Origin of the sequence: Chryseobacterium sp. IHB B 17019, from assembly GCF_001456155.1 — a bacterium.
GTDB lineage: Bacteria > Bacteroidota > Bacteroidia > Flavobacteriales > Weeksellaceae > Chryseobacterium.
This window is the reverse complement of sequence record NZ_CP013293.1, coordinates 1,150,461-1,208,131: the sequence shown is the minus strand read 5'-3', so window position 1 is coordinate 1,208,131 and position 57,671 is coordinate 1,150,461. Positions and strand designations below refer to the sequence as shown.

Genomic DNA, 57,671 nt, shown 5'->3' with positions numbered 1-57,671 from the left:
TTCAGGCCGAAAACAAAGAATTTATTCAGAGTATTCATGAGGATGGCGAATCTGTTGGCGAAATATTTTTATTTTCCAAATCCAAATACCCTGTCAATGCTGTTTCAATGGAAGATTGTACTATTTACAGGCTGGAGAATGATAAATTACTACAATTGCTGGAGTCTAATTTTGAAATTCAATTGAAACTTCTTCATTACATAGCAAAAAGAACTTATTACACCTATATCTTCCTCAACAGCCTGACCTCAGAAGACGCCACTCACCAATTACTTACTCTACTTAATCATCTGAAAGACAGCCAAAATAGCACAGAAGCCTATTCCTATAAAATTCCTTACACCAGAAAAGAACTTGCTTTTTTAACAGGATTAAGAATTGAAACCGTCATAAGAATTTTAAAGAAGCTGGAAGGTGAAAACCTGATCAGAATTGTTAAGGGAAGGGTATTTTATTAGGATATGCTAATAAAATTGCTTTTATTGTTCTTAAACAATTTTGATTATGCTTATACTTGCTTATTATTGACAACTCTAAATAACAAAAAAGCCTTTAAATTAGATTTGAAAGCTTTGATTTTTGTTTCCTCAATTGGCGAGAGTGAAGTAAAACCACCTTATCTTTAAATCTCATTATTCATCAATATTTTCTGAAATTGGAGCTCAGCTACACACCTAATTACTCACTTTTGAAATGTAGATTTTTGAGATTCTATACAAGACTTTAGTTGAAAGGCGGAAACCAATCCAACAATTGAGATTATTGTCAGCATTTGCAATTTTCTGGAATTAGATATAAATCGAATGGTCACTAAAGAAAGCGAAAATCAACTCGTGGTAATTAAGCTGGAAATATTAGATTAGAAGCAAAATTAAAATAAGAAAAATCCTAATTATTTCGAAATTTCCTTTTTTAATAGAGAATCGTAGTAATTGAAAATATATGTTTTATATTTGAGAATTAACGGAAATTTCTTCCCATCAGTAATACGATATTCCTAGCAATACTTTGTTTTTCAACAATATTATTCTGCTTAAATAAAAAAATAAATCATTATAAATAAAAATATTAACTTTATAAAAAAAAGTTATGAAACGAAATTATTTCTTTGTGACAATTTTGTCATCTATTTTTGCGACCGCTCAAGTTGGGATTAATAAAATCAATCCAAATAGTACATTAGCCATAAATGGTTCTTTTGAGGCATCATATAGAGAAGTTAATACAAACACTTATGCCATCGCCAGTACTGACCACTATATATCTTATAGTGGGACGGCAAATACAACATTTACACTTCCTATTATTGGTACTGGAACGGCAAATTTTACAGGAAGAGTATACAGAGTAAAAAATTTAAGTACGTTTACTATAACCTTACAGGCTTCTGGTGGTAATGTCTTACGTTTAAATAATAATACTTCAACTACATTTCCGGTCCTTCCAGGCGGTTATGTTGAAGTTGTAAATAATGCCAATACCACAGGAGGAACTTGGGACTTATCTTTTCTCGGGTTTACAAGTCTTACGAATAATGTAGAAGTCTATGGTACTCAATTACGAATTCCTCCACATGCTTTAGCATCTGCGGGTGCAGTTGCGGATTGGACAAATCACACCAATACGGGCTATGACACTGAACTGGAACAGATGCGTGGTGGGTAATAAGCAAAACCTCAACCACCTACACACAAAGTGCAACTCTTAGCAGACCCAGCAGAATGGTAATTGTATATGAATATCAAGGTACACCATTTAACACCACTAATCTTTATCCTTTTTTAACTCCTGGAAATAGCTCAAGTTTCCCTGACATTTTTGCCGCGGATTTTATAAGCCTTGTTAACAATGGAACCGCAGGGAGAACGAGGCTTACTGTCTCTGTTTCCAGATTAGATTTAATTGGTGATGCTGGTGGCGGTAATCTTAGTAACTGGAGCGGAAACTTTTTGTTAAACGCACTATTAACTAAAAGAACAAATTAATCACTGTCTGTTCTATATTTTATCATTGTGACTCTTACATATTAGTAAATAAAACCAACTTTTCAGGAGTTGGTTTTATTATTAACAGTAAGAAATAAAAAAACCTTCCCGTAGGAAGGATCAAAACACAAAGTGATGAAAAAAATTATTTTTCAATATTATTCAAAGACATCGTACAATTATTATTTTCCTCTACTTTTCAAATAATCCCGCCAAGCCTCTACTATTACTTTAAAATCTGAGGTTGGTAACTCAAAATCTGCAGTGTAATTAGGATTTTCATATTTATCCACTTCATCATAAATCGTTGTAGTCGATTTTTTTATAACAGCAAGCATCATACTTTGTGCAGGATAAGTTGTATTCGAGTTTAGATCGGGATATGATAGTGCTTTGTCTGCTGAATCGAATAATTGATTTACACTATTAGAATCACGAAATGTTCCAATAAAAGCACTTAATGATTCATTTATAGAACTGATAAATTCAAATTCAGTATTAAAAAAAATTTTAACACCAAATTTCACTTTATAATTTGATAGTACACTCATATAATTAATTCTTAGGCCAAGACGTTATTATTTCAAACCGGTTAACCCTCAGCAAAAAGGTCTGACAAATCAAAACTTAAAATATTTTCTGGTTTTGTAGTTTCCACATAACCAATTTTTATTTTGTTTCTGGTTATTGAAATAAACTTTAAATTATATTGCGATAAAATTGTATAATTCATAATTTTCTGATTCTTCTGTAAATAGACTTTCCATTCATTAAGTATTGCTTTAAAATCATTTGTACTTAAAATAATATCAGGTTGATTATAATTATTAGTACCTTCATCATATATTCTTACCTCATTAGGAAATATTCGAATATGAATATAAACAGCACTAATATCTTCATAACTATTTTCACTTATAACATTATCAATTTCCCATTCTATGTCTTCTACCATATCTATATAATCATTAAAAGTCAACACCTGTGACAATAGAGGGTATGTATCTGATTCTGAATAATTTCTAATACCAAAATCTAAATCTTTAACTGTAAAAAAATTTAAACCAAATTGGTTTAATAATTGTGTATTGCTCATTTTTATTTATTTAAAAATTGGATATGCTGTTTTTAATTGACCATTTCTTATTACTATTGCTATTTCTATTTTTACTCCATCACTCATCTTTCCCAACCATGCATTTCCGCTATAATGCACTTTATTTTTGAAAGCAAATGTTAGTTCTTGTTGCAATTTCTCTTTTGTCCAGCTATCTGGAAAAAAAGTACTAGGTCTTTTCTACTATTGTACACAATATAAAGTATGAGTTTACTGATTCTTCTTTCATGCAACTCACCTTTATTTCTGAGTCTTGCTCAAAACCGAAAGAATTTGCGCAGCCAGGTTTAGATGTAAAATTATGTAAGTAAATTACCTAAAAAGCTCCTCCAGGCTAGAACAATTTCTTTGAAATCACTTGTCGGCAATGAATAATCAGCAGGAATATTTGGATTTGCTTCATATTCATATCAATTATGGTATATACTGACTGTTGTGCTAGTAATTCTTAATAACTGTAAACCTTGTTATATAAAAAAAACTACCTGTTTCATTTGCTTGAATATCTATTGCTTTTAGAAGACTATTACAATTAATAGGGTTATTAAAATCAACAATTAAAGCATCTAATACAGTACTTATTGAATTCATAAATTTATGGTCAGAATTATGGACTCTCACAACTCTAAAATTCACTTTGTAATCATTTAACACACTCATTTTATATTTATTTAAGTACTGGCAATTCTGGCCAGCATGTTATAAGTTATTTGTGTTGGATTTTAAAACTCCGATTTCCTTTTCATTAAATAAAATTTCATCTTTTTTAACTGAATTTTCTGAGCAAAAAATAATACGGGAACAATAATAAAATAAATTTTCTCAATAATTTTGATTACATACAAAATATTCAACAGATTAGTTACACAGTAAACATATTTAACTGGATATTTAAAGTTTATTTAGTAATATTTTTAAGCCTGTCTAAGTCTTTTTTTATGAATTAATTCATTTTCTGTGTTCTACTTGAAATCTGCCAGATTTATATAACGCCTAATCACATATTCTTAACTTAATGCCATTATCTTATTTACTTTAAGAACATAAAAATTATTATTTACCCTAAAATTTTAGCAAAAACAGACAAAAAGATCAGTGTTGACTATCTTAAATTACTGCAATATTACTGCATCCTACATATAACTATCTATTTTTAAACACTTTAAAAATCAACGTATAATTATAGTAGATGCTTTCTGGTAAGTTGACAATAGATTTGCAGGTTTAGTTTTTTAATCATATATCGATAAATTTTAAACGGTCAAGTACAATTAAATTAATAATAAATAATAGGGGCAAAATAATCCTGGATATTTTCAATCTGATTTTTTTGAAAATCTTCTTAAAATTAGGATAATAACCCAAAAATTATATTGCGTCTTAAATTAAAATCAGAAATTATGAAAAAAGTTTTATTCTCGGGATTACTATTAAGTAGTCTAAATTTATTTTCTCAATATGGAGCTTTGGATGCTTCTTTTGGAACAGGAGGAAAAGTGATCACTTCTGTTGGTTCAGGCTCTGATAAAGCCTATTCGGTTGCACTACAACCAGACGGTAAAATATTAGTTGCAGGAATGACCGTGAACGCACTGACAGGTCAAGACTTTGTGTGTCTCAGATATAATACCAATGGTACATTAGACACAACTTTTGGAACTAATGGTATTTTCACCAATGATTTTCAAACGGGTAGTGATGATGTTGTATATTCATTAGCTCTTCAGGCTGACGGTAAAATTGTCCTGGCGGGATATTCTGACGACGGAAGTAATAAAAATGCGGCAATATTAAGGTTAACAGCCGATGGGACTATTGATACAACCTTCGGAACAGGAGGTAAGATATTAACCGAATTTATTACCGGTAAAGCCGATGAAATAAAAGTTGTAAAAATACATCCTCTAACCGGAGCTATTATTGTAGGTGGTACTTCAGCTACATCAACAACGCAATCTCAGGCTGTTATAGCAAAGTATACAAATACAGGAGCATTAGACACTACTTTTAATACTACCGGAATAAACGCTTTGACTCATAATACCGGAAACGGAACATATTATTATGTTGTTGAAGATCTAGCGGTAAAACCTAATGGTAAAATTTCAGCTGTGGGCTGGATCAACCAACAAGGATTACAATGGAGTTCCAATCACATGGCATACCGTTTAAACAGTAATGGTACTTTAGATACTTCCTTTTCAACAGATGGAGTGATTACCGTAAATGGAGGTTTTAATGCTGATGATAAATCTTTCTCTATGATTTTAAATGCTGATGACAGCTTTTTATTTAGCGGTGGTGGGAACTTAACATCTACTAAATATGATTATTTCCTAGGTTCATATAATGCAGCTGGTACTTCAGCAATTGGTAGGGCATTTTTTGATTATGGTACTCTGATCAATGATATAGCCTATGGTATGGGAGTCGACAGTACTGGCAAAATTGTGATGGCAGGATCAAGTGCTACTTCTACAACAAGCTCGTCATTCGGTATCTCAAGGGTAAATGCTAATTATTCAGTTGACAACTCCTTTGGCACAGCAGGAAAAGTAACTACAACTTTCGGATCAAATACAGCAAATGAAGCATTTGATATGGTCATTCAGCCAGATGATAGAATTATTGCCGTAGGATATAGTGGAAATGATATTGCTATTGCAAGATATACCGGAGGATTTTTAGCAACAAATGAAGCTAGTACCTTAGCGGGAAGTGGTAAGATTTATCCAAATCCGGTTAAAACAATTATAAATATTTCACCGGAGTTTACAAAGGAAGATAATAGCTTTACGATTTATAGTATTGAAGGTAAACTTTTATTAAAAGGTAATGCCCAAGACGGCCAAATTAATGTTGAATCTCTACTAAAAGGAACATACCTTATTAAACTGGGAAATCAACAGGCAATAAAGTTTATAAAAGATTAAATTTCAATCCAATATAAAAAGATATTTCAATAAAAATAACCCGAAGAATTAATTTTTTCGGGTTATTTTATTGAATTGTAATTAAGGCAGTGATTTGCAAATAAATGGCCGAGATTTTTAGGATTGCTCTTTACATAGAACAGTAAGCCGTAGGTTTGATACATTTTGCTCTCTCCAAACAACAAAAAAGCCTTTAAACACTAAGATTTAAAGACTTTTGATTTTATTTGTTTCTCCAACTGGCGGAGAGTGAGGGATTCGAACCCCCGGACCTGTTACAGTCAACAGTTTTCAAGACTGCCGCAATCGACCACTCTGCCAACTCTCCTGAACTCCGACGGTAACGCCGTTTTCAGTGGTGCAAATATAGAATGTTTTTCGTTATTCCCAAAATATTTTTAAAACAAATTTTAACAAAACTTAATAATAATCTAAGAATCAGATTGATTATTTTATGGCAATAGGCTATATGCAATAAGCATTATTCTTTTGATTATTTCAAAAATAAAAAACGCACCTTTTAAAAGATGCGTTTATATTTAAATTTAATGTATTATTAATGTAGTTCTGCAAGATACTTTTCAGCATCCATCGCCGCCATACAACCGCTTCCGGCAGCCGTAATCGCCTGTCTGTAAATATGATCCTGAACATCTCCCGCAGCAAAAACTCCCGGAAGATTTGTTCTGGTAGAACCCTTTTCAGTTAGGATATATCCGTTTTCATCAAGGTTTATTTGTCCAACGAAAATATCAGTATTTGGTTTGTGGCCAATAGCAATGAAAATCCCGTCAACATCAATGGTAGAAGTCTCTTTGGTTTGATTGTTAATCACTACTGCTCTTTCAACAAGGCTGTTTTCTCCTTCAATTCCTATTAATTCATGGTGGAATTTTACTTCAATATTCGGAGTATTTTCAACTCTGTGAATCATCGCCTTAGACGCTCTGAAAACATCTTTTCTCACCAACATTGTCACTTTATTTACCAATTTTGCAAGATAAGTCGCCTCTTCCGCCGCAGTATCTCCTGCCCCAACTACCACTACATCTTTTCCTTTATAGAAAAATCCATCGCAGGTAGCACATGCGGAAACTCCTCCACCGGCATATTTTTTCTCATCGTCAAGACCTAGATATTTTGCCGTTGCTCCGGTAGAAATAATTACAGTTTTAGCAAAAATTTCTTTATTTCCTGCAAATAATTTATGAACACCGCCAACTTCCTTGGAAAATTCAACTTTTGTGATCATTTCATAATGCACTTTTGTGTCGAATCTTTCTGCTTGTTTCTGCAAATCCATCATCATTTCAGGACCTGTAATTCCTGCTGGATACCCTGGAAAGTTATCAACTTCAGTAGTTGTAGTCAATTGTCCGCCCGGCTCCAAACCTGTATATAGTTCAGGTTTTAAGTCTGCTCTTGCTGCATAAATTGCCGCTGTGAAACCAGAAGGTCCAGATCCAACGATCACACAATCTAAAATGTTTTGCTCCATAATTTGCTTTTCAAAAGATTTAAAAATTTCCGACTGCTAATTTCGTAATTTTTAATAAGTATTTAAAGTTATTTTAATGATAGTTGTCAATATGTAAGATGTTACTTTTCGATTATGTTATGAGTTATGAGTTATGAGTTAGAGGTTAGAGGTTAGAGGTTAGAGAATATAATCATGTTATTCAGCAAACTCATAATTCATAACTCTTAACTTATAACTCTTTACACTTTCATCTTAATTTTATCAACATTAATGATCTTGTAAACCAGTTCTTTAATCAATTCCGCTTCGCTCATATTGACTGCTCCCAAGCCTTTTCCTTTCATATCGAATTCCCTTAAAATAGAGATTACTCTCGTTGCATGTTTTAAAGGATACAATCTTGCAGATTCCGCGTAATCTTTGATGAAATAAGGGTTTACACCCATTTGGGAAGCAATAACCTGTGGAGGCTGCCCGATCATCGTATTATAAATAATCACATTGGAAAAATAATTGTATAAACTCGACAACATCATTACAAAAGGATTATTTTTAGGATTTTTACCCATAAAATGAGCAATTTTAAATGCTGCATTGGCATTTTTTGTACCTAAAGCCTTCTGTAATTCAAAGACATTGTATTCTTTGCTGATCCCGATGTGATTTTCGATAATTGTTCCATCCAGAACTTCGCCTTCTTTAAGAATAATTTTCAGCTTATTCAGTTCATTGGCGATTCTGGAAAGGTCGTTCCCAAGATATTCTGCCAGTAAATGGGAAATATTCGGGGCTGTTTTTATGCTTAGTTTAATACATTCGTCGGCAATCCATTTCGGAAGATTATTCTCTTTGATGGATTCACTTAAAAAAAGGCATTTCATCTTATCCAAAGATTTCGTCACCTTTTTCCGGCTGTCTAACTTCTTGTGTTTATGCGCAAAAACCAGAACGGTAGATGGCACCGGATTTTCCACATAAGCTTCCAATGCTTTCGTTTCGGGCTCAGTTAATTTTAAATCCTGAGCTTCTTTTACGATAATTACCTGCCTGTCTCCCATCATCGGAAACTGTCTTGCCAGCGAAAGAATTTCCTGATAAGACGTATCTTTTCCATAAACCACAGTTTGATTGAAAGCTTTTTCATCTTCATTCAAAAAGTCGTGTTCAAGGGCTTTTACAGCAAGATCAATAAAGTAAGGTTCTTCTCCATGGAAAAAATAAATCGGTAAAACTTCTTTATTTTTAATACTTTTGAGGATTAAATCTAATTCTTTCATCTTATATTAATGGAACTTCCGAAACTGAATTTTCAGGAAACTTTTGATTTTAAATTCAAGAGAGACAAAGATAAGTTTTTTATTTATGATTTGGTTCGTAAAACTTACCTTTTGCTCACTCCTGAAGAGTGGGTGCGTCAACACTGGATTCACTATTATCTCACCGTGAAGTCCTACTCTACATCTGCTTTAATTACAGAAAAAAAGATTGTTTTGAATGGTTTAACGAAGAGAGTTGACTTACTCGTTACAGAAAAAACAGAACCTATAATTTTAATCGAATGTAAAGCTCCACATATTAAATTAACGGAAAAAACGTTTGAACAGACGGCAAGGTATAATTCCATTGTAGGAGCAAAAGAAATTATCCTGACGAATGGTTTGCAGCATATCAATGCATATTATGAAAACGAACAATATCAATTTTATAAATAAGATTGTTAGGGTTCAGATTAAAATTTTGCACCAACCTTAACCTTAACCTTAACCTTAACCTTAACCTTAACCTTAACCTTAGAAAAAGTATGAAAATTAAAAACATCGTATTCGATTTTGGAGGCGTTTTAGTGGATTGGAATCCGAGGTATTTTTTTAAAGAATACTTCAATGATGACGAAAAAATGGAATATTTCCTTGAAAATATTGCTCAATCCGAATGGAACGAAGAACAGGACAGAGGAAGATTGTTATCCGAAGGCACGGAAATCCAGGTGAAAAAATTCCCGGAATGGGAAAAAGAATTGAGAGCTTATTACGATAACTGGACCGTTATGCTGAAAAGCGACATTCCTCACAATGTGGAAGTTTTGAGGAAGCTTGGAAAAACTGATTATCAATTATATGGATTAACCAACTGGTCAGAGGAAACTTTTCCTTATGCGTTGGAAAATTATGATTTTTTCCAATTATTTGACGGGAAAATTGTGGTTTCGGGAACGGAAAAATTAATCAAGCCAGATCCGAAAATATGGCACGTTTTGTTGGAAAGGTATGACCTTGATGCTCAAGAATCTATCTTTATTGATGATAATCCTAAGAATATTGAAATGGCGCAGTCTTTAGGTTTCAATACTGTTCATGTTACCCCGGAAACTGATTTGGAAAAGGAACTGATTAATCTAGGAGTAAAATTCGAATAATTAGAAACTTTATAATATTTTATTGATCCTCATTATAGGTTATTTTTATTAATTTAGATGAGAGCTTTCGTTTTTGATCTGCACCAGCAATGACAACTGAGTTTTGGTTGAGACAACGAAGGAATGTTTGTGTTTGATCAGGATGAGAAAGGAAGTAATTAAGAGATTGCTTAGTCACTTCTCTCCTCGCAATGACAAATGTTGAAAAAAACGACAAATACCCTAGCCCGGATTGCAGTGGAAATCCTTTTTTGAAAAAAAAGATTGCAACGAAAAGCCGGAAATTGCTTCAAAAATAAATAAATCTGCAATTCGATGTAGTCAAATAGCTCCAAAAAAATAAATTACAAAATATGATACGATCAATCTTACTAACCGCTTTTCTTATGACTTCAGGAACAATTTTCTGTCAGAGCCTTAAAACAGCTTCTTATCAGGACGGTTCTCAAAAACTTAATGGTCTTGTAACTTCCAATGCAGGAAAAAAGCTTCCCGGAGTGCTGATTTTGCCCGCCTGGAAAGGCATTGACGACGAAGCAAAAACTGCCGCCATTGAACTGGAGAAACAGGGTTATATCGCTTTTATTGCTGATATTTACGGGGAAGGGAACATCCCGACAGACAGCGATACTGCGGCAAAAACTTCAGGTTATTACAAGAAAAATTACGAAGCTTATCAGAAAAGAATTTCTCTGGCTTTGGAACAATTGAAGAAAAATGGAGCAATTCCCAATAAAATTGCGGTGATCGGATATTGTTTCGGAGGTACGGGAGCTTTGGAATCTGCGAGGGGAAATCTCCCTGTGGCGGGCGTTGTTTCGATTCATGGGAGTATTGGAAAGGACCAGACCAGAAAAAACGGACCGATTTCGACTAAAATTTTAGTTGAAAATCCTGCAGACGACAAAGGAGTTACTCCTGAAGATTACAATAACCTCATCAAAGAGATGAATGAAGGAAATGCTGACTGGCAGATCATCACTTATGCTCATTCAAAACATACTTTTACAGATCCAAAATCACCGGATTATAATGAAGTGATGGCCAAAAGAGCATGGAGTCATACGCTGATGTTTTTAAAGGAGATTTTGAAATAAGGCTTAAATTTTAAACTTCTAAGATTAAGATGCTTCGACCTCGTTCAGCATGACATTTCCTAACACTAACTGTGCTTATGAAATCCTAGTGACCCCATTCTGAGCCAAGTCGAAGCATTATAGTAATTACTTAGATTCTAATTCTACTGTATATGCTTTTGGCGAATATTTTGTTAAAGAACCTGTTGCAGCATCAACACCAACACCGATCGCCCCTCCAAGAAGAATGTTTACTAATGTTACCGGATTAAATTTTTTAACCAGCTTTACTTCCTTGTTATTATAGCCTTCTTTTTCGAAAGTAATCATTTGCTTGCTTAAAGATCTTGGGATTTCAGCAGTACAGGGAGTAGTACACTTTTCAATTCCTTTATGGAACACTTTTGCGCCTTCAGGAGTTGATGTGAAAGAAATTTTGTCTTTTGTGCCTGTAATAATAGTTGCACATGAGGTTGTAGAAAGTGTTGTGCCTAACACCAACGCGATTAAGAATGTTTTTTTCATCTGATTGTATTTTTAAAGGTGCGAAATTACAAAAAGATATTCATCAATTTAAAAGTTTAACAAAATTTTATTATTAGTTAGTACATTGATACTGTTAGATTGTTACATTTTTTTAATCCACTCCTTCCTCTTCCCTGTTCACCAATTCCATAGAAAACGCGGGAAGACAAATGGAAACATATTCGCATTGTTCCGGAAAAGGGTTGCTATAACGGACTCTGGCTCCTTTTCCCACCAAAATACTTTGCCCTTTTTCTAAAATAACAGTTTCTCCATCTATTTCAAATTGCTTTTTTCCTGAAATAATTAAGGTAAATTCATCAAACTGCGGAGTCTGATACGGCTCGCTCCAATCCGGCGGTGCCACCATGTGGGCAATCGAAATATTTGAATTCTGGGTAGAATTTCCCCAATGTTCTTCAATTAATTTTCCGTCTATTGTCGGAACAATGAATGGTGATTTTTGAATTTTAAACTTTTTCATAAATAATTGTTTAATGGTGTTATTTGTGAGAAAATTTGTTTTATATCCAATTTTCTTTTTTGATTTCGTAAACAAAATTAGTTCTTGTCGGCTCCCCGAAATAGGCAACTTCTTCTTCTGCAACCTTCTCTCCGCCAAGCCTTTCCAGTGCAATCTGCGAACGGTAATTTTCTTTTCCGATATGAAAATGAACAGCATCCACAAACTGAAAAATATAGTCGAGCATTAATTTTTTAATCTGAGGATTAATGCCTTTTCCCCAGGATTTCGTGCCGTAAAAAGTATATCCTATGAAAATACTGTTTTTATTTTCATCAAAATCATAGAAACGGGTACTCCCAAGAACGTCTCCCGTAGCTTTATCGACAATTTTAAAAGCACCTTTACTTTCGATGGCTCCTTTAAAAAAGTTCTCAAAAACTTCTTTTTGGTAACGGCCTTTGTTCGGGTGCTGTTCCCAGACTTTTGGATCGGAAGCCACTTCGTATAAAGACTCAAAATCCCCTTGCTGTAAGGGGATTAATTGATATTTTTCGTTCTCTAAAACATCTTGAATTGAGAAGTTCATTAGCTTTTTGCTTTTGCTGCGTCAGATTCTATTTTCTTGATTTCCTTTAATTTATCGGAAATTTTAATAACTGCATCCGGTCTTGCAGGTTTCAAAGCAACCTCAGCCTGAGCCGTATCCCATTTCAACACAAGGTTTGCAGAATTTTCGTCTGTCGGGTTTAAGGTAATTTCAAACCACTCTTGCTTGTCTGCCAGTTTGTTAACCGGAACCGTAACATCTACAACATCCTGTTTTGGATCATAAGTATAAGCTCCCCACTGCTGGAAATCTTTATTTAAGATCACTTTCCATTCTTTTTCAGTCGGAATAATGAATAATCCGTAAGTTCCTGCCGGAACAATTTTTCCACCGAAGTTTACAGCTTGTCCGAAAGTAATTTTTGTTGATGAGTTTGCTCCCGCTCTCCAAACCTGCCCGTAAGGAACCAGTTCTCCGAAGATTTTACGTCCTTTCACGCCCGGTCTTCCGTAGTCGATCATGATTTTAGACATTGAAAACTGCTGCTCTACTTTCTGACGCGGACTCGCTGCCGGTACTGAATAATCCTGAGCAAAACTGATAGCTGAAGCTGATATGCAAAGTGCAAATAATAACTTTTTCACTTGATAAATTTTTTGTTTAAAATTACAAAATCAAAACAGAATAGCCTTCTCCAATTCCAATAATTTTTGTTTTCTCCAAATTCCGCCTGCATATCCCACCAATTCGCCGTTTGAGCCGATCACGCGATGACAAGGAATTAAAATGGCAATTTTATTGATTCCGTTTGCCGTTCCCACCGCGCGGATTGCTTTCGGATTACCTAAAAACTCGGATTGCTGTTTGTAGGTCCTGATTTCGCCCATCGGGATTTCCCTCAACAATTGCCAGACTTTTTGCTGAAATTCTGTTCCTTTAATGAATAATGGCACTTCAAATTGTTGTGTTTTGCCTTCAAAATATTCTGTTAATTCATTTTCCAATTGTCCGAAATGAATATGATTTCCATCTTTAATTTCTGCGTTCAAAGATTTTGTTAAAGAAGTGAATTGTTTTTCAATATTTTTCCTGTCGGTAAATTCCAGCAGGCAGATTCCCTCGTCTACGGCACAGGCAATCATTTCTCCGAGTGGGGTTTGGATGGTTTTGCGGTATATCATTTCCATTTAATTAAAATTAATAAAAATTCCTTCATTTATCTATCTTTTAACCATCATTTATTTTATATTTCAAAAATAAAGGCTAATTTTCTAAACTTAAAAAACTAATATTCACACAATAATGTTCAAAAAAGTAAGTCTATTATTCCTGTTTTCTGTCGGTTTTTTGATGTTAAAAGCTCAGGAAAAAATTCCGTTTAGAATTACAAAACACAACAACATCATTGTAAAAACCTTAATAAATGACAAAGACTCTCTTGACCTGATGTTCCAGATCGCTATGGAGGGTGGTTCCATTTCTCCTGAACGACAAAGAAAAGCAGATCATATTATTTTTAAAGATGAAATCAGCGAAAATAATACCGTTAAAATTGGAAAATTAATAATAAAAAACGTTCAATTTTTTGATAATGAATTAACTGGTCATGAGGCTGACGGAAAAATAGGAACCGGAATTTTTGCAGGAAAAACATTTAAAATCGATTATGATAACAATCAGTTTGTAATTTATGACGAAAAACCTGATTTAAAAGGATATGAATCGATGCCTTTATTTTCTGAAAACGGGCAGTTTTATATTGTTGCAGATAATGTGATCGACAATGAACAGCAGGAAGTGTATTTTCTTCTACAATCCGGCTATTCCGGCGGGATACTTTACAGCAATAAGTTTGCAGATGGTAAAGAATTAGATAAAAAACTGAAAATTACAGGTGAAAAAACATTAAAAAATTCTGCCGGACAAAGTGTAATTACAAAACAGGGAGTCCTACCCTTTTTAAAGCTCGGAAACTTGGTTTTAAAAGATGTTTCTGCAGGTTTTTTTGCCGGTGATCTCAAAACCCAGAAAGTAAGTTATTTCGGGGCCGATTTATTGAGAAGATTTATCTGGATCTTTGATGCAGAGAGAAAAACCGTTTATTTTAAGCCAAGCAAATATTTCAAAGAGCCTTATTATAAACTTAATTGAAAAATAATTTGAATTGTTTACCTACATTGCAGACATCATCATGGACATATAATAATTCGCACAGTGTAAAGAATTTATTAATAGTATTCCTTTCTGAGAAAAATCTTCAAAAGCATCCGTTGTTGTTATCTGATATTCGTAATTCAATGAATTCCATTTAAAATTCGGTTTCATGATGAGAAGCTCGGTTCCATGCTCATCGGTAAGCGCAAAAGAATCTTTAAAAATCCCTCTGTATTTAAAGACATAATCCTTTTCAATATTGTCAAAATAAGTATGCACAACAATATCTCCATTCCAGTTCATGGTGAATTTCAACAGTACATTTCCTCCGTCTCTGAGCTCGACTGTTGTTCCCCAAAAACCTTTCGGCTCGATTTGGTATTTAGAATTTAAGATCTCAATTTCAGCACTAAATTTAAACCAGTTTTTGTAGATAAGTTTTCCTATTAATTTATCATTGTTGGTGACTTCAAAATATAAGGAATTAATTGATTTTGCTTGATATTCTGCCATTGCTATTTTGATTTGAAGAAGTTATATTTAACATTAAATGGATTTAATTCAATGCTTTTTCCAAATTTTCCAGATACTGCAACCAGGCACTTGAACATCCTCCATAACATTCAAACTCTGGAACCAGGCCATCATGAATGAATACTACGTTTGTTTTATTATCGCTTGTGGAAATTTCAAAGGTGATTTTAGTTCCCGCCCATTCATTTGTCTCTTTTAAAAATGTAAGATTGCTATTGATAACTTCCCAAACTATTTTTTCATTAGGAATAACTTCTATCAACTTTTGAACAGAATGATGAGCACCGTCTCCAGCAGTAAAAATAAATTCATCATCTACCTTTTCTGAACTTCCTGTGATAATTTCGTTGTATAAACCCGTCCACCATTTCCTGGGAGTCATTAAAATCTTAAAAACTTCGTGAACAGGCTTTGAAGTAGTGAAAGAGTATGTGAAATTTTGTGTTGACATTTTAAAAATAATTTAAGCTTTTTGAAAGTAATAATTTTCAAGATAATAGGTTTTAAATATACAAGAATATTCTTCATTAATAAAAAAACACCTGACAGGTTTCAGAAACCTGCCGGGTGTAATATTTAAAAAACTTTGTCAAAGATTTTAAACTTTGACAAAGTGAATTTACATTGTCTCCATTTTGAAACTCATGCTTTCGATCACTTTCAGGATGGCTTCTACCGTATCCATTGATGTCAAACAAGGAACACCGTTTTCCACGCTCATTCTTCTGATCTGGAAACCATCTCTTTCAGCCTGTTTTCCTTTCGTAGTGGTATTTACAACGTACTGAACTTTTCCTTTTTGAATCAGATCGATAAGATTTACACTTTCTTCTCCGATTTTATATCCTATTTTACAAGGAATTCCTTTCTCTTCGAAGAATTTTGCAGTTCCTTCCGTTGCCCAGATTCTGAAACCAACTTCATGGAATCTCGCCGCCAGATCAGCCGCTTCCTGCTTGTGTTTATCGGCAACCGTGAAGAGGATTGAGCCGTGCATCGGAACTTTTCTTCCTGCGGCAACCAACCCTTTGTAAAGTGCCTTTTCAAGTGTCGTATCTTTACCCATAACCTCTCCTGTAGACTTCATTTCAGGGCCTAGAGAGATGTCAACCTTCGTTAGTTTTGAGAAAGAGAATACAGGAACTTTCACGAAAACACCTTCTTTATTGGGTACCAATCCGTTTTTGTATCCTAAATCTGTCAGCTTTTTACCTAAAATTGCTTTTGTAGCTAAGTTTGCCATTGGAACTTCCGTGATTTTAGATAAGAAAGGAACTGTTCTTGAAGAACGTGGATTTACCTCGATTACATATACATTCCCCTCAAAAAGAACGTATTGGATATTCATCAATCCTATTACATTCAATCCTTTCGCCAATCTTTGAGTATAGTCTACCAAAGTTTCAACTTCACTTTGTGAAATATTTTGTGGAGGATACACCGCGATAGAGTCTCCAGAGTGAACTCCCGCTCTTTCGATATGTTCCATAATTCCCGGAATGATTACTGTTTCACCATCACAGATCGCATCAATTTCGATCTCTTTTCCGACCATATATTTGTCGACCAAGATCGGCTGATCGGGGCTTGCTTCTACCGCAAACTCCATGTAATGAGCCAATTCCGCTTCTGTATAAACAATTTCCATGGCTCTACCACCCAACACATAGCTTGGACGAACCAATACCGGATAACCGATTTCGTTAGCAATTTTTATCGCTTCCTCTTTTGAAGTGGAAGTTTTTCCTAAAGGCTGAGGAATTCCCATTTCCTGAAGGGCTTTTTCAAACTTATCTCTGTTTTCGGCTCTGTCAAGATCTTCCAGAGAAGTTCCTAAAATCTGAACTCCGTGAGAAGCTAATTTATCCGCTAAATTGATCGCTGTCTGCCCACCAAACTGTACTACCACTCCTTTTGGCTGTTCAAGGTCGATGATGTTCATTACATCTTCTTCCGTTAATGGTTCGAAGTATAATTTATCTGAAATTGAGAAATCTGTAGAAACTGTTTCAGGGTTATTATTGATAATAATCGCTTCGTAACCCATCTCTTTGATTGCCCAAACCGAGTGAACCGTAGCATAATCAAACTCAACACCCTGTCCAATTCTGATAGGTCCAGAACCAAGAACGATGATCTTTTCTTTATCTGAAGCAATACTTTCGTTTTCTTCCTCGTAAGTTCCGTAGAAATATGGGGTTTCACTTTCAAATTCTGCGGCGCAGGTGTCTACCATTTTGAAAACCGGCATCATTCCGTTTTCTTTTCTGAAATTGAAGATTTCACGCTCCGTAACATCCCAAAGAACAGCGATATTTATATCAGCGAAACCTAATTTTTTAGCTTCTAATAAAATTTCTTTGTTAAATTTATTTTCAGCGATTGTTTTTTCAAAATCAATTAATTTTTTGATTTTCCAGATGAAGAATTTATCAATTTTACTCCATTCCACGATTCTTTCCCAATCGTATCCTCTTCTTAATGCATCACCGATGATGAACAATCTTTCGTCATCACAAACTCTGATTCTTCTTTCGATTTCTTCGTCTGTAAGTGCGTCAGCTTGCTTCTTTTTTAAACCGATGTGTTTAATTCCTGTTTCCAGAGAACGGATGGCTTTCTGTAAAGATTCCTCAAAATTTCTTCCGATGGCCATTACTTCACCCGTTGCTTTCATCTGAGTTGATAATCTTCTGTCAGCCGTTTCGAATTTATCGAACGGGAATCTTGGGAATTTAGTCACCACATAATCTAAAGCCGGTTCGAAACAAGCGTAAGTCTTTCCTGTAACCGGATTCATGATTTCATCTAAGGTTAGACCCACCGCGATTTTTGCTGCAATTTTTGCAATCGGATATCCTGTTGCTTTACTTGCCAATGCTGATGAACGGGAAACTCTCGGGTTTACCTCAATGATATAATATTCGAATGAATGTGGGTCCAGGGCAAGCTGTACGTTACATCCTCCTTCGATTCCCAATGCTCTGATGATTTTTAATGAAGCGTTTCTCAGCAACTGATATTCTCTGTCCGAAAGTGTCTGAGAAGGCGCAACAACGATCGAGTCACCCGTGTGGACTCCTACCGGATCTATATTTTCCATGTTACAAACCACAATCGCGTTGTCGTTTGCATCACGCATTACTTCGTATTCGATTTCTTTAAAACCTGCAATTGATTTTTCGATAAGACACTGTGTAACAGGGCTGTATTTTAAACCTAATTCAGCAATTTCTTTCAATTCAACTTCATTAGAAGCGATACCACCTCCTGTTCCACCCATTGTGAAAGCAGGACGAACAATGACAGGATACCCGATTTTATTAGCAAAATTTATTGCTCCTTCTACCGTATTTACGATGTCAGATTCCGGAACCGGCTCGTTCAGTTCTCTCATCAATTCACGGAACAAATCTCTGTCTTCCGCTCTGTTGATGGCTGAAAGCTTCGTTCCCAACACCTCAACTTTACATTCTTCAAGAATTCCTGCTTTTTCCAATTCTACCGCCATATTCAAGCCGGTTTGTCCGCCAAGCGTTGGTAAAAGTGCATCCGGACGTTCTTTTCTGATGATATGACTTACAAACTGAAGTGAAATCGGCTCGATATACACTTTATCTGCGATTTCAACATCCGTCATGATCGTTGCAGGGTTTGAGTTAATCAAGATTACCTTGTAGCCTTCTTCCTTTAAAGACAAACAAGCCTGCGTTCCTGCGTAATCAAATTCCGCTGCCTGACCGATGATGATTGGGCCTGAACCGATTACTAAAATTGTTTTTATATCTGTACGTTTTGCCATTTTTAAATTTAAGATATGAGATGCTAGATGTCAGATTTTAGACTTCCAGCGTTGTGTTTATTTTTTAAATTAGATTTGAATGTATAAATCATTCTTTGAATTTCATTCAGATTTGATATTAGACTGTTAACTTTCTCTCCATTAAGCAAATTTAACTCCCTTGTTAAGATTAATTGAGTCTGCAATTCAAAAGAAGAAGCATTTGCAATTCCAAGAAAATGATAAAATTCTCTATCATTATTTCTTCCTGCTCCTTCGGCAATATTTGACGGAATGGAGATTACTGATCTTTTAATATGAGAAATTAAACCAAATTTTTCATCTTTTGGCAATTCAGCACAAACAATATAAACCTCCTTCGCAAGTTCTATTGATTTCTGCCAGAAAAGTAATTTCTCAAAATTATGCATAAGTCTGTTATCTGATGTCTACTATCTAAAATCTATTATTAATTTTTCTTATTCTTAAAATCCTCCATTAACTGAATGAAATCATCAAATAAATAATTTGCATCTTCAGGGCCCGGACTAGCTTCAGGGTGATATTGAACTGAGAAACAAGGGTGAATTTTGTGTTTCAGACCTTCGTTTGTTCTGTCATTCAATGCGATGTGTGTTTCCATTAAATCTGTTCCTTTCAGACTTTCCTGATCAACCGCATACCCATGATTCTGGGAAGTAATGGCTACTTTATTTTTCTCTAAATCTAAAACCGGATGATTTCCTCCTCTGTGTCCGAATTTTAACTTGAAAGTTTTCGCCCCGCAAGCCAAACCGATTAATTGGTGACCCAAACAGATCCCGAAAATCGGAACTTTTCCTAATAATCCGCGAATCATTTCCAGGGCATGCTGGTTATCTTCCGGGTCACCAGGACCGTTTGACAACATGACGCCGTCCGGATTCATTAATAAAATCTCTTCTGCCGTCACGTCCTGAGAAACTACCGTGATATCACAGTTTCTTTGAGATAATTCTCTGATAATTCCCAATTTAGATCCAAAATCTACCAATACCACTTTCAGACCTCTTCCCGGATTGGCATAGGCTGTTTTTGTAGAAACCTGCTCCACCTGATTGGTTGGAAAAGTTGTTGATTTTAATTCTGAAACTACTGCGTTTTCATCAGCATCCATGTTCACAATTTTTCCTTTTACCACACCGTGGTTACGAAGAATTCTTGTCAGTCTTCTGGTATCGATTCCTGAAATTCCTGAAAGGTTTTTCTTTTTAAATAATTCATCTAAAGTAATCTGAGTACGGAAATTTGATGGAAAATCACAGACTTCTTTTACAATAAGCCCTTTAATAGCCGGCTCAATACTCTCATAATCATCTCTATTAATCCCATAGTTTCCGATAAGCGGATAGGTCATACAAACAATCTGACCGCAGTATGAAGGATCAGAGATCAACTCCTGATACCCCGTCATTCCGGTATTGAAAACCACTTCTCCTGCAGTTTCCAATTCTGCTCCGAAACCTTCTCCATGAAACACTTCACCGGACTCCAGTATTAATTTTTTCTTCATTTTTTAAATTAGATATTAGATTTTAGAAATTAGAAGTCAGACTTCTTCATTCTGTTATTTTATTTCTTATTCTTTTTTACTTTTTAAACCACCCCGTCAAAAATTCTTTTGAATTTTCGCCACCAGTGCCTCAATCATTTTTATTTTTATAGTTTGATTCGGCGAATCTCGTTCCTCGATTCCAGAGGACGGGAATTTTGCGGGCGTTATCTTTTCTCTTTGTTTTTCTATTGATTTATTTAAAAGTAAATCCTTGTTTTTCCAAGGCTTCTTTTAAAATTGCCATTCTTGCGAAAACACCGTTCTGCATCTGTTTGAAAATTCTTGAACGTTCGCATTCCACTAAGTCTGTATCAATTTCAACACCTCTGTTGATGGGTGCCGGATGCATGATAATTGCTTCCTTTTTCATTGCTTTTTCTCTTTCTTTCGTTAAACCATATTTTCTGTGGTATTCCGAAGCGGAGAAACTCATTTTTGCATCGTGCCTTTCGTGCTGGATTCTTAGCAGCATCAAAACATCTACTTCAGCAATTAGCTGGTCTACAGATAAATAAGTCCCGTTAATCAAAGCTCCTTCATCAAACCATTGTTCCGGACCTGAGAAGTACACCTTTGCACCTAATCTTCTGAGTGCTTCGGCATTGGAATTAGCAACACGGCTGTGTTTTACATCTCCTACAATTCCTATTTTCAAGCCTTCAAACTTTCCGAATTCCTGATAAATTGTCATCAAATCCAGCATACATTGGGATGGATGGTTTCCTGTTCCGTCTCCTCCGTTGATCACAGGGATTTTAATGTTTTTTAATTCGTCAAAATATCTGTCTTTCTTATCTCTGATTACAACCAGATTTACGCCTAAGCTTTCAATTGTTTTTACCGTATCATAAAGGCTTTCCCCTTTGTTTACAGAACTGTGAGATGCGTCAAAAGGCACCACTTGCAGTCCTAATTTTCTTTCGGCAATATCAAAACTTGTTTTTGTTCTTGTACTGTCTTCAAAGAAAAGATTTGAGCAAAAAACTTCTCCTTCAATTTTAGCAGTTTTTCCGTTTGCAAAAGCCATTGCTTCAGTCAGTATACTGTTGATTCTCTCGGTGCTTAGTTCTGTAATCGTAAACATATTATCTTAAATTTTTACAAAAAAAAAGCGAAGAAAATATCTTCGCTTAAAATAAATAAATATCGTAAAGGGCGCTTACGCCCGGTAATTCTAATGATATAAATACTGTGTTATTCATTAGGTGCAAAGATACAACAATTTCACAAACTGACAAAATCAAATTTCAAATAATTTAAAACCTTAATCTTATTTACTTTCATTTTTAAATACTATTTTTGTTTAATCAAACTTCACTTTTTATATGGATTTAAAAGATAAAATGATTCTCAGTATCATTCAGGAAGACTCTACTTTATCGGTGAAAGAAATTTCAGAAAAGATAGGTCTTACCTTTACTCCAACCTATGAACGCATCAAACAATTGGAGAAAAATGGGATTATTGAGAAATATGTCGGTCTTTTAAATCGTGAAAAATTAGGCTTAAATATTGTCGTTTATTGTAATATTCGCCTGAAAGAACAATCCCAGAAAGTCCTTGAAGCCTTCGAAAAAAACATCGGAAAATATGATGAAGTCCAGGAAATCATCAGCCTTTCCGGGGTATATGATTATATGTTGAAAATCATTGCAAAAGATATTAATTCTTATAATGAATTTGCCGTGAACGTGATCTCAAACATTCCTAATATCGGGCAATACCATAGTTCTATCGTGCTGCATGAAGTGAAAAAATCCACTAAGTTTAAAATTGATTTAACTTAATAATTCAAAACATTAATAGTTAAGAGATTAAGTCACACTTTTACAATCGTTTTGATGCATTCTAATTGCGTCTGGAAATTTTACATTTAATTTCAGAATAAAAAATCAAGTTTAAGCACAAAAAAATCGCGCAGATAAAAGGATTAACCGGAAATTAAATATTAATTTAGTATCATAAAACCAATTTCAACAGTAAAGAAATATGAGAAATTACCTGATAGAAGATTTGCCGCACTATTTTGAAGAATATAAAAAATCAATAAAAAATCCTAAAAAATTCTGGGATAAGATTGCAGATCAAAATTTTGTATGGTATCAGCGATGGAGCAAAGTGGTAAAATATGATATGAATGAAGCCAAAATCACCTGGTTTAAAAATGCAAAATTAAATATCACCAAAAACTGCCTGGACAGGCACCTTTCCGTACGGGGCGACAAAACTGCCATCATCTGGGAACCGAATGATCCCAAAGAAGAGGCACATCATATTTCTTACAACGAATTGTACACAAGAGTCAATAAAACAGCCAATATTTTACGTGAGATGGGCATTGAAAAAGGCGACAGGGTCTGCATTTACCTTCCCATGATCCCCGAACTGGCAATTACAATGTTGGCTTGTGCAAAATTAGGCGCTGTTCATTCCGTTATTTTTGCCGGATTTTCCGCTTCTGCAGTGGCCTCAAGAGTGAATGACTGCGGTGCAAAAATGGTGATCACATCCGATGGAAGCTATAGGGGAAACAAAGTGTTGGATCTGAAGAGCATTATTGATGAAGCTCTCGAAAAAACGCCGAGTGTGGAGTCCGTTTTGGTTGTAAAAAGAACCAACAACGAAATAAAAATGAAAGAAGGCAGAGATTTCTGGATGGCAGATTTATATGAAAAAGCATCCCAGGATTTCGTTACTGTAATTATGGATGCGGAAGATCCGCTTTTCATTTTATACACCTCAGGATCAACAGGTAAGCCAAAAGGAATGCTTCACACTTCTGCCGGTTATATGGTCTACACAGCCTATACTTTTAAAAATGTTTTTAATTATAAAGAAAACGATATTTACTGGTGTACTGCCGATATTGGCTGGATTACAGGACATTCCTATATTCTCTACGGCCCGCTTTTGAATGGCGCAACAACCGTTATTTTTGAAGGTATTCCAACGTATCCCGAACCGAACAGATTCTGGCAAGTCATTGAAAAACACAAAATTACACAATTCTATACTGCTCCCACGGCAATTCGTTCACTGGCAAAAGAAAACGCTGAGTGGGTTGACAAACATGATTTAAGCTCATTAAAAGTTATCGGATCTGTAGGGGAACCAATAAATGAAGAAGCATGGCATTGGTTCAACGACCATGTAGGAAGAAAAAAATGCCCTATTGTCGATACCTGGTGGCAAACGGAGACGGGAGGAATTATGATTTCGCCGCTTCCATTCGTAACCCCGACAAAACCGACCTATGCCACCCTGCCTTTACCAGGAATCCAACCTGTTTTAATGGATGATAAACGCAATGAAATCTCTGGAAATCAGGTAACAGGAAATCTCTGCATCCGTTTTCCATGGCCGGGAATTGCGAGAACGATCTGGGGCGATCATCAGCGGTATAAAGAAACCTATTTTACAGCTTTCCCAGGGAAATATTTCACGGGGGACGGTGCTTTGAGGGATGAAGTTGGGTATTACAGAATTACAGGCCGCGTAGATGATGTGATTATTGTTTCAGGGCACAATTTGGGAACAGCCCCTATTGAAGACAGCATCAATGAGCACCCTGCTGTAGCGGAATCCGCGATTGTGGGATATCCTCATGACATTAAAGGAAATGCTCTCTATGGCTTTGTAATTTTAAAAGAAAGTGGTGAGAGCCGCCAAAAAGAAAATCTTAAAAAAGAGATTAATCAATTGATTTCAGATCAGATTGGCCCGATTGCGAAGTTGGATAAAATCCAGTTTGTTTCTGGGCTTCCGAAGACTCGTTCCGGGAAAATCATGCGTAGAATTCTGAGGAAAATTGCAGAAGGTGATTTTAGTAATTTCGGGGATATTTCCACTTTATTGAATCCTGAAATCGTTGAAGAAATCAAAAATGAGAGAATAGAATAAACCTGACAAATAAGAAAGCGCAGAGATTTTCTGCGCTTTTTATTTTTTATTTAATAATTTTAATAGATTGTCTGCCTAAATTGGAATGTACATCCAGAAGATAATTCCCTTTTGGATAATTAAAGTCTAAAGAATACTTTTTTAATCCTTCCTTATTGATATCATCTTTCAGGATATTTTTAATGAATTTTCCTGAGACATCATACAAACCGATAATAATATGATCAGAATGTGTAAAGTAAACATTGAGGTTTAATTTATCCTTTACAGGATTCGGAACAACTTCTATTTTTAACTTTCTTTCCTGTTTTTCATTGACAATTTCCTGCGTTCCTAAACTTCCTGTTGTCAATTTATACACATTGGTTCCAGCCGCGTATGCCAAATCATTATTAATAATAAAAATTCTGTTTAAAGAACCTCCAACCCCAGTATTCATCCAGGTATTTCCACCGTCAAAAGTTTCGTAAAATCCTGTATTGTGGCCACCCATCCAACCGTGGGTTGCAGAAGTGAAACCAACAGCCTGAACATATACATCCGGAAAAGTTTTCGTTTCCCAGGTAAAACCTCCATCCAAAGATTTCAGCAATTTTCCTGTATTTGGCGCTTCAGATTCAATGGAGCAGAAAATTTTATTGTTGTCTAAAAGCTGCATTTTCCACACATATTCGTTTTGGATATTGCTGTTGTAGATTTTCGTCCAATTCATTCCACCGTCAAAAGTTTTTAATATTACGGCGCCATTATCATCATTTCCTGCAGCAAAACCTATATTTTCATTAATAAAAGTAATTTCAACCAAAGCATTTGCATAAGCAGACATATCAATATACTGCCAAGTGTTCCCACTATCGGTAGATTTAATAATATAAGCTGGATAAAACCATGCTCCACACCCATAAACCGTTGAAGTCCCGACACAATCCAAGCCACAGATCGCTTCCGGATAAGGTGAAATATTATTCACTCTTTGCCAGGAATTTCCACCGTCTACTGTTTTATAAAAATTATTGTTTAGCGTTCCCAGAAATCCAATATTTTCATTAAGAAATTCTATATTCCTGTAATATTGGTTGGTCGCAGGACTTACTACCTGCTGAGTCCATGTACCGCCGCCGTTTGTTGTTTTAAAAACAGCTCCGTTCCCTCCTTTTGCAGCCCACCCAACATTATCGTTAAGAAAAAACACATCATCGTATCTTCCTGCACCGTTTGCTGGTGGATATGGAAAGGCAGTCCATGTATATTGAGCCTGTAAAAGTGACGTAAAAAGAGAAAAAGCCAGTATAATTTTTTTCATCATTTAATTTTAAGCACAAATTTGAATTATTTCAAACAAGTACACAATAGTTTTTTAAAAACAATTTATTAAACACGCGTTCAATAGACATTCTCATAAAATTTAACAATTAATTATAGATAAAATAATAAATATTCAATTTTATTAAAAATTTATTAAAAATATCGTAATTTATTGTTATCTTTAAGTACAATTTAAAACTATAGCTTATGTCAAATATATTAGCTGGATTATTTGCACATCACAGCGATTACAAAAAGCTAGAAGCCGACCTTGAAGGTTCCGGTTTTCAAAATTCAGATTACATTGTATATCTCGATAACGGACAACATAATGCCCAGTATCTGGCAAGTGTATCGGTAGGAGATAATGACCAGGCTGATAATGCGAAGAATATTTTTAACCAAAATTCTGTTTTAAAAACATTTTTATTTGAAAATATGAGTATTGAACAGGCTCATTATCAAAATCTAAAAAGCTATATCGATGCCAGATGTAAAGCTGAAATCCATAACAGCCCCGACGTGAGGATAAAAGGTTCCAGTAACGGAATGGAATCTGCTGAAGTAAAATTTTAAAACAATTGTAATAAAAACTGATAACCGAAAATCCGTAGAACATTCTGCGGATTTTTTTGTCCTTTGAAAAGTGTAAAAATTTTCGTATTTTCGTGTGAATATAGCCTTTTACACAAATGAGTTACGACTTAGAACAGGAGAACAAAGAAATACTTGCAAGATATAAAGATCTGATTTCTAATACATACCGGACCTTAAATGAAGAGAATAACAAGCTCATCAGGAAAGCATTCGATATTGCATTAGACGCACACAAAGATCAAAGGAGAAAATCTGGTGAACCCTACATTTACCATCCTATTGCTGTTGCCAAAATTGTAGCGACGGAAATCGGTTTGGGCGCTTCTTCTATCGCCTGTGCCCTTTTGCATGATGTAATTGAAGATTCGGATTATACTTACGAAGATTTAAAGAAAATTTTTGGTGAAAAAATAGCCAATATCGTGAATGGACTGACAAAGATCTCCATCATGAATCACCAGAATATTTCTGTACAGTCTGAAAATTACAGAAAACTATTACTTACTCTTTCTGAGGACTTTAGAGTTATCTTAATTAAAATTGCAGACCGTCTCCACAACATGCGAACTCTGGAAAGCATGGCCCCGGATAAGCAGAAAAAAATCGCCTCTGAAACGGTATACATCTACGCTCCGATGGCGCACCGACTTGGATTATACAATATTAAATCCGAATTGGAGGACCTTTCTTTAAAGTACAACAATCCCGAAGTTTTCAGTGAAATCACAGAAAAATTAGAACTGGCCAAAGAAAGCCGTGAACGATATATTGAAGAGTTTAAAAAAGAAGTTTCGGAAAGATTGGATGATGAAGGGTTAAACTTTAAAATCAAAGGCCGCGCAAAAGCAATTTCTTCCATTTACAGGAAAATGTTGAAACAAGGTGTTTCATTCGAGGAAGTATTTGATAATTATGCCATTAGGATTATTTATAAATCCGATGCCAAAAATGAAAAGTTCCTGGCGTGGAAAATTTATTCTATTGTAACGGACGTCTATCACAGTAATCCTTCCAGAATGCGGGATTGGATTACTCAGCCACGTTCGACAGGTTATGAAAGCTTGCATTTAACTGTTCTCGGGCCTGACAAAAAATGGATCGAAGTACAGATCCGTTCCGAAAGAATGGATGAAATCGCGGAAAAAGGTGTTGCAGCTCATTATAAATATAAAGAAGGCTACAAACAAAGCTCCGACGACCGGAATTTTGAAAATTGGGTAACAGAAATCCGTGAAGTTCTTGAACAGCAAAACCTTACTACCTCTGAACTGCTAGATAATATTAAACTTAATTTATATTCGAAAGAAGTTTTTGTATTTACCCCGAAAGGCGAAATTAAAATTCTACCTACCAATGCAACGGCGCTTGACTTTGCTTTTGCCGTTCACTCTGATCTGGGAATGAAGTGTTTAGGTGCAAAAATCAACGGGAAATTAGTACCTATTTCTTATGTCCTTCAAAACGGTGACCAGATAGATATTTTATCTTCACAAAACCAAAAACCAAAATCCGACTGGCTGGAATTTGTAGTTACATCAAAGGCTAAGTCTAAGATTAAGAGTTATTTAAACTCACAAAAAAATCAGCTGGTAGAAGAAGGAAAAGAGATACTTCAGAGAAAGCTTCGTCATGCAAAAATTAACTTTAATGATGATGAAGTAAATAAACTTCAGAAATTCTTTAATCTGAAAAGTTCACAGGAGTTATTCTTAAAATTTCAAAGTAACGAACTGGATGCCAGTAGCTTAAGAAAATATATTGAAAGTAAAAACGTCTTTAATAATCTACTTTCGAGGTTCAGAAAATCGCCGACAAAAAATACAGCTTATGTAGAGCCGAAAGAGCAGAATCTTGACATGATTGTTTTCGGGAAAGACGAAGAAAAACTCAATTATAGCTATGCAAAATGTTGTACTGTAATTCCCGGCGACAAAATTTTCGGTTTCATTACCATTTCGGACGGAATTAAGGTGCACAGTGACAATTGCCCGAATGCAATCAATCTGCGTGCGCAATACGACTACAGGGTGATTCCTGCAAAATGGGTAAATGCAGAAAGTTTTAAAAACAGGGTGAAAATCGAAATTGAAGGACTCGACAGAATGGGAATGATCAACGATATCACAACCGTAATCAGTGGTGCAATGGGAATGGATATGAAAAGTATGTCAATAGAGTCAAATGATGGAATTTTTACCGGAACTATCAATCTTGAGGTAAAAAATAAAAGCCAATTGGAGCAAACGTTTAAAAAGCTTAACGATATTAACGGGATTTCAAGAGTAAGACGATTATAATCAGATAAGATGAATTTAACTGTATATTTTAAAAAGTTTTTCAGCAGCAGTCAGGCTTCTGGAATTATGCTTATTTTTTGTGTTTTAATTTCTTTATTAATTGCAAATTCCTCTGCGGCAGAGAGTTTTCAGCAATTTTTGGATAAAGAAGTCGGGATTAATATTTTCCATCTGGAATATCCGGTGAGCATTTGGATCAATGATGGTTTAATGGCTATTTTCTTCCTTTTAGTAGGGCTTGAAATCAAAAGAGAAATGGTAGAAGGTGAGCTTTCATCTTTTAAAAATGCTTCCCTTCCTATTTTTGCGGCCATTGGAGGAATGCTTGTTCCGGCAACTATTTATGCAATTTTTAATGCCAATACGCAATATGGAAGTGGCTGGGGAATCCCGATGGCAACGGATATTGCGTTTTCATTAGCGATTGTTTCTATGCTTGGAAAGAAGGTTCCGAATTCTATTAAAATTTTTCTTGCAGCACTGGCCATTGTTGATGATTTGGGAGCAATTCTGGTAATTGCCATATTTTATACGGAGCAGATTCATTGGATGTATTTATTACTATCTTTTGGAGTTACAGCTTTATTATTTTTATTAAACTTTTTAAAGGTTACGAAAATAGTTTTCTATATCATTCCCGGATTATTTTTATGGTATTTCCTTCATCACTCAGGAATTCATGCTACGATTGCGGGGGTTTTATTAGCATTTTCAATTCCGACGAATGCTTCCAATGTAGAAATTTCGCCTTTGGAAAAACTTGAACATAAGTTACATTTCCCGGTAAGCTTTTTAATCATGCCGATTTTTGCTTTGACAAATACCAATATCACCTTCAACAACGAAATGATGTCGGGATTGACCAGTACTTTAGGCTTAGGAATTATTGGTGGGCTTATTTTAGGAAAACTGATAGGAATTAATTTATTTTCTTTACTAGCTATTAAATTAAAAATCAGCTCATTACCTCAAAACAGCTCCTGGACACAAATGTTAGGAGTAGGATTTCTGGCGGGAATTGGTTTTACAATGTCAATTTTCATCGCATTGCTTTCCTTTAAAGGACAAATTGAAATTCAGGACGAGGCGAAATTCGCCATTTTAATTGCTTCTTTCCTTGCAGCGGTTTTCGGTTATATGCTTTTAAATATAAGCTCTAAAAATCAAGTAATTGAAGAGGAAAATTAATCTTTTTTTTCTTCACTGTTAAATTTCCTCATGTGGTCTTCATCACTCTCAAGGCTAGGTTCGGAGTTTTGAGAGTGGTAATTTGACGCTTCTTTTTTAAGTTCATCTGACAGCAGCTTCTCTATTCTCACCCTTCGGATGGCCATATTGAGCTCACTTCCGAAGAGAAGAAGATACACATTGACATTTACCCAAACCATCAGCAGAATCATACTTCCGATGGACCCGTAAAGCACATTATACCGGGCAATATTTTTCACATACAACGCAAAACCATAGGTTGTGGCCACAAATAAAGCCGTCGTCAGAATCGCTCCTGGCACAGCTTGCCTGAACCTTGTAATTTTCACCGTTCCCAACCAATAAAATAAGGCAAGAAGTATGAAATAGAATAATGGAAATGAAACAAATCCAATGATTTTTGTAAGATTATTTACCAGCCATGAAACATCATAAACCGGAGTAAATGACTTTACAACCACCTCCGAATAATACACCCCGAAAAGAGTCAAAAAAACAATTGATATAAACCCGATGGTAATAAAAAACGAAAGAATAAATTCTTTGACATCTGTCATTTTTTCATCGGTATTTTCATTAAATCCATTAATTAAAGAAAATGTTCCGTTTGTAGCAAAAACCAACGCTAAAAGAATAGTTAAATTACTGATTCCTTTCATATTGGGAATGATACTATCTTCAATATAAGTCCTCACATCCGTTTCCATATGTGCAGGAAAAACATTGTGTATCAATACTTCAAAAATATAAAACTGAAGCTTGTCATAGTGCGGTAAATAAGGCAAAATAGATAATAAAAACAGGAGAAACGGAAACAAACTGATGGTAAAACTCCAGGAGATCGCTGCAGCCTTCCTCCCGATTTGTCCTTTGAAAATCCCTGAAATATAGATCTGAAACATCTGCCAAAGCGATATTCCCAAAACAGGAATATGTATATCATCAAAAAAATCTTGAACCTTCAAGATAAATCTAGGAAGTTTTATACCCATTACTTTAAATTATCTATTAAATCAAAGTTCTTAGAAATTACCGAAAAAGGCAAAATATTTATTTCTATCATAGTGGTGTTCTACAAAAGTAATGATTTTTTTATTTTAATCCGAACCTTAAAAAGCCAATAGATTATGACATTCTTTAATTTATGAATATCTTTGAAATTTAAAATTTTAAAACAGAAAAATGCAGATCAGTTTGCTTTGTATCGGGAAAACGGACGATAAGGAAATCACTTCCCTCATCAGTTATTATCTTAAGCGCCTCCCAAAACACTGGAATTTTACCATCATTGAAATTCCTGATGTAAAGAATGCCAAAAACCTTTCTCCCGAGCTTTTAAAGAAAGAAGAAGCAAAATTATTTTTAAGCTATATTGATAAAAATGATCTGACAGTAATTCTGGATGAAAAAGGAAAACAATTTACCAGTCGGGAATTTGCACAAAAAATTGACGTCTGGATGAATTCTTCGGTGAAAAAAATTCATATTCTGATTGGAGGAGCTTACGGATTTTCAGAAGAAATATACAATAGGGCCAATGAAAAAATGTCGTTATCTAAAATGACCTTCACACACCAAATGATCCGGCTGTTTATTGTGGAACAGCTCTACCGCGCAGATCAGATTTTGCAGGGTAAGCCTTATCATAATGATTAGTTTTAAAGTTTTTGGGTTTCAGGGGGCGGCGGCTTCGCCGCCCCCTGAAACCCAAAAACTAAATATCTTAAATTTATTTTTTCACTTCACATTTAGAATAATAATCAAGCAGCAAAGGCTTTTCATATCCTAAACTTACGGCTTTGTCAAGGCTTGCACAGGCTTCTTTAGCTTTTGCCGTTTCAAATAAAATTAATGCTTTATTCACGTAAGCCTGGGCAAATTTCGGATCAATAGAAATGGCTTTGTTTACGTCTGTAAGAGCTTCTTTATTTTTCTTTAACTTATAATAAACATCGGCTCTTCCGCTGTACAAAAGAGATTCCGGTTTTTCAGCAATCAATTGATTATAATCTTTCAGGGCACCTTCAAGATCGCCGCTATTCTTTTTCAAATTGGCTAGACCAGTTCTGGCGTAAATATTGTCGGGTGCAAAATTTAAAATTTGATTTAAATCTTTCGCAGCAAGATCTTTTTTTCCTAAGTTTTCATAAATCTTAGCACGGGTAAGATACATTTCTGCATTTTCGGGTGTTATTTGAAGCCCTTTGTTAAGGTAGTCCAGGGCAGCCTGCTTATTTCCCTTCTGTCCATGAATCGAGCCTAAGTTAGCATACACAGCCGCCGACATCGGATTAGCCTTTAGAGCAGATTCGTAGGATTTGAAAGCTGAGGAAGTCTTCCCTAGCCTTCTTTGGGCGGTCCCAAGATAATTATAATATTCAGATTGTATTTGTTGGATTTTTTCGCTTTGGGCCAATTTGGAATACTGTTCCTCGGCGCATTTGTAGTCTGCTTTTTGGAAGCATTCTTCAGCTGCTTTTTTATCCTGAGCGTAAAAATTTAATGAAAATGAAGCTAGTGCTAAAAATAATAAATGTTTTCTCATGTGGTTATCTTTTGTTTATTGATTACTTTTTTGGCAAGTGCACTAAAAATCACTCCCAATAAAGTTCCAACAAACGCCCCCACCAAAATATCTATCGGGAAATGCACTCCTAAATAAATCCGGCTATAGGAAATTACCACAGCCCATACAAATATAGCATAAGGAAACCATTTAATTTTATTTTTTAACAAAATACTTAAATAAGCTGCCAGGAAAAAAGTGTTGGAAGCGTGCGCCGAATAAAATCCGTATTGTCCACCGCACTTTACAATCCTCATCTGGTGCTCCAGTGTAGGGTCGTGACAAGGCCTTAAACGCTCTATTCCATGCTTGAAAACACCCGCCAGCTGATCGGAAACCGTTACACCAATGGCAACGAATACCAAAATGAAAACTAAAGCCCTTAGTTTATAATTTTTATATAAAAAATAACAGAAAATAATATAGAGCGGTACCCAGATCCAGGTACTGGAAATCAGCATCCAAAACTGATCGAAGGATGAATTTCCCAAATTATTGAGAAACAAAAAAACCTTTTTATCTTCCTGAATAATCTCCTCCATCGGTTATCGGCTTACAGGCCCTTCATGCGTTTCATCTTCGGAAGGCTTTGGTTTTGGAAGTTCGTTTTGGTCTTTTGGAGCGGCAAGAATATCGTTTTCGATATTTTTCATTGGATTGAATTCCTTGGCTGCATCTTTTACTTTCTCAATCTCACGTTTTATCTCAGAAACAGGATTATCTGTTTCTTTCATGATTTCAGTTTTGATGTCTTCCACAGCACCACGCATTTTTCTAACACCTGAGCCTAAGTCGCGTGCAATTTGCGGCAGTTTATCCGGTCCGAATAAGACAACGATCGCAACAGCAATCAGTGCCATTTCTCCAATGCTTAATTCCATTCGGTAAAATTACGAAAGATTATACAATTGTATTATGTTAATTATCAATTTTAAACAAATTTTAAGAAATAGAACGGCTAAGTTATAAACTTCACGCCTCCGTCTTCCCTTTCTTTTGAAGCTATTTCCCGCTATCCACTGCAATCTTTTTTTTCAAAAAAGGATTTTCGTTTCTATCGGGGCTAGGGTTTCAGGATTGGTGGCTTCGGGAGCCTCAGCCACCAGATAACTTTCAGTCTTACTTTACTTACATTAGGAATGCCGCTTCATTTGTCATCCTGAAATGTTGAGATCTCAGGATGACAAACGAAGTTGAAAAATTGTCTTCAAGCGTTTTGTAGGAAAAAGTTCACTTTAATTTAAACAACAATTAACATACAATTAATTCACATCGAAATGATTTAACTTAACTTTCGGCCATTGAAAACACTAAGCTTTTCAATATATTCTTTCAAACATTATATTTCCAAAGAAAAACGGAGAATCGTCCTGATCTCCGTTTTATTTTACTCTAAAATATCCTTTTTATCTCTTTGTTTCTGGAAAGCGTAATACGTGATAACCACACTCAAAGCCATTAAAATAAACGCTAAAAAGAACGGCGCACCAGAGAATTTGAAAGGCGCTTCATCGTGCGTAAAAAAGTAAAACAGGTTGGTCATCATCGGAGGTCCGATAATTGAAGTGGCACTCATCAAACTTGTCAGCGCACCCTGTAGCTCCCCTTGCTCATTGGAAGGAACACTTTTCGTAATCACCGACTGAAGTGCGGGACCACAAATTCCACCCAAACAATACGGAATTAAAAACGCGAACATCATCCAACCCTGTGTTGCAAATGCAAACAAGAGCATTCCTATCGCATAAAGTGCTAATCCGTAATAAATACTTTTTTGTTCGCCCAGTCTCGGGGTTGTCCACCTGATCAGGCCACCCTGCACCAATCCAACCAGTAAACCAACTACACCAAGGGAAATTCCCACCATTCTTTCCGTCCAGTTGAATTTATACATGGTAAAAAAGCTCCAATTGCTCTGAACAGCGTGTCCTGCGATATAAATTAAAATTAAAGAAACTATTAACCCCGAAATTTCAGGATGCTTCCCTAAAAACTTAAATGAACCGATGGGATTTGCTCTTTTCCAATCAAATTCTCTTCTTTTATCTTTATCCAAACTTTCCGGAAGGATAAAATATCCGTAAAGAAAATTCAACAAACATAATGCTGCAGCAGCATAGAACGGAACTCTGGCTCCGTAATGCCCTAAAACACCACCCAAAACCGGCCCAATGATAAATCCAAGCCCGAAAGCCGCACCAATTAAACCAAAATTTTTAGCCCTGTCTTCATCTGTGGAAATATCTGCAATGTACGCACTCGCCGTAGTAATACTTGCTCCGGTAATTCCGGCAATGATTCTTCCCAGAAACAGCCACCAGATTGTCGGGGCCAATGCCAGGAAAATATAATCCACCGCAAATCCGAAAAGGGAGATCAAAATAATAGGTCTCCTGCCATATTTATCACTCAAATTTCCTACTACAGGGGAAAAGATGAACTGTATAAAGGCATAGGCAAAACCCAGCCAGCCTCCATATTTTGCGGCTTCACTTATATCTGCATGAATCAGCTCCTCAATCAGTTTCGGAACCACAGGAATGATGATTCCCCATCCCGTAATGTCAATCAGTAAGGTTATAAATATGAAGCCAATGGCTGCTTTTTTCTTCGAGTTTTCCATAACGGTGCAAAAATAATCAAATTAGAAAATATAATGATTCTAAATTATTAATTAGATATTAGAAGTTAGAGGTTAGATATTTAGTATTAAGGCTGATGTTTATTTACAAAAAAAGCCTCTCAGTGTTGAGAGGCTTTTTCTTATTTATTGTAGTATAAATTATTTTGAAGCAAGTACTTCTTTGCTCGTCGTTGTTTTACCATGAACTTCTTCTTCCTTACCGGTTTTCAGGAAGTCATAAGCAATCGCCGAAGCAATAAAGATGGATGAGTAAGTACCGAATCCGATACCGATCAACATCGCAAACATGAATCCTCTCAAGTTATCTCCACCGAAAATGAAGATCGCTAAAATTACCATAATTGTAGTAAATGACGTGTTGAACGTTCTACCCAATGTACTGGAAATAGAGTCATCGAATAATCCTGCCAATGTTAATGATTTCTTCTCTCTTAAATACTCTCTAATTCTGTCGAAGATAATTACCGTATCATTGATCGAGTAACCTAATACCGTCAGGATCGCCGCAACGAAATCCTGATTGATCTCCATATTGAACGGCATGAATTTGTGAAGCAGTGAATACGCTCCCAAAATGATAACCGCATCGTGGAATAACGCCGCAACAGCACCAAGTGAGAACTGCCATTTTCTAAATCTTACCAAGATATAAATGAAAATACCCGCTAAAGCCGCAATTACAGCAAGAATACCGTGAGTTTTGATATCATCTGCCACTGTTGGTCCTACTTTTTCAGAAGAAATGATCCCTGCATGCTCTTTATCTGCAGACTTGAAATCTTTCATCGTCATGTTTGCAGGTAAGCTGGATTTTAATCCTTCATATAATTTCTGCTCAACAGTCTGGTCAGCTTTTAAAGATTCATCATCAATAAGGTAATCTGTAGAAATTTTCAGCTGCCTGTCATTACCAAAAGTTTTGGCTTCAACAGAAGAGTTTTTACCGTCTTCAGTTTTGAAAATTGTAACCAATTTACCTTCGATATCTTCAGCATTAACAGCTTTATCAAATCTTACCACATAATTTCTACCTCCTGTAAAGTCGATACCGTATTTGAATCCGTTGATTGCAATAGATGCGATAGAAACTATAGTAAGAACAGCAGAAATGATGTAAGCATATTTTCTTTTTCCAATAAAATCGATCCATGTGTTTCTGAAAAGATTTTTCGTAGCACCTGTCCAAACAGAAATGGTTTTTCCTTTATTCAATCTGGAGAAGATCATTGCTCTTGAAATCAATACCGAAGTAAAGAATGTCATCAAGATACCGATTCCTAATGTCAATGCAAAACCTTTGATAGGCCCTGTTCCGAAAAGGAAAAGTACTCCCGCTGTTAACAACGTCGTTAAGTGACCATCCACAATTGCACTTAAGGCATGTTTGAAACCGTCTTTATATGCTTCAAGAATACTTTTTCCAGCGAAAAGTTCTTCTTTAGTTCTTTCATAGATAATTACGTTCGTGTCGACCGCCATCGCCATTGTAAGTACAATACCCGCGATACCAGGAAGCGTAAGTGTAGCATCTACGGAATCCATAATCCCGAAGATATAGAATAAGTTGATAATCATCGCGATTACAGCGTACACCCCTGCACCACCGTAATAGAAAATGATATAAACGATAATCAATAAGAATGCGATACCGAAAGACATTACCCCCGCATCAATAGACTCTTGTCCTAATGAAGGTCCTACAACTGTAGCCTGAACCACTTTTGCACCTGCCGGTAATTTACCAGCACCTAAAACGTCTACCAATTCTTTAGCTTCTTCCTGAGAGAAGTTACCGGAAATCTGAGTTCTTCCGTTAGGAATTGCATTTACAACGTTCGGGGCAGTGTATACTCTGTTATCAAGTGTTACAGCAACCGGTTTTCCAACGTTTTTCTCCGTTAGAGTCTTCCATTCTTTAGCACCTTTGGAATCCATCTGCATGTCTACCACTACTCTGCTTAACTCATCGTATCCGATGCTTGCGGTTTCAACAGCACCGTCTACAGGAGCTTTTTGGTTGATATTCCCTCTGATCGCATACAATACCAAGCTTTCTTCATCAGTAGCTTCAGGTTTGTAACCCCACATGAATTGGGTATATTTAATGTTAGCCGGACGTAGAGACTGAGCTACTTTGCTGTTTAGAATTTTGTTCACAGCAGCAGTATCAGAAAGTTTTACGTTGGCAACACCATTTGTTCTTAATTTGTCAAGGTGTAAAAGGCCCATGAAGTTTGTAGTCTTCGCAACACCCATGGAATCACCTTTTGCAGCCACTATTGATGTAAGGGTCTGGAAATAAGGCGCCATTTCAGGAACTTGCTGTACTTCCCAGAACTGAAGTTTTGCGGAAGTCTGAAGCATTTTCTTCACCTTATCGATATCCTTCATACCAGGCATTTCCACAGAAATTCTAGCTGTTCCAGGTACTCTCTGAACGTTTGGCTGCACCGCACCCATTTTGTCAATTCTGGTTCTGATTACCTCAAAAGCTGTTCCTACAGAAGCATCGATTTTTCTTTTAACAATGCTTTTTACCTGCTCATCAGGTGTATTGTACTTCACCTCTGTAAGCGTTGTATTCCCGAAAAGTTCCGGATCTGCAAGCTTAAGGTTGGTACCTTTTGCTTTGTTAATTACATCAAACTGATCGAAGAAATTGTCGATGTAAGATTTTGTAGAATTCTTCTGAACTTCATCAGTTTTGTTTAAAGCTTCGATAAGGACCGGGTTTGTAGAATAATTTGTTAAATCATTTACAAGATCCCTTTGGTTGATTTCCAAAAGAACGTTGATCCCCCCTTTCAGGTCAAGACCAAGTTTCATTTCCTTGTCTTTGGCTTTAGAATAATAAAGTTTTGTGAATCCAAGATTCAGTGTATCCTTAGAAAGTCTTGCGATTTCTTTCTGATACTTCTCCGGATTGTCTCCTGCAACAGCAGTCGCCTGCTTTTCAATTTTGCTGGCGTACCAAGTTGGTAATAGCTCGTTTAAGCAAATCAACCCTAGTACAATAGCAACAATTGTAATAAGTCCTTTTCCTTGCATTTTGTTATAACTACGTTAAATTAAGTCGGCAAATATAATCATTTTCTGGTATTTTATGAATTTTTAACAACAGAAATCATTTATTTTCAGATATATCGGTATTCTTATTTTCATTTAAGATTTAATAATTTTTTGATACTATTCTAATGAATTTTTCAAAATTTAATTGGTATGAAATTTTCATTCAGATTTAATACACTAAATATCAAAATATTATGAAAAAACTACTTTTTACTGCAAGTATTATTTCTTCCTTTATGGTGAATGCTCAAAGCATTACTTTGGAAGAATTTGCTACCGGCTTTACCGCCCCAGTCGAAATTGTAAACGCCAATGACACCAGAATGTTTGTCGTTCAGCAAAACGGGATCATTAAGATTGTCCAGCCAAACGGCACCGTCAATCCTACCAACTTCCTGAATATCAGCTCGAAAATCACTTACGGCGGCGAAAGGGGCCTTTTAGGACTTGCATTCCACCCACAATACTCGACAAATGGGTATTTTTTTGTGTATTATAACGACACAGACGGCAATATTGCGGTCGCAAGATACACCCGAAGCTCAAATCCGGACGTCGCTGATCCCAATTCTGAAAAGCTTATTATAACCCAATCAAAACCGTTTGATAATCACAATGGCGGAAGCATCCACTTTGCGCCAGATGGCTATCTGTGGGTGGTGACGGGCGATGGAGGAAGTGGTGGTGACCCAAATAATAACGCTCAGAATAAAAACTCTCTTTTAGGAAAATTATTAAGGCTTGACATCAATTCTACCGGACCATATAACATTCCTCCCGGAAATCCTTTTGTAGGCGTAGATGGAGCAGATGAAGTCTGGGCGTATGGACTGAGAAATGCGTGGAAATTTAATTTTGACACCGTTTCCGGAAATGTGATGATTGCAGACGTTGGGCAGGGTCAGTTTGAGGAAATCAACAGGGTTCCGCTTACACAGGCCGGCGTGAATTACGGATGGAGATGCTATGAAGGAAATAACACTTATAATACTGCTGGATGTGCAGCACAATCCACCATGACTTTCCCCGTTGCCGTGTATGATCATTCCGGAGGAAAATGTTCAATAACAGGAGGTTACGTTTACAGAGGTACACAATTTCCGGCTTTACAGGGGAAATATATTTTCGCGGATTATTGTTCAACACAGATCGGAATTTTGAATACCAACAATTCAATTACCTGGTCACCTGCATTTTCAGGAAATAATTTTTCAACGTTCGGCGTGAATAATCAGAATGAACTGTTCGTTGCGGCTGTAAATAACGGAAAAATTTTCAGGGTAACTACAACTACATTGGGAACGCAGGAAAATGATAATTTAGCCCAGATAAAAGTATATCCGAATCCCGCTTCTAAAAAAGTTTTTATTGAAGGTTTAAAAGACAAAAATATTTCCGCCGATATCATCAATTTTGAAGGAAGAAAAGTCTTGGAATCTGCAAAAATTGAAAATGACAACAGTATTAATATTTCGGGAATTCCTGCAGGAGTTTATTTTATTAACTTAAAATCAGGGGATCTAAAATCTTATAGCCAGAAATTGATTATTAAATAAATATTTTCAACATTCACTAAAGCCTCAATCTTTCGGTTGGGGCTTTTTTAAAAAGTATAAAATCAAAAATATAGGCAGTATTATTATTGATCTTGCAATTAAAGGAAATCTTTCAACCTCATTATCAAACAGTATATTTGGAATTAATGTAACTAATAAGAAGCACAATATAAAAAATACAATTTCTAAAGTTGATAAATTTCTCGATTCTTTATGTTCTGTTTTAAATTTTGAACTTAAAATCCAAAAAACTAAAAATAATATCATAAAAGGAAAGGACCAGATTCTATAGGTATCATAAGCAATAGCGTGAAGCAATAGGGGAAAAAATGAAACTATTATCAAGAAAAAAAATAACTGATAATTTTGCTTCAATTTAAATTCTTTAAAAGCCATCCAAAGCAAAAAAAGTATAGGAATTCCGTAAAAAATAGTTCCTTTAGATAACATTAACCGTTGAAAAAAACTTCCGCTTTCTTCTTTAAAATAATAACTGAAACTTTTTGTGTAAGCCGAAGCAACAGAATCCGCAACATTTTCTGAGATAAAAGGAATATGTTTTAAATAATTAAATATCAATGAAAAGTAATTTTCTCCGCATATTTCCTGATATAAAGAAACTGAAACTGTGGCTAGAAAAGGTAATAATAAGAGGACAATCAGCTTCTTAAAAATATTTGATGAAAATATATTTCTAAATGAAAAATTTACACTTGGAATTGATGTAATAATCAAAGCAAAACAGCTTATCGGCAACATCAGGAAAAATGAAATCTCATGCGCCAAAATACATACTGTCGCAATAACTGATGCCAAAAAGATTTTCTCTTGATTAATTAAGTAAATGACTAAAATCGTAAGTAAAAAAACAATATGATCCAGATAACCAATCAAATGCGCTGAATACACTACATATTGTGAGAGAAAAAATATGAGAAGAAATAATATTCTGTAAAAACTATTCTCTTGTTTGAATACTTTTTTTAGTGCAATTTTAAATATTAAAAAATACAACAAAAACAATATTCCTGAGGAAATAACTAAAATATTATATTCATTCTTCTCAAAAAACCAGCCGAAAATTTCTCCCGCCAAACCTCTTTTAACGAAACCAAATCTATAGTCCATCAGCCAATGCGCTTCCGCCCATTCATTAGGAAGCCTTATCGTTTTTAATACACTAAAAATCAGTGCATAAAGATAAAGAACAACCAAAAGAACTTTTCTGTTCATAGGCTAGATCGTCATTGAGAAAATCCTCGTTTCCGGTTTATTTCTCATCATCCTGAGATCGAAAACCATAGCTACATTTCTTGTGAAAGCCCTTCCTTTTTCGGTTATATGTATTTGATTATCATTAATTTCTACCAATTCATCTTTTTCCATCTCCTTCAGCATTTCAAATGCATTTTCAAGTTCGGGGAAGGAATTATTAACATCGAAAGTCGTTTCAAGTTGGCACATCAAATTTAAAATATGCCTTCTTACAATCAGGTCTTCATCATTCAAAATATGGCCCTTTACTACAGGAATTTGGCCTTCCTCAACCATTTGCTGATATTCTTCAACGGTCTTTATATTTTGCGCAAAAGCATACCATGAATCTGAAATTGCAGACATTCCCAGACCTACCATCAATTGGGTTTTACTGGAAGTATAGCCCATGAAATTTCTGTGCAGTTTTTTCTGAATTAGAGACTGGTAAAGGTCATCATGCTCCAAAGCAAAATGATCCATTCCAACTTCAATATAGCCCAGATTTTCCAGTAATTTTTTTCCGTCTTCATATAAACGGCGCTTTTCTTCACCACTCGGAAGGTCATTTTCGTCGAAACCTCTCTGTCCGACACCTTTTATCCATGGAACATGAGCGTAAGAATAGAACGCCAAGCGATCCGGTTTCAATTCCATTGTTTTGCGGATAGTATGTTCCATCGCCTCCCAACTTTGATGTGGAAGTCCAAAAACCAAGTCATGGCTGATTCCCCTGTATCCTATTTCCCTCGCCCATTCCGTCACTTCTTTTACTTTTTCAAACGGCTGAATCCTGTTGATCGCCTTCTGAACTTTCGGGTCGTAATCCTGAACTCCAAAGCTTACTCTTCTGAAACCCAGATCATACAAAGTCTGAAGATGCAATTTTGTCGTGTTGTTCGGGTGACCTTCAAAAGAAAATTCCGGATGCTCGGCAATTTCCACCGTTTCAAAAATACCCGTTAAGAGTGTTTTAAGATTTTCCGGTGAGAAAAAAGTGGGTGTTCCTCCACCTAAATGTAATTCTTTTAATTTAGGTTTTTCATTAAAAAGTTTAAGGTAAAGCTTCCACTCTTTCAAAACACTTTCCAGGTATGGAATTTCTACACTATGTTGTTTCGTAATACGTTTATGACATGCACAAAATGTACATAAAGCCTCGCAGAAAGGCAGGTGAATATAGATAGAAATTCCCTCTTCTGCATTGGTTTCCTTAAAAGTCCTGATCACACTCTGCGTCCATTGTTCCGGAGAGAAAGAATTTTCATCCCAATAAGGAACTGTAGGATAAGATGTGTAACGAGGTCCGGGAATGTTATATTTATCTATTAAAGAATTCATTTTAGATTTAAAATTTTAACATGAACTTCCAATTGAAGTTTTATTATGCAAAATTAAATATATCTTATGGATTTTGAATCATGAAATATATTAGGGTTTATTTTTGAAATTTATAATGAGTCTAAATACGGTCAAAAAATTTAAAATAAAAAATATTTGGAAAGATACCTTCTATCAAAATGATTAGAATTTTAATTTCATCAGAGAAATCTTTTTGTTTCCTGCAAAAACTACGGTATTCATATCAATCCATTCGCAAACGAAAAATCCTTTTTCATCGGAAATTTTCTTCCATGTTTTTCCATAATCTGAAGAATAACTGATATGCTGATCTCCAACGGAAATTATTTCTTTTCCTTTAGAATTTGGTTTAATTTTTACACAGGTTGTATATCCTGCATTTTGACCGGAAGCCTGTATTTGCCAAGATTCTCCAGCGTCATTTGTGGTTGCAATATTGTTGATATTGGCTTCTTGTTTGGTATAATCTCCGCCAACCGCAATACCAAATGTATCATCATCAAAATCAATAGAATACATACCCTGCGAAGAATCCCCCTGAACAAAAGGAGTATTAAATATCTCAAATGTATCGTTTTTAAGGTTTAATCTTAAAATCCGAGAAACCTTTCCTCCTGTTGCAATCCAAAGATAATTTTTTGATGAAGCAATATTGGTATTACTTGCTGCAAAAGCGGCTTCCCCTTCATTTAATTTAATATTGTTTTTAAATGGACCCCATTCCCCTTTTTTGAATACAGCCAGCTTTAATTTGTTATCTTTATCTGCATCACTGAAAGTAAAGGCAAGCTTATCATTCACAAAATGAAGCGCGTCATAAAAAGCCGTTTTCACTGTATCTGTAAATATAATTTCTGATTTTAAGCTTTTCTTGTCAATCTTAAAAAACTGACCCGGACTTTCAATATTAATAGCATAAAAAGAATTTTTATCCTGCGCCAATGTTCTGAATTGAAGATTTTTCTCAGATAATTTAATCTGTTTCTGATTTTTAAAATCATTTAAATCAACAAAGCCAAACTTGGAATCGGTTCCGCTGTACCAGACTTTATGATCGTAGATCTCTAAAGCACGGATGCTTATTTTATCACTAAATATGGTTTCAAAACTTTCTATTTGCTGAGAAAATGAAAATATTCCTAAGAATGAAAGTAAAAATGGTAAAATCTTTTTCATAATTAACAAAAATAAAAAATCCACAGAATTCTGTGGATTTTATTTGATATTTATTTAAAATTATAAATCTAAGTCGGGTTTTTCCAAAGGCTCTTGTTCTGCTTTGAAAGTTTCACCGTATCCTCCATTCTGAATTTTAGAATGTTTTTTACTGTACAGGAAGTAGATCACAAAACCGATTGCCAGCCAAGCTAGAGAATACATCTGAGCTTCTTTGCTCAGGTTGATAATCAGGTAAATATTGATCAAAATACCACAACAAGCAATCAAAGGCAATGCAGGAACTTTGAAGTTTCTCTGCAATTGAGGTTCTTTTACTCTTAATACCCAAACCGCCACACAAACCATTGTGAACGCAAATAACGTCCCGAAGCTCGTCATGTGAGCAAGATCATTAATTGGCGTTAAAGAGGCAATAATAGAAATTACCACTCCTAAAATAAGAAGGTTTTTTGTAGGAACTCCTGTTTCAGCATTTACTTTTGAGAAAGTAGCAGGAATCAATCCGTCTTTAGACATTCCCAAGAAAATTCTTGATTGTCCCATGATCATTACCATCAATACAGAAATCAAACCAACCGTTGCAGCAATCGTAATGATATAACCAGCCCAGGCCTGACCTGCGATATCGAACGCATAAGCTACCGGAGCCTTGATTGCATCAGGATATTTTCCAAGTGGATTGAAGTCTGTATAATGCATCATCCCTGTTAAAACAAGAGATACCAAAATATATAAAAGTGTACAGATTACCAATGAAGCAATGATTGCAAATGGTACATCTTTTTTAGGATTAATCGCCTCTCCCGCCTGTGTGGAAACTGCGTCGAATCCTACATAAGCAAAGAAAATTGCGGAAGCACCTGCGACAACTCCACCTAAACCGTAAGCATTGTGTGAGACACCATTTTCAGTAATTACTGTTGCTTCCGGAATGAAAGGCGTCCAGTTTTCAGGGTTAATAAAAAATGCTCCTGCAATGATTACAAAGATAATCGCAGAAACTTTAAGTACAACAATGAAGTTATTTGCTTTTGCAGCACCCTTAGTTCCTCTCAATAAAATTGAAATTACAAATAAAACAATACAAAATGCCGGCAAATTCATTGAAAAACCAGAGTTTCCTGCTGCAATATAGGTTTGAGGATCCATCGTGAGATAATCCGGAAGGTGCAAGCCAAACATTTTGAGAAGCTTACTGAAATATCCGGACCAGGAAACGGCGACCGTCATCGATCCCATTGCATACTCCAGAATCAGCCCCCAGCCGATGATCCAGGCAAAAATTTCTCCTACAGTTCCGTACGCATAGGCATACGCAGAACCTTCAACAGGAAGAATAGAAGCAAACTCAGCATAGCATAAAGCAGCAAAAACACAGGCAATCCCGGCAATTACAAAAGAAAGAGCCAACGCAGGTCCTGCATTATAATAAGCTCCCGTTCCTGTAAGTACAAAGATTCCTCCGCCAATAATTGCTCCAATCCCAATAGCAGTAAGGCTCCATTTTCCTAAAACGCGTTTCAGCTGGCTTTTTTTGATATCAGCTTCATAGGCGCTCATTGGTTTTTTAACCCAAATTTTAGACATATTTTATTATTTATTAAAGATTTACGAAAATATAAAAATTTTACAAACATTAACGTTTATTGACAGAATTTCAACATTAATTTTAAATATAAAAACTTAATTTTCTGATTTTCATAATATTTAAATCATTTTTTTGGTGTTTATTTTTTGTTTATTTTTGATCACATGAATTTATACGATCTCTTCGTAAAGCCCTACGAAAGCTACACTTCGCTTCAGATTTTCCTGGAATCCTTCGCGGCTGTCTTCGGTGTACTGAGTGTTTATTTTTCCATTAAAAAAAATATCTGGCTCTATCCTACAGGAATTGTTTCTACCTTAATTTATGTTTACATTCTTTACAATTTCGGGTTGCTGGGAGACTGCATGATCAATGTTTACTACACCGTAATGAGTGTTTACGGATGGATCTTATGGGCAAAGAGCTCTGAAGACCACATTCATGTCGATGTTTCATGGGCTTCTAAAAAAGAATGGGGGTATGGGATTTTACTTTTTGCAATAAGTTTAATCTTAGTAACTGTAATATATTATTATAAACCTTATATTGACAATCAGTTTTCAATGAAAGGCGCAAATTTAGGTCTTTATCACCTCGATTGGGGAAATTGGCTGGACGTAATCACTACTTCAATATTTTTAGTCGGGATGTGGTTTATGGCGAAAAGGCGCATTGAGAACTGGATTTTTTGGATCATCGGAGATTTTATTTGTATGCCTATGATGATTTATAAGGGGCTTGGAATCACTTCGGTGCAATATTTGGTATTTACAATAATGGCTATCCTCGGATACCTTAACTGGAAAAAAAGTTTAAAGAAAAAAAGTTTATAAAAAAGTCATGAAAAATTTATTTAAAATAGCGTTTAGCGTTATCACTATAGCTAGTTTAACATCTTGTGCGGTTTATTCAGATCCTTATGCAAGCGGCGGATATGGAGACCCTTATTACAACGACGGATATTATTATGCGCCTCAGGGATATTACGGTGGCGGCGGATATTGGGGTAATGACGGATATTATTATAGAAATGATGTCAATTATTACTACGACAACGGCGTGCCTTACTATTATTACAATTATAATAATTCCAGAAGGAAAGTGTATATCGAAAGAAGATCCAATGCTACAACCTCCCAAAGACCTAACAATGGTTTCAGAAGTGGCGGTTTCAGGAATGGAAATTCTAATGGTGGATTCAGACAAAACAATGGCCAAAACAACAGCCAGAGACCAAACAACGGTTTTAGAAACAACCAACAGCAGAATACACAAAAACCGCAGAATAACAGCGGAGGATTCAGAAATAATTCGAATAATAGCAGCTCCAACAGTAATTCGGGAGGATTCAGGAACAGCTCATCGAATAGCAACTCGAACACTAATTCGAACAACAGCGGGTTCAGGAATAATTCTTCTGGAAACAGCAACTCTAATTCCAACAGCGGAGGATTCAGAAACAGTTCAGGATCAAGCAACTCCTCTTCCCAGAATAATAATTCAAACCGAAGCGGAGGCGGATTTAGATAAAACGATTATAAATAAGAGAACGAACAGCTAACACTGTTCGTTTTTTGTTTTAATTATAGTAATTTTGCGTGTTCGATTTTTATGCAAAATTTTGTGTGAAAATTTAACCACAAAAGAGACAAAAATTTTGGGTTATTAAAAATTTATTATTTGAAATTAGAAGCTTGTAAAAGAATAAAAATGAAAGATTTTTTTAAACTTATGTTTGCTTATTAAAACTCAGAATAAACTTAGAAAACATTATCCTAATCTTTTGTGACTTTTGTGGTTAAAATAAGGCTTAAACAAAAAAATATTAGATCAAATTTAATATGGAATTTTATAAATATCAAGGTACGGGAAACGATTTTGTAATGATTGACAACCGTGATCTCCAGTTTCCAAAAGATAAAAATATCATCGAAAAATTGTGTGACAGACGTTTCGGAATCGGGGCAGACGGTCTTATTTTATTGGAAAATGACGATCAGTACGATTTTAAAATGGTATACTACAATTCCGACGGCGGGGAAAGCACGATGTGTGGAAACGGCGGAAGATGCCTGGTTGCCTTTGCTTTTTTCCTTGATATTTTTGAAGATAAATGCAAGTTCATAGCCATTGACGGCGAACATGAAGCGGAAATCCACAACGGAATCGTCAAATTGAAAATGATCAATGTAGAAACCATTTCCAACGATGGAGAAGACACTGTAATGAACACTGGGTCACCTCATTATGTAAAATATGTTGAAGACTTGGTGAATTACAACGTTTTTGCAGAAGGAAACGGCATCAGGAATTCTGAAAATTATAAAGAAAAAGGAATCAATGTGAACTTTGTGGAAAAAATTACGGATGATGAGATTTTCGTAAGAACCTATGAACGAGGCGTTGAGGATGAAACTTTTAGCTGCGGAACAGGAGTTACGGCTTCGGCTTTAACTTTTCTGCAAAATAATAATCTAATTTCAGTAAAAGTTAAGACTTTAGGTGGAAATCTTAAAGTATATGCTGAAAAAAACGGAAATTCTTTCCAGAATATCTGGTTGGAAGGTCCTGCTAAACAGGTTTTTAAAGGTAAGATCGATTTAATTTTAAAAACAAACTTTTAATCAACATTAAATGAAAAAAACTGTTCTGATAATCATCCTCCTGATTTTTGTAGTAGGCGGATTTTTTGGTCTGAGATTTTATAATAAATACTTCGGAAATAATATCGAAAAAGAAGGATATGTTCTGATTCCTCATGAAGCGAATTTTAAGCAAATCCTTGATTCTGCGGCAAAATATGTTGACAATAAAGAATCTTTCGAATCCGTGGCAAAAGAAAAAGAACTTGATAAATATTTCAAGGCCGGCCGTTATCATTTTCAGAAAGGTATGGGAAACTCCAACTTGGTGAACATGATTAAAGCAGGAAATCAGACGGAAAACAGCTTCAGAATCGGTGATTTTGGGGATATTTATCAGATGGTTGGCAAAGTAACCAAAAAAACAGAGCTTGATTCTCTGCAATTTATAAAAGACCTGAATACAATAGCTGCTGAAAAGGGCTATAAGAACGCAGAAGACCTCAAAAAATATTTCTTTATTGATACTTATAATTTTTTCTGGACGGTAACTCCAAAAGAGTTTTTTAAAAAATTTGATGATCAATACAATACATTCTGGAACAGCGAAAGAAAGGCGGAAGAACAACAATCCGGCTTAACGAGAGATCAGATCTATGCTCTTGCTTCCATCGTTTATAAAGAATCCGGAGGAAAAAAAGATGAAATGAGAACGATTGCCGGATTATACCTGAACCGTTACAGAAAAGGCATGAAACTGCAGTCTGACCCTACCGTAATTTATGCGATCAACAAGCAGACAAATTTTAAAGAATCCATTAAAAGAGTGTTGTACAAGCATTTGACGACACCTTCTCCATATAATACTTACGCCAATCCAGGAATTCCTCCAGGACCGATCTGTATTGTAGATAAGAATTCTGTAGACGCCGTTTTGAATGCCGAAAAGAATGATTATATCTTCATGTGTGCCGATCCCGCGAGATTTGGTTATCATAAATTCACAGCAAGTGCCGAGCAGCATGCCATCAACGCAAAAGCATATCAGGACTGGCTGAATTCTAAGAATATAAAATAGAAAATAAATTTAACTTTATTTTAACAATTTAATAATTAACATTTAGCTTTTTAAAGCGACATATACATTTACAAATAATAAACTAACCTTAATATTTTGAAATTAACCTGATTAACAATTTCACAATATTAAGAAAAATCTTTCACGATTTTACATTAAAAGATACCTTATGAATCAGACGGAAATCATTAACATTTTTACAAAAAAAACCTTAGGGCTTACTTTTGTACTTTCGGCAGCGGCATTGGCCTTTGCGCAGGAAAAGGTAGGTATTTCCGGGTCGGTTGTCAATAAAAACAACCAGCCTGTCCCTTATGCTTCTGTTACGTTCAGTAATAAAGCAAACAAATTATTCAGCGATGCTGCCCTTACCGATGAAAAAGGACAATATACCCTTCAGCTGGCTCCCGGAAATTACGATGTAAGCGTGGAGGCAATCGATTACAAAAAAAGTACGCTTACCAAGCAGATTACTGCAGCTGGAAACATTGGAGCTTTATCAATTGAGCCTGAAGCAACTGCTACCAACCTGAAAACCAATGAAATTCAAGGGGTGACAATTACTGCTCAGTCTACAAAACCATATAAAGTAGAATTAGATAAAAGAACGTATGACCCGTCTCAGGATATTGTAAGTAAGGGGGGAAATCTTCAGGATGTTCTTGCTAATGTGCCTTCGGTTTCTGTGGATACAGACGGTACGGTTTCCATGAGGGGAAGCTCTAATGTAAAGTTTTTGATCAACGGAAAACCTTCTGCCCTCCTGGGAATTGATGACGGAGCCAATGCTTTGCAAAGTATTCCGGCAGACCAGATTGAGAGAATTGAGGTGATTACCAACCCTTCTTCAAAATTTGAGGCTAGTGGAACGGCAGGTATTCTGAATATCATTTTAAAGAAGAGCAAGAAAACAGGCTTTAATGGAAGTGTCACGGGAACTGTAGGATATCTGCCACAAACTAATTTAAATACAAACCTTAGCTGGAGAAAAGGTAATCTTACCTGGTTTCTGAATGGCGGCGGCGGATATAGAGAATCCAAAAGCACAAACCGAAATGATGATTATTTCAACAATGCAGTACTGGATGATGATTTGGTACAAAGGAATACAGATTCTGAAAACAAAAATAAAAGCAACAACTACAATGCTTCTGCCGGAATCGTATATGACATTACAGACAAAACTTCTGTAAACGCATCGGGAACCGTAAGAACATTTGACAGTGAAAATATAGGAAATATTGATTATTACTATACATATTTTAAAGATCCGAATAGTACGTCGAAAAGGGTAACATTAGGAAGCAATAACAACCTGGCTTTTCAGGGTGATTTTGGATTAGATCATAAGTTTAATGATAAAGGGCAGAACTTGTCATTATCATTAAGCTTACAAAGAAACAGGTCTTACAATGATACGGATATTAATCAAACCCGTAACGGTGCATTCGAATTACAGAATATTGTTAATCAAAATACAATTAATAGATCTGTAATTGCCAAAGCTGACTACGAATTACCTATTGGTGAAAACTCTAAGCTTGAAGCGGGCTACAGACTCGATATTAATAATAACGACTACAGCAATGATGTACAGCAAAGTACACTTGCGGCTCCTGATTTATCCTTTTTACCGTTGTATACTTACGATGCTAATTATAAAGAAACCTTTAATGCTTTTTATTTACAGTTTAAAAGCAAGATCGGAAGACTTGGTTATCAGCTAGGATTGAGAGATGAACTTTCCAATGTTGACATATTCTATAAAAACTTAGTTGCGAACAAACCAGCGATCAACACTACGAAAAATTACAATAATTTGTTCCCTAGTGTTTATTTAAGCTATGAAATTGCTAAAGACAATCAGTTTTTATTAAATTATACAAGAAGAATAGACCGTCCAAGATCATTCTTTATGATTCCGAATCCGAATTATAATGATAACCAGAATATCTTCGATGGTAATATTGATCTGAACCCTTCATATGTTGATTCTTATGAATTCGGTTACAGTATTTCCAAAAAGAAATTCACGATAAACCCGACACTATACTACAGACATCAGACTGATGATACAAAAATGCTTGTATATAATAAATTAGCTGAGGATGAAAATGGAAATATTTTAATTCCGAAAGTTGTAGAATCTCATACAAAACCAATTAATCTTGGTACTGATGACCGTTACGGATTAGATTTGAATTTTAACTGGGATGCAACAAGCTGGCTGAAATTCCTCGGAAACGTGGATTTATTCGGATATAATACAAAAGGAAGTACTGTCTATGATACTTATGATCACTTAGGAAACCCAATTCAGGCTGTGGCTAATTTTGAAGGAAAAGGTTTCTCAACAAGAGCAAGACTTACCACTACCGTAAAAGTGGATAAAACATTGAATTTCCAGTTTCAGGGTTTCTACAGAGGAGGCCAGAAAACAGCATATCAGGATAGAAAAGACATGTACGCTATCAATTTCGGGGCTTCAAAAACCATCTGGAACGGAAACGCTACCATTTCTTTCAACATCCAAGATATCTTCAATACGAGAGCAATGAGATCCACCACTTATACCGCAAACAGTGTAAGAGATTCTTATATGCAGTGGCAGCCAAGACAATTTGCACTGTCATTCACTTACAGATTCAAGCAAGGAGAGAAAATCGAGCAGCCTAAGAAGAAAAAAGACATCAATGCCAATGATGCCGGCGGAGATGAGCAAGGCCCGATGTAATCTAAACTTATATAAAACAAAAATCCCGAAATTACTTTCGGGATTTTTTTATTTTATGGTTTCAGTTCTTGAAATTTTTTCCATTTCAGCTTCATAAATTCTTCTTCTCAGGTCACTGGAGGAAAACCTGTGGTCTCTTTTATTGTAAAAGATCTCAATACCTTTCTCTTCGCAATATTTTTTCCCTGTAAAATCTCTGTCCAGGTAATCATCACCGATGATTCTTACATCAATTACAAAAGACTTTAAAATATCCAGAAGATCTTCTTCCGTATAGTAAGGAATAATCTCATCAACAGCATTCACTGCCTTCAGCTGAATATATCTTTCTACAATGGTCTGCGTGGGTCTATTCTTGTTTGGCCGATCATGAGAGGGATCAATCTGCAAGCCAACGATAAGATAGTCACAAACCGTTTTTGCTTCTTCAAGCATTTTAATGTGACCGGCATGAAGTAAGTCAAACGACGAAAACGTAATGCCAATTCTTTGTGTTTTCATATAAATAAATTTCTTTTTTTAAACTTAATTTTTAAACATTTCTTGTTCCCAGATATTTCTGCCATTCCCAAACCGTCCTCAAAGCCTCTTCCAAAGGAGTTTCCGACTTCCAGCCAAGTTCTTTTTCTGCTTTATCCACATTGGCATAGGCAACGGTAATATCTCCTTCCCTTCTGTCGCAAATCTGGTAAGGAACCTCCACATTATTTGCTATTTCAAAAGCCTTTACAACTTCCAGCACCGAAGATCCTTTTCCTGTTCCGAGGTTGAAAATATCAATTACAGCCTCCCCGGATTGGTCATTCATTAATCTTTTCAGAGCAGCAACGTGCGCTTTTGCAAGATCAACAACGTAAATATAATCACGCACCGCAGTTCCGTCTTCCGTTGGGTAGTCGTTCCCCCAAATATTCAATTTTTCACGAATTCCGGCAGCAGTTTGCATAACGTAAGGTACTAAATTATTCGGAATCCCAATCGGCAATTCCCCTATTTTCCCTGATGGATGCGCTCCAATGGGATTAAAATATCTCAACAACGAAATTTTTCGGCGATAAGCTTTTGCAAAATCAGCTAAAATCTCCTCACCCATTTGTTTCGTCTTTCCGTAAACACTTTCGGGCATTTTCAGTGGTGTATTTTCGTCAATAGGCATTGTATCTGCCTGCCCGTAAACCGTACAGGATGAACTGAAAATGAAATTTGAAATTCCTCTTTCTTTAAACTCCTGTAAAATATTAATTAAAGAAAATAAATTATTTTCATAATAATCCACCGGTATCAACTGACTTTCACCAACCGCTTTCGAGGCCGCAAAATTGATACAGCCATCAATCTCATGAGCATCAAAAACCTGCGTCAGAAGCTCTCTCCTTTTTAAATCAAAAGGATAAAAAACAGGTTTTTTACCCGTAATTTCTTCAATATTTTTTAAAATAAACCTTTCGGAATTGGATAAATCATCTACAATAACAACTTCAAAATTGTTATTTAAAAGCTCCACAACCGTGTGCGAACCGATATATCCAAGACCTCCTGTTACGAGTATTGCCATTTTAATTTTTTTGGACTTTGTCAAAGTTCTAAATCTTTGACAAAGTTTATGTTTAAATCTTTATTTTGATGACATTCAACAAAATTTATAGGATCATCAAACAATTCTATTACTTTCTCACGCTGGATGTTTGTTTTAGAATCAGAAATCATTGCAAGATATGATGAAAATTTATATTGATGAAAATTATCTGGATTTTGATGAATATAAATAATTAAGTTTCTAAGATATTCTTCCGAATTAATAGGTATTCTTTTGAACGGAGATTCAAAAACCGGTCCGCTTCTCTGATAAACTTTATTAAAAGACTGAGTGTAGCTGCTTATTAATTTACTTATTGCTTTACTGAAGAAACATGCCTCAGAATGTAAGCCAGTTTTCTTAAAATCCTCAGGAAGTTCAATATCTGATTTTACTTTCAGAATAAAATGAAAATGATTTGGCATTAAACAATATGCATAGATATCAAAATAAGGTAAAATATAAACTTTAGTTTTTCTCAGAAAGAAATTAAAATTTTCATTATTTAAAAAAGTCAATTTAGAATTTATCCCACGATTGAAAATGTGATAGAATCTATCGGGTTCTAAATGGCTTTCTCTTATTCTCATCCAATTCTCGTTTTATCTAAACTTTGTCAAAGATTTAGAACTTTGACAAAGTCTTACCCCATAAACTCCAGCACAGCATCCGTAATATACTTCAGCTGCTCATCATCCAGTTCCGTGTGCATCGGAAGAGAAATTACCTGATCCAGAAGCTTATCTGTATTCACGAAATCCGCATCGTTACTTTCCTGGTAATATGCTTTTTGTTTTCTTAAAGCTACAGGATAATAGATCATGGCAGGTATCTCTTTTTCTGTTAAGAATTTCTGCAGTTCATTACGTTTTCCATTCAGGATTCTCAAGGTATACTGATGAAAAACATGGGTAGAATTTTCCGCTCTTTTTGGAGTTAAAATATTTTCGTGCCCGGCAAAAGCTTCATCGTAGTAATCTGCGGCCCTTTTTCTTGCTTCATTGTAAGTATCAAGATGTGGAAGTTTTTTTCTTAAAACTGCCGCCTGAACACTGTCTAATCTCGAGTTTACTCCTACCTCGTCATGGTAATATCTTTCGTACATTCCGTGGTTTACGATTCCTCTTAAACGGTGGGCCACTTCATCATCATTCGTGTAAATTGCACCACCATCACCATAACAGCCTAAGTTTTTAGAAGGGAAAAATGAAGTAGTCCCTATAGTTCCCATTGTCCCCGCTGCTTTTACAGTACCGTCAGAGAACGTATATTCTGAACCGATCGCTTGGGCATTGTCTTCGATTACGTATAAATTATGTTCTTTCGCAATCTTTAAAATTTCCTCCATATCAGCACATTGCCCGAAAATATGTACCGGAATAATTGCTTTTGTTTTTGGAGTGATCGCTTTTTTAATCGCTTCTGTTGAAATCGTAAATGTATCGTAATCCACATCTACCAAAACAGATTTTAATTTTAATAAATGAATAACCTCTACCGTAGCGGCAAAAGTAAAATCTGCCGTGATAATCTCGTCACCTTCCTGCAGATCCAGAGCCATCAACGCAATTTGAAGCGCATCTGTTCCGTTTGCACAAGGAATAACGTTTTTTACTTCCAAATAAGATTCCAATTCATTCTGGAAAGACTTTACCTCAGGGCCATTGATAAAAGCCGCCGAATCCATTACATTTAAAACTGCATTATCTACATCGTTCTTTATTTTGTAATACTGACTTTGTAAGTCAACCATCTGAATTTTTTTCATAAACAAATATTTCTGTAAAAATAAGGAATTTAAAATCCTATCAAAAATTTTATTGATTTTGTTTTATCTTTATACAAAATAAATACATGAAAAAAATTTTACTCTTTTGTCTGTTAGCAGGTTACTCGTCTGTTTTTTCTCAGACTTCGCTTGTTTTTGTTTATTTTAAAGACAAACCAAACAAGGCCGCATTTTACGCAAATCCGTTGTCCGAACTGTCACAGAAATCCCTCAACCGCCGTATTGCATTGGGAATTGCCCTTAATGATCAGGATGCACCTATCGAGCAGTCATACATCCAAAATATCCAAACACTGGGCTTCACTGTTACGGATTATTCAAAATGGCTGAATGGTGTTGCCGTTAACGCGACTCCGGCTCAGGTAGCGACAATTCAGGCTCAGACTTATGTACAATCGGTTGAAAGTTTTGCTAAAAATTCTTCCACTGTTCCCAAAACTCAAAATGTAAACAAATGGGATGATTTCACAAGCTCAACGAATAAAAACTTAACCGTATTTGATTACGGCTCAGGCTCTGAACAGATCGACCAGATCAATCTTCGTCCGCTTCATCTTGCAGGTTATACCGGGACAGGCGTGACAATTGCAGTGATTGATACGGGATTTCCGACAGTAGATACAGGTTCTGCCTTCTCAAGATTGTGGACGAATAATCACATTAAGGGAGGTTATGATTTTGTGACCAAAACGAACAATATTTATAATTCTACACTTAACAATCACGGAACCGTAGTTTTGGGGGCAATCGGAGGTTATATCCAAAATACATTTGTAGGATCTGCGCCGGATGCGGATTTTTATTTATACCGAAGTGAAAATGCCACCGCAGAAATTCCCGAAGAAGAATTATACTGGATTGAAGCAGCCGAAGAGGCCGACAGAAAAGGCGTTGATTTAATCACGACATCGCTTGGTTACGCTACTTTTGATGATCCGAAATACAATTACACTTACGCTAATTTGAACGGAACAACCTCTTTTATTGCGAGAGCAGCCGAAATTGCCACCAATAAAGGAATTTTTGTGAATTTTGCAGCTGGAAACTCAGGAGTACAGCCTTGGCATTACATTTTGACTCCGGCTGATAATGCTAAAGTTTTCACGATAGGTTCGGTAGATTCGGCGGGAGCTTCTTCTAACTTTTCATCTTACGGACCCAATTCAGCAGGTGTAGTAAAGCCGGATGCAAGCGCAAGAGGAACTTTAACCACAACGGTAATGAATAATTCTACAACTGCCGTAAGCGGAACTTCCATTGCAACACCCGTAGCTGCAGGAGGAATTGCATGTCTTATCCAGGCTTTTTCCACGATGAACCGGGATCAAATGAGAAATCGATTAAGAGAAACGGCATCGCTCTATCCTGCTCACACCGATCAAATGGGTTTTGGAATCCTGAATTTCGGAAAGTTTTATAATAATGTTTTGAATACATCAGATTTAGTAAAAAAGGACCAGTTGGTGATTTTTCCTAATCCTGTTAAAAATATTCTGAATATTGCTTCTGAAAACGAAATTCTTTCTATGGAAATCTATGATAATTTGGGAAGATTAATTACAAAAGTTAACAATCAAAAATCTGTAAAGGTTGAAGATTTTGCAAAAGGAGTCTATTACCTGAAAATTCAGACGAAAGATAATAAAATGTATTACGAAAAATTCATTAAAGAATAAATTGAAAAGCCTCTCAATCGAGAGGCTTTATTTTTTATGAGAGATCGAGCTCGTCAAAATCTTTAATTTCAGAAAGTAAAGTGGGCTTCCTAGATGAAACTTTGCTCCATGTTTCTTTGAAAACCTCATCACCACTTTCCGCATCGGTATTTGTATTGACTTTTTCCTGTTTTTTTCCTGTTAAAAAGTTAATACTCGTTTCACGGCTCACTACCGGTCCGGTATTTTCACTTGAGTCATAGCCAATCAATTGGAAATCAGAATTTGCATATTTAAAAGTATACGTCCAGTAACCGTATCTGCCGTGGGCATAATGCACATAGAGCTTATTTTCTTCAATATAAACATCAAGTTCGGGAGCAAAATACACGCCGCCGTCTTCATTTTCAGAGGAAAAACAGTCTTTATTTTCAACTATTGATTCATAATCGTCATTTTTAGTTTTAAATAAAACAATTATTCCGCGACGGTTCCGGTCCAGCTTTCCGCTGTATTCATCGTTGATTACTTTGTCTTTTTCCGTTCCTTTGATAATCAGGATACAATCTTTCAATCCATCATTGTTTAAGTCGCCTTGAATTTCTTTAAAAAGTACAAATCCTTTCGGCAAAAAATCCGACGGCTTTTTATGATGCGAAATCTCAACATGATCCTGAACTGCTTTTACAACAGATAAACCTTCATTTTTAGCCTCGGGCGTAGGATCTGGCTTTGATTCTTTTTTACAGCTAATGAGTAAAGACATTAAAGATATTACACATAAAAAGTTTTTCATAGTAAAATTTTAAGCTGAATTTCTACTCGCATTAATATTTCCAAACAAAGAACGCGTCACTAGCTTTTCATAGGCTTCCTTATTTCCTTCTCCTTTTTGAATTTTCATTAAAGCATATTGCTGAATACTCAACAGCGGAAGTACAATTCTCTCACGGATTTTCACCGATTTTCTTGATAGCGGATCTTCTTGCTGAAGCATGGTAAAGCCCGTCAATTCCAGCATAATATCTTTAGAAAGCTGATATTCATCGAATAGAACATCCCAGAAAGCCCCGAATTTTGGATTATTTTTAATGTAATAAGTCAATGGAAAATAAGATTTATT

The 57,671-nt window shown here is 35.5% G+C and carries 52 protein-coding genes, 1 tRNA gene and 1 pseudogene (2 of these 54 cut by a window edge); 20 read left to right on the top strand and 34 right to left on the bottom strand.

The genetic code is table 11. From position 1 onward, the window contains the following. Both ATE47_RS05515 and ATE47_RS05510 read left to right on the top strand, forming a co-directional pair. Positions 1-458 carry the 3' portion of a Crp/Fnr family transcriptional regulator gene (locus ATE47_RS05515; protein ID WP_062161019.1) on the top strand. It extends 139 nt beyond the left edge of the window, so 458 of the gene's 597 nt are visible here — the last part of the coding sequence; its start codon lies beyond the left edge, outside the window; the stop codon is at positions 456-458. Between the two features lie 652 nt (positions 459-1,110). Continuing rightward, a complete protein-coding gene (locus tag ATE47_RS05510) occupies positions 1,111-1,665 on the top strand; it encodes a hypothetical protein (protein ID WP_150114789.1) in 555 nt (184 codons plus the stop codon). Positions 1,666-2,167: 502 nt separating this feature from the next. On the opposite strand, the gene ATE47_RS05500 is transcribed toward ATE47_RS05510, so the two are convergent. The 3 genes and pseudogenes from ATE47_RS05500 to ATE47_RS19520 form a co-directional block, all read right to left on the bottom strand. Then, the gene (locus ATE47_RS05500) at positions 2,168-2,536 is read right to left on the bottom strand and encodes a hypothetical protein (protein WP_062161016.1); all 369 of its coding nucleotides are present in this window, start codon (positions 2,534-2,536) and stop codon (positions 2,168-2,170) included. A 41-nt stretch (positions 2,537-2,577) separates the two neighbouring features. After that, positions 2,578-3,081 carry a hypothetical protein gene (locus tag ATE47_RS05495; protein WP_062161015.1) on the bottom strand — a complete coding sequence of 168 codons (504 nt, stop codon included), beginning with the start codon at positions 3,079-3,081 and terminating at the stop codon, positions 2,578-2,580. 6 nt (positions 3,082-3,087) lie between these two features. Next, positions 3,088-3,267, bottom strand: a pseudogene (locus ATE47_RS19520) (EndoU domain-containing protein); the annotation flags it as partial. A gap of 1,235 nt (positions 3,268-4,502) precedes the next feature. Here ATE47_RS19520 and ATE47_RS05485 point away from each other — a divergent pair. Then, complete coding sequence (locus ATE47_RS05485; protein ID WP_062161013.1) at positions 4,503-6,035, top strand: T9SS type A sorting domain-containing protein; 1,533 nt, start codon at positions 4,503-4,505, stop codon at positions 6,033-6,035. A 240-nt stretch (positions 6,036-6,275) separates the two neighbouring features. Here ATE47_RS05485 and ATE47_RS05480 read toward each other — a convergent pair. The 3 genes from ATE47_RS05480 to holA all read right to left on the bottom strand — a co-directional run bounded on the left by ATE47_RS05480 (position 6,276) and on the right by holA (position 8,792). After that, positions 6,276-6,363 (bottom strand) — tRNA-Ser (locus ATE47_RS05480). A gap of 228 nt (positions 6,364-6,591) precedes the next feature. After that, positions 6,592-7,533 carry a thioredoxin-disulfide reductase gene (trxB, locus tag ATE47_RS05475; RefSeq protein ID WP_062161012.1) on the bottom strand — a complete coding sequence of 314 codons (942 nt, stop codon included), beginning with the start codon at positions 7,531-7,533 and terminating at the stop codon, positions 6,592-6,594. Positions 7,534-7,754: 221 nt separating this feature from the next. After that, entirely contained in the window at positions 7,755-8,792 is a 1,038-nt protein-coding gene (gene holA, locus ATE47_RS05470) for a DNA polymerase III subunit delta (protein WP_062161011.1), read from the bottom strand. Between the two features lie 9 nt (positions 8,793-8,801). On the opposite strand from holA, the gene ATE47_RS05465 reads away from it, so the two are divergent. The 3 genes from ATE47_RS05465 (at position 8,802) to ATE47_RS05455 (ending at position 11,028) form a co-directional block, all read left to right on the top strand. Beyond that, positions 8,802-9,227 carry a type I restriction enzyme HsdR N-terminal domain-containing protein gene (locus tag ATE47_RS05465; RefSeq protein WP_062161010.1) on the top strand — a complete coding sequence of 142 codons (426 nt, stop codon included), beginning with the start codon at positions 8,802-8,804 and terminating at the stop codon, positions 9,225-9,227. Positions 9,228-9,316: 89 nt separating this feature from the next. Beyond that, the gene (locus ATE47_RS05460; RefSeq protein WP_062161009.1) at positions 9,317-9,931 is read left to right on the top strand and encodes an HAD family hydrolase; all 615 of its coding nucleotides are present in this window, start codon (positions 9,317-9,319) and stop codon (positions 9,929-9,931) included. 353 nt (positions 9,932-10,284) lie between these two features. Next, positions 10,285-11,028 (top strand): dienelactone hydrolase family protein, encoded by a 744-nt coding sequence (locus ATE47_RS05455; RefSeq protein WP_062161008.1) that lies wholly within the window; start codon positions 10,285-10,287, stop codon positions 11,026-11,028. Between the two features lie 126 nt (positions 11,029-11,154). On the opposite strand, the gene ATE47_RS05450 is transcribed toward ATE47_RS05455, so the two are convergent. The 5 genes from ATE47_RS05450 to ATE47_RS05430 form a co-directional block, all read right to left on the bottom strand. Next, complete coding sequence (locus tag ATE47_RS05450; protein ID WP_062161007.1) at positions 11,155-11,532, bottom strand: PEGA domain-containing protein; 378 nt, start codon at positions 11,530-11,532, stop codon at positions 11,155-11,157. A gap of 112 nt (positions 11,533-11,644) precedes the next feature. Beyond that, positions 11,645-12,016, bottom strand: coding sequence for a cupin domain-containing protein (locus ATE47_RS05445; protein ID WP_062163460.1), 372 nt, complete (start codon positions 12,014-12,016; stop codon positions 11,645-11,647). Between the two features lie 40 nt (positions 12,017-12,056). Then, complete coding sequence (locus tag ATE47_RS05440; RefSeq protein ID WP_062161006.1) at positions 12,057-12,584, bottom strand: GNAT family N-acetyltransferase; 528 nt, start codon at positions 12,582-12,584, stop codon at positions 12,057-12,059. Further along, positions 12,584-13,189, bottom strand: a complete 606-nt coding sequence (locus ATE47_RS05435; protein ID WP_062161005.1) for a DUF2911 domain-containing protein — start codon at positions 13,187-13,189, stop codon at positions 12,584-12,586. The genes ATE47_RS05440 and ATE47_RS05435 overlap by 1 nt, the downstream gene beginning before the upstream one ends. Positions 13,190-13,219: 30 nt before the next feature. Then, positions 13,220-13,732: a methylated-DNA--[protein]-cysteine S-methyltransferase gene (locus ATE47_RS05430; protein ID WP_185097137.1), complete on the bottom strand. Its 513-nt coding sequence runs from the start codon at positions 13,730-13,732 to the stop codon at positions 13,220-13,222. A gap of 115 nt (positions 13,733-13,847) precedes the next feature. On the opposite strand from ATE47_RS05430, the gene ATE47_RS05425 reads away from it, so the two are divergent. Then, positions 13,848-14,696: a hypothetical protein gene (locus ATE47_RS05425; protein ID WP_062161004.1), complete on the top strand. Its 849-nt coding sequence runs from the start codon at positions 13,848-13,850 to the stop codon at positions 14,694-14,696. A gap of 21 nt (positions 14,697-14,717) precedes the next feature. Here the strand turns inward: ATE47_RS05425 and ATE47_RS05420 are convergent, their stop codons facing one another. From ATE47_RS05420 to ATE47_RS05395, 6 genes are all read right to left on the bottom strand, one after another. Then, on the bottom strand, positions 14,718-15,212 hold the full coding sequence (locus ATE47_RS05420) for a hypothetical protein (RefSeq protein ID WP_062161003.1): 495 nt from the start codon (positions 15,210-15,212) through the stop codon (positions 14,718-14,720). A 43-nt stretch (positions 15,213-15,255) separates the two neighbouring features. Next, a complete protein-coding gene (locus tag ATE47_RS05415) occupies positions 15,256-15,684 on the bottom strand; it encodes an SRPBCC family protein (protein WP_062161002.1) in 429 nt (142 codons plus the stop codon). A gap of 168 nt (positions 15,685-15,852) precedes the next feature. After that, on the bottom strand, positions 15,853-19,035 hold the full coding sequence (gene carB / locus ATE47_RS05410; RefSeq protein ID WP_062161001.1) for a carbamoyl-phosphate synthase large subunit: 3,183 nt from the start codon (positions 19,033-19,035) through the stop codon (positions 15,853-15,855). Between the two features lie 23 nt (positions 19,036-19,058). Continuing rightward, the gene (locus tag ATE47_RS05405) at positions 19,059-19,445 is read right to left on the bottom strand and encodes a four helix bundle protein (protein WP_062161000.1); all 387 of its coding nucleotides are present in this window, start codon (positions 19,443-19,445) and stop codon (positions 19,059-19,061) included. Positions 19,446-19,483: 38 nt separating this feature from the next. Next, a complete protein-coding gene (locus ATE47_RS05400) occupies positions 19,484-20,566 on the bottom strand; it encodes a carbamoyl phosphate synthase small subunit (protein ID WP_062160999.1) in 1,083 nt (360 codons plus the stop codon). Between the two features lie 235 nt (positions 20,567-20,801). Next, entirely contained in the window at positions 20,802-21,692 is an 891-nt protein-coding gene (locus ATE47_RS05395) for an aspartate carbamoyltransferase catalytic subunit (protein ID WP_062160998.1), read from the bottom strand. Between the two features lie 241 nt (positions 21,693-21,933). On the opposite strand from ATE47_RS05395, the gene ATE47_RS05390 reads away from it, so the two are divergent. After that, positions 21,934-22,395, top strand: coding sequence for an Lrp/AsnC family transcriptional regulator (locus ATE47_RS05390; RefSeq protein WP_062160997.1), 462 nt, complete (start codon positions 21,934-21,936; stop codon positions 22,393-22,395). A 202-nt stretch (positions 22,396-22,597) separates the two neighbouring features. Then, positions 22,598-24,508, top strand: a complete 1,911-nt coding sequence (gene acs, locus ATE47_RS05385; RefSeq protein ID WP_062160996.1) for an acetate--CoA ligase — start codon at positions 22,598-22,600, stop codon at positions 24,506-24,508. A gap of 46 nt (positions 24,509-24,554) precedes the next feature. Here acs and ATE47_RS05380 read toward each other — a convergent pair whose 3' ends face one another. Then, positions 24,555-25,811, bottom strand: coding sequence for a T9SS type A sorting domain-containing protein (locus ATE47_RS05380; protein ID WP_062163458.1), 1,257 nt, complete (start codon positions 25,809-25,811; stop codon positions 24,555-24,557). A 209-nt stretch (positions 25,812-26,020) separates the two neighbouring features. On the opposite strand from ATE47_RS05380, the gene ATE47_RS05375 reads away from it, so the two are divergent. The 3 genes from ATE47_RS05375 to nhaA all read left to right on the top strand — a co-directional run bounded on the left by ATE47_RS05375 (position 26,021) and on the right by nhaA (position 29,895). Further along, positions 26,021-26,389: a hypothetical protein gene (locus tag ATE47_RS05375; protein WP_062160995.1), complete on the top strand. Its 369-nt coding sequence runs from the start codon at positions 26,021-26,023 to the stop codon at positions 26,387-26,389. A gap of 116 nt (positions 26,390-26,505) precedes the next feature. Beyond that, the gene (locus ATE47_RS05370; RefSeq protein ID WP_062160994.1) at positions 26,506-28,707 is read left to right on the top strand and encodes a RelA/SpoT family protein; all 2,202 of its coding nucleotides are present in this window, start codon (positions 26,506-26,508) and stop codon (positions 28,705-28,707) included. 9 nt (positions 28,708-28,716) lie between these two features. Next, positions 28,717-29,895: a Na+/H+ antiporter NhaA gene (nhaA, locus tag ATE47_RS05365; RefSeq protein WP_062160993.1), complete on the top strand. Its 1,179-nt coding sequence runs from the start codon at positions 28,717-28,719 to the stop codon at positions 29,893-29,895. On the opposite strand, the gene ATE47_RS05360 is transcribed toward nhaA, so the two are convergent. Beyond that, entirely contained in the window at positions 29,892-30,908 is a 1,017-nt protein-coding gene (locus ATE47_RS05360) for a YihY/virulence factor BrkB family protein (protein ID WP_062160992.1), read from the bottom strand. The genes nhaA and ATE47_RS05360 overlap by 4 nt on opposite strands. 190 nt (positions 30,909-31,098) lie before the next feature. Between ATE47_RS05360 and ATE47_RS05355 the strand changes: the two genes are divergently transcribed. After that, the gene (locus ATE47_RS05355; RefSeq protein WP_062160991.1) at positions 31,099-31,572 is read left to right on the top strand and encodes a 23S rRNA (pseudouridine(1915)-N(3))-methyltransferase RlmH; all 474 of its coding nucleotides are present in this window, start codon (positions 31,099-31,101) and stop codon (positions 31,570-31,572) included. A gap of 73 nt (positions 31,573-31,645) precedes the next feature. Here ATE47_RS05355 and ATE47_RS05350 read toward each other — a convergent pair whose 3' ends face one another. From ATE47_RS05350 to ATE47_RS05330, 5 genes are all read right to left on the bottom strand, one after another. Further along, complete coding sequence (locus ATE47_RS05350; protein ID WP_062160990.1) at positions 31,646-32,461, bottom strand: tetratricopeptide repeat protein; 816 nt, start codon at positions 32,459-32,461, stop codon at positions 31,646-31,648. Continuing rightward, positions 32,458-33,024, bottom strand: coding sequence for a phosphatase PAP2 family protein (locus tag ATE47_RS05345; protein WP_062160989.1), 567 nt, complete (start codon positions 33,022-33,024; stop codon positions 32,458-32,460). Before ATE47_RS05345 ends, ATE47_RS05350 begins: the two co-directional genes overlap by 4 nt. A gap of 3 nt (positions 33,025-33,027) precedes the next feature. Next, entirely contained in the window at positions 33,028-33,363 is a 336-nt protein-coding gene (locus ATE47_RS05340; protein WP_062160988.1) for a Sec-independent protein translocase subunit TatA/TatB, read from the bottom strand. 506 nt (positions 33,364-33,869) lie between these two features. After that, entirely contained in the window at positions 33,870-35,105 is a 1,236-nt protein-coding gene (locus tag ATE47_RS05335; RefSeq protein WP_062160987.1) for a TCR/Tet family MFS transporter, read from the bottom strand. Positions 35,106-35,264: 159 nt separating this feature from the next. Then, complete coding sequence (locus ATE47_RS05330; protein WP_062160986.1) at positions 35,265-38,174, bottom strand: protein translocase subunit SecDF; 2,910 nt, start codon at positions 38,172-38,174, stop codon at positions 35,265-35,267. A gap of 215 nt (positions 38,175-38,389) precedes the next feature. Between ATE47_RS05330 and ATE47_RS05325 the strand changes: the two genes are divergently transcribed. After that, the gene (locus ATE47_RS05325; RefSeq protein ID WP_062160985.1) at positions 38,390-39,751 is read left to right on the top strand and encodes a PQQ-dependent sugar dehydrogenase; all 1,362 of its coding nucleotides are present in this window, start codon (positions 38,390-38,392) and stop codon (positions 39,749-39,751) included. Between the two features lie 24 nt (positions 39,752-39,775). Here ATE47_RS05325 and ATE47_RS05320 read toward each other — a convergent pair whose 3' ends face one another. The 4 genes from ATE47_RS05320 to ATE47_RS05305 all read right to left on the bottom strand — a co-directional run bounded on the left by ATE47_RS05320 (position 39,776) and on the right by ATE47_RS05305 (position 45,133). After that, entirely contained in the window at positions 39,776-40,846 is a 1,071-nt protein-coding gene (locus ATE47_RS05320; RefSeq protein ID WP_150114788.1) for a hypothetical protein, read from the bottom strand. Positions 40,847-40,987: 141 nt separating this feature from the next. Next, positions 40,988-42,346: an oxygen-independent coproporphyrinogen III oxidase gene (gene hemN / locus ATE47_RS05315; RefSeq protein WP_062160983.1), complete on the bottom strand. Its 1,359-nt coding sequence runs from the start codon at positions 42,344-42,346 to the stop codon at positions 40,988-40,990. Positions 42,347-42,529: 183 nt separating this feature from the next. After that, a complete protein-coding gene (locus ATE47_RS05310) occupies positions 42,530-43,543 on the bottom strand; it encodes a hypothetical protein (protein WP_062160982.1) in 1,014 nt (337 codons plus the stop codon). A gap of 60 nt (positions 43,544-43,603) precedes the next feature. Further along, positions 43,604-45,133, bottom strand: a complete 1,530-nt coding sequence (locus ATE47_RS05305) for an APC family permease (RefSeq protein WP_062160981.1) — start codon at positions 45,131-45,133, stop codon at positions 43,604-43,606. Positions 45,134-45,298: 165 nt separating this feature from the next. Here ATE47_RS05305 and pnuC point away from each other — a divergent pair, with 165 nt between their 5' ends. The 5 genes from pnuC (at position 45,299) to ATE47_RS05280 (ending at position 51,528) form a co-directional block, all read left to right on the top strand. Then, positions 45,299-45,967 carry a nicotinamide riboside transporter PnuC gene (gene pnuC, locus ATE47_RS05300; RefSeq protein ID WP_062160980.1) on the top strand — a complete coding sequence of 223 codons (669 nt, stop codon included), beginning with the start codon at positions 45,299-45,301 and terminating at the stop codon, positions 45,965-45,967. Positions 45,968-45,974: 7 nt separating this feature from the next. Continuing rightward, positions 45,975-46,664 carry a hypothetical protein gene (locus tag ATE47_RS05295; protein WP_062160979.1) on the top strand — a complete coding sequence of 230 codons (690 nt, stop codon included), beginning with the start codon at positions 45,975-45,977 and terminating at the stop codon, positions 46,662-46,664. 311 nt (positions 46,665-46,975) lie between these two features. Beyond that, a complete protein-coding gene (gene dapF, locus ATE47_RS05290; protein WP_062160978.1) occupies positions 46,976-47,758 on the top strand; it encodes a diaminopimelate epimerase in 783 nt (260 codons plus the stop codon). Between the two features lie 10 nt (positions 47,759-47,768). Continuing rightward, positions 47,769-48,794, top strand: coding sequence for an endolytic transglycosylase MltG (mltG, locus tag ATE47_RS05285; RefSeq protein WP_062160977.1), 1,026 nt, complete (start codon positions 47,769-47,771; stop codon positions 48,792-48,794). Between the two features lie 169 nt (positions 48,795-48,963). After that, a complete protein-coding gene (locus ATE47_RS05280) occupies positions 48,964-51,528 on the top strand; it encodes a TonB-dependent receptor domain-containing protein (RefSeq protein WP_062160976.1) in 2,565 nt (854 codons plus the stop codon). Between the two features lie 48 nt (positions 51,529-51,576). Here ATE47_RS05280 and ATE47_RS05275 read toward each other — a convergent pair whose 3' ends face one another. From ATE47_RS05275 to ATE47_RS05260, 4 genes are read right to left on the bottom strand one after another with little or no spacing between them, the layout of a single operon-like run. Next, positions 51,577-52,029 carry an adenylyltransferase/cytidyltransferase family protein gene (locus ATE47_RS05275; RefSeq protein WP_062160975.1) on the bottom strand — a complete coding sequence of 151 codons (453 nt, stop codon included), beginning with the start codon at positions 52,027-52,029 and terminating at the stop codon, positions 51,577-51,579. Between the two features lie 31 nt (positions 52,030-52,060). Next, complete coding sequence (galE, locus tag ATE47_RS05270; protein ID WP_062163457.1) at positions 52,061-53,083, bottom strand: UDP-glucose 4-epimerase GalE; 1,023 nt, start codon at positions 53,081-53,083, stop codon at positions 52,061-52,063. A 20-nt stretch (positions 53,084-53,103) separates the two neighbouring features. Further along, the gene (locus ATE47_RS05265; RefSeq protein ID WP_062160974.1) at positions 53,104-53,694 is read right to left on the bottom strand and encodes a hypothetical protein; all 591 of its coding nucleotides are present in this window, start codon (positions 53,692-53,694) and stop codon (positions 53,104-53,106) included. A 53-nt stretch (positions 53,695-53,747) separates the two neighbouring features. Continuing rightward, positions 53,748-54,872, bottom strand: coding sequence for a DegT/DnrJ/EryC1/StrS family aminotransferase (locus ATE47_RS05260; protein WP_062160973.1), 1,125 nt, complete (start codon positions 54,870-54,872; stop codon positions 53,748-53,750). An 86-nt stretch (positions 54,873-54,958) separates the two neighbouring features. Between ATE47_RS05260 and ATE47_RS05255 the strand changes: the two genes are divergently transcribed. Continuing rightward, positions 54,959-56,569 (top strand): S8/S53 family peptidase, encoded by a 1,611-nt coding sequence (locus tag ATE47_RS05255; RefSeq protein ID WP_062160972.1) that lies wholly within the window; start codon positions 54,959-54,961, stop codon positions 56,567-56,569. A 34-nt stretch (positions 56,570-56,603) separates the two neighbouring features. On the opposite strand, the gene ATE47_RS05250 is transcribed toward ATE47_RS05255, so the two are convergent. Both ATE47_RS05250 and ATE47_RS05245 read right to left on the bottom strand, forming a co-directional pair. Continuing rightward, positions 56,604-57,314 (bottom strand): hypothetical protein, encoded by a 711-nt coding sequence (locus tag ATE47_RS05250; protein WP_228376322.1) that lies wholly within the window; start codon positions 57,312-57,314, stop codon positions 56,604-56,606. A gap of 39 nt (positions 57,315-57,353) precedes the next feature. Beyond that, positions 57,354-57,671, bottom strand: the end of a protein-coding gene (locus tag ATE47_RS05245) for a phosphoenolpyruvate carboxylase (RefSeq protein WP_062160971.1). The gene runs 2,217 nt beyond the window's last position; the window shows 318 of its 2,535 coding nt (coding positions 2,218-2,535); its start codon lies beyond the right edge, outside the window; its stop codon occupies positions 57,354-57,356.

Excerpts from the sequence above, each read along its gene's own strand:
- ATE47_RS05500 (WP_062161016.1), bottom strand. The coding sequence starts at position 2,536 with ATGAGTGTACTATCAAATTATAAAGTGAAATTTGGTGTTAAAATTTTT.
- ATE47_RS05495 (WP_062161015.1), bottom strand. The coding sequence starts at position 3,081 with ATGAGCAATACACAATTATTAAACCAATTTGGTTTAAATTTTTTTACA.
- ATE47_RS05485 (WP_062161013.1), top strand. The coding sequence starts at position 4,503 with ATGAAAAAAGTTTTATTCTCGGGATTACTATTAAGTAGTCTAAATTTA.
- trxB (WP_062161012.1), bottom strand. The coding sequence starts at position 7,533 with ATGGAGCAAAACATTTTAGATTGTGTGATCGTTGGATCTGGACCTTCT.
- holA (WP_062161011.1), bottom strand. The coding sequence starts at position 8,792 with ATGAAAGAATTAGATTTAATCCTCAAAAGTATTAAAAATAAAGAAGTT.
- ATE47_RS05465 (WP_062161010.1), top strand. The coding sequence starts at position 8,802 with ATGGAACTTCCGAAACTGAATTTTCAGGAAACTTTTGATTTTAAATTC.
- ATE47_RS05460 (WP_062161009.1), top strand. The coding sequence starts at position 9,317 with ATGAAAATTAAAAACATCGTATTCGATTTTGGAGGCGTTTTAGTGGAT.
- ATE47_RS05455 (WP_062161008.1), top strand. The coding sequence starts at position 10,285 with ATGATACGATCAATCTTACTAACCGCTTTTCTTATGACTTCAGGAACA.
- ATE47_RS05450 (WP_062161007.1), bottom strand. The coding sequence starts at position 11,532 with ATGAAAAAAACATTCTTAATCGCGTTGGTGTTAGGCACAACACTTTCT.
- ATE47_RS05445 (WP_062163460.1), bottom strand. The coding sequence starts at position 12,016 with ATGAAAAAGTTTAAAATTCAAAAATCACCATTCATTGTTCCGACAATA.
- ATE47_RS05440 (WP_062161006.1), bottom strand. The coding sequence starts at position 12,584 with ATGAACTTCTCAATTCAAGATGTTTTAGAGAACGAAAAATATCAATTA.
- ATE47_RS05430 (WP_185097137.1), bottom strand. The coding sequence starts at position 13,732 with ATGGAAATGATATACCGCAAAACCATCCAAACCCCACTCGGAGAAATG.
- ATE47_RS05425 (WP_062161004.1), top strand. The coding sequence starts at position 13,848 with ATGTTCAAAAAAGTAAGTCTATTATTCCTGTTTTCTGTCGGTTTTTTG.
- ATE47_RS05420 (WP_062161003.1), bottom strand. The coding sequence starts at position 15,212 with ATGGCAGAATATCAAGCAAAATCAATTAATTCCTTATATTTTGAAGTC.
- ATE47_RS05415 (WP_062161002.1), bottom strand. The coding sequence starts at position 15,684 with ATGTCAACACAAAATTTCACATACTCTTTCACTACTTCAAAGCCTGTT.
- carB (WP_062161001.1), bottom strand. The coding sequence starts at position 19,035 with ATGGCAAAACGTACAGATATAAAAACAATTTTAGTAATCGGTTCAGGC.
- ATE47_RS05405 (WP_062161000.1), bottom strand. The coding sequence starts at position 19,445 with ATGCATAATTTTGAGAAATTACTTTTCTGGCAGAAATCAATAGAACTT.
- ATE47_RS05400 (WP_062160999.1), bottom strand. The coding sequence starts at position 20,566 with ATGAAGAAAAAATTAATACTGGAGTCCGGTGAAGTGTTTCATGGAGAA.
- ATE47_RS05395 (WP_062160998.1), bottom strand. The coding sequence starts at position 21,692 with ATGTTTACGATTACAGAACTAAGCACCGAGAGAATCAACAGTATACTG.
- ATE47_RS05390 (WP_062160997.1), top strand. The coding sequence starts at position 21,934 with ATGGATTTAAAAGATAAAATGATTCTCAGTATCATTCAGGAAGACTCT.
- acs (WP_062160996.1), top strand. The coding sequence starts at position 22,598 with ATGAGAAATTACCTGATAGAAGATTTGCCGCACTATTTTGAAGAATAT.
- ATE47_RS05380 (WP_062163458.1), bottom strand. The coding sequence starts at position 25,811 with ATGAAAAAAATTATACTGGCTTTTTCTCTTTTTACGTCACTTTTACAG.
- ATE47_RS05375 (WP_062160995.1), top strand. The coding sequence starts at position 26,021 with ATGTCAAATATATTAGCTGGATTATTTGCACATCACAGCGATTACAAA.
- ATE47_RS05370 (WP_062160994.1), top strand. The coding sequence starts at position 26,506 with ATGAGTTACGACTTAGAACAGGAGAACAAAGAAATACTTGCAAGATAT.
- nhaA (WP_062160993.1), top strand. The coding sequence starts at position 28,717 with ATGAATTTAACTGTATATTTTAAAAAGTTTTTCAGCAGCAGTCAGGCT.
- ATE47_RS05360 (WP_062160992.1), bottom strand. The coding sequence starts at position 30,908 with ATGGGTATAAAACTTCCTAGATTTATCTTGAAGGTTCAAGATTTTTTT.
- ATE47_RS05355 (WP_062160991.1), top strand. The coding sequence starts at position 31,099 with ATGCAGATCAGTTTGCTTTGTATCGGGAAAACGGACGATAAGGAAATC.
- ATE47_RS05350 (WP_062160990.1), bottom strand. The coding sequence starts at position 32,461 with ATGAGAAAACATTTATTATTTTTAGCACTAGCTTCATTTTCATTAAAT.
- ATE47_RS05345 (WP_062160989.1), bottom strand. The coding sequence starts at position 33,024 with ATGGAGGAGATTATTCAGGAAGATAAAAAGGTTTTTTTGTTTCTCAAT.
- ATE47_RS05340 (WP_062160988.1), bottom strand. The coding sequence starts at position 33,363 with ATGGAATTAAGCATTGGAGAAATGGCACTGATTGCTGTTGCGATCGTT.
- ATE47_RS05335 (WP_062160987.1), bottom strand. The coding sequence starts at position 35,105 with ATGGAAAACTCGAAGAAAAAAGCAGCCATTGGCTTCATATTTATAACC.
- ATE47_RS05330 (WP_062160986.1), bottom strand. The coding sequence starts at position 38,174 with ATGCAAGGAAAAGGACTTATTACAATTGTTGCTATTGTACTAGGGTTG.
- ATE47_RS05325 (WP_062160985.1), top strand. The coding sequence starts at position 38,390 with ATGAAAAAACTACTTTTTACTGCAAGTATTATTTCTTCCTTTATGGTG.
- hemN (WP_062160983.1), bottom strand. The coding sequence starts at position 42,346 with ATGAATTCTTTAATAGATAAATATAACATTCCCGGACCTCGTTACACA.
- ATE47_RS05310 (WP_062160982.1), bottom strand. The coding sequence starts at position 43,543 with ATGAAAAAGATTTTACCATTTTTACTTTCATTCTTAGGAATATTTTCA.
- ATE47_RS05305 (WP_062160981.1), bottom strand. The coding sequence starts at position 45,133 with ATGTCTAAAATTTGGGTTAAAAAACCAATGAGCGCCTATGAAGCTGAT.
- pnuC (WP_062160980.1), top strand. The coding sequence starts at position 45,299 with ATGAATTTATACGATCTCTTCGTAAAGCCCTACGAAAGCTACACTTCG.
- ATE47_RS05295 (WP_062160979.1), top strand. The coding sequence starts at position 45,975 with ATGAAAAATTTATTTAAAATAGCGTTTAGCGTTATCACTATAGCTAGT.
- dapF (WP_062160978.1), top strand. The coding sequence starts at position 46,976 with ATGGAATTTTATAAATATCAAGGTACGGGAAACGATTTTGTAATGATT.
- mltG (WP_062160977.1), top strand. The coding sequence starts at position 47,769 with ATGAAAAAAACTGTTCTGATAATCATCCTCCTGATTTTTGTAGTAGGC.
- ATE47_RS05280 (WP_062160976.1), top strand. The coding sequence starts at position 48,964 with ATGAATCAGACGGAAATCATTAACATTTTTACAAAAAAAACCTTAGGG.
- ATE47_RS05275 (WP_062160975.1), bottom strand. The coding sequence starts at position 52,029 with ATGAAAACACAAAGAATTGGCATTACGTTTTCGTCGTTTGACTTACTT.
- galE (WP_062163457.1), bottom strand. The coding sequence starts at position 53,083 with ATGGCAATACTCGTAACAGGAGGTCTTGGATATATCGGTTCGCACACG.
- ATE47_RS05265 (WP_062160974.1), bottom strand. The coding sequence starts at position 53,694 with ATGAGAATAAGAGAAAGCCATTTAGAACCCGATAGATTCTATCACATT.
- ATE47_RS05260 (WP_062160973.1), bottom strand. The coding sequence starts at position 54,872 with ATGAAAAAAATTCAGATGGTTGACTTACAAAGTCAGTATTACAAAATA.
- ATE47_RS05255 (WP_062160972.1), top strand. The coding sequence starts at position 54,959 with ATGAAAAAAATTTTACTCTTTTGTCTGTTAGCAGGTTACTCGTCTGTT.
- ATE47_RS05250 (WP_228376322.1), bottom strand. The coding sequence starts at position 57,314 with ATGTCTTTACTCATTAGCTGTAAAAAAGAATCAAAGCCAGATCCTACG.